This is a genomic window from Hydrogenophaga sp. (assembly GCF_030651625.1).
Lineage (GTDB): Bacteria > Pseudomonadota > Gammaproteobacteria > Burkholderiales > Burkholderiaceae_C > Hydrogenophaga.
In genome coordinates this window covers 1-57,510 of sequence record NZ_JAUSCF010000022.1, presented here as the reverse complement: position 1 = coordinate 57,510, position 57,510 = coordinate 1, and the positions used below count along the sequence as shown (strand labels likewise).

General features: G+C 60.8%; 51 protein-coding genes and 1 tRNA gene (1 of these 52 only partly in view). 32 read left to right on the top strand and 20 right to left on the bottom strand.

The genetic code is table 11. The features are described from left to right. On the bottom strand, positions 1-306 hold the 5' portion of the coding sequence (gene argA, locus Q7V46_RS08195) for an amino-acid N-acetyltransferase (protein WP_304913040.1). 1,035 nt of this gene lie to the left of the window's left edge; 306 of the gene's 1,341 nt are visible here — the first part of the coding sequence; its start codon is at positions 304-306; the stop codon falls past the left edge of the window. A gap of 81 nt (positions 307-387) precedes the next feature. On the opposite strand from argA, the gene hrpA reads away from it, so the two are divergent. After that, a complete protein-coding gene (gene hrpA, locus Q7V46_RS08190; protein ID WP_304913039.1) occupies positions 388-4,281 on the top strand; it encodes an ATP-dependent RNA helicase HrpA in 3,894 nt (1,297 codons plus the stop codon). A gap of 72 nt (positions 4,282-4,353) precedes the next feature. Here hrpA and Q7V46_RS08185 read toward each other — a convergent pair whose 3' ends face one another. Beyond that, complete coding sequence (locus Q7V46_RS08185) at positions 4,354-5,343, bottom strand: FecR domain-containing protein (protein ID WP_304913038.1); 990 nt, start codon at positions 5,341-5,343, stop codon at positions 4,354-4,356. Between the two features lie 307 nt (positions 5,344-5,650). Here Q7V46_RS08185 and Q7V46_RS08180 point away from each other — a divergent pair, with 307 nt between their 5' ends. Beyond that, positions 5,651-6,367 (top strand): (2Fe-2S)-binding protein, encoded by a 717-nt coding sequence (locus Q7V46_RS08180; protein WP_304913037.1) that lies wholly within the window; start codon positions 5,651-5,653, stop codon positions 6,365-6,367. Positions 6,368-6,395: 28 nt separating this feature from the next. Here Q7V46_RS08180 and Q7V46_RS08175 read toward each other — a convergent pair whose 3' ends face one another. The 5 genes from Q7V46_RS08175 to lptF form a co-directional block, all read right to left on the bottom strand. After that, on the bottom strand, positions 6,396-7,574 hold the full coding sequence (locus Q7V46_RS08175) for a pyridoxal phosphate-dependent aminotransferase (protein ID WP_370690316.1): 1,179 nt from the start codon (positions 7,572-7,574) through the stop codon (positions 6,396-6,398). A 98-nt stretch (positions 7,575-7,672) separates the two neighbouring features. After that, entirely contained in the window at positions 7,673-8,617 is a 945-nt protein-coding gene (locus Q7V46_RS08170; RefSeq protein ID WP_304913035.1) for a CysB family HTH-type transcriptional regulator, read from the bottom strand. Beyond that, positions 8,614-8,979 carry a sirohydrochlorin chelatase gene (locus Q7V46_RS08165; protein ID WP_304913034.1) on the bottom strand — a complete coding sequence of 122 codons (366 nt, stop codon included), beginning with the start codon at positions 8,977-8,979 and terminating at the stop codon, positions 8,614-8,616. Before Q7V46_RS08165 ends, Q7V46_RS08170 begins: the two co-directional genes overlap by 4 nt. Before the next feature lie 7 nt (positions 8,980-8,986). Continuing rightward, the gene (gene lptG, locus Q7V46_RS08160; RefSeq protein WP_304913033.1) at positions 8,987-10,105 is read right to left on the bottom strand and encodes an LPS export ABC transporter permease LptG; all 1,119 of its coding nucleotides are present in this window, start codon (positions 10,103-10,105) and stop codon (positions 8,987-8,989) included. Next, on the bottom strand, positions 10,102-11,211 hold the full coding sequence (gene lptF / locus Q7V46_RS08155; protein WP_304913032.1) for an LPS export ABC transporter permease LptF: 1,110 nt from the start codon (positions 11,209-11,211) through the stop codon (positions 10,102-10,104). The genes lptG and lptF overlap by 4 nt, the downstream gene beginning before the upstream one ends. A gap of 27 nt (positions 11,212-11,238) precedes the next feature. Here lptF and Q7V46_RS08150 point away from each other — a divergent pair, with 27 nt between their 5' ends. From Q7V46_RS08150 to Q7V46_RS08140, 3 genes are all read left to right on the top strand, one after another. Beyond that, a complete protein-coding gene (locus Q7V46_RS08150) occupies positions 11,239-12,735 on the top strand; it encodes a leucyl aminopeptidase (protein ID WP_304913031.1) in 1,497 nt (498 codons plus the stop codon). Between the two features lie 2 nt (positions 12,736-12,737). Next, positions 12,738-13,187: a DNA polymerase III subunit chi gene (locus Q7V46_RS08145; protein ID WP_304913030.1), complete on the top strand. Its 450-nt coding sequence runs from the start codon at positions 12,738-12,740 to the stop codon at positions 13,185-13,187. A 195-nt stretch (positions 13,188-13,382) separates the two neighbouring features. Continuing rightward, positions 13,383-14,570: a branched-chain amino acid ABC transporter substrate-binding protein gene (locus Q7V46_RS08140; protein ID WP_304913029.1), complete on the top strand. Its 1,188-nt coding sequence runs from the start codon at positions 13,383-13,385 to the stop codon at positions 14,568-14,570. A 93-nt stretch (positions 14,571-14,663) separates the two neighbouring features. On the opposite strand, the gene Q7V46_RS08135 is transcribed toward Q7V46_RS08140, so the two are convergent. The 5 genes from Q7V46_RS08135 to Q7V46_RS08115 form a co-directional block, all read right to left on the bottom strand. After that, positions 14,664-15,446, bottom strand: coding sequence for an integrase arm-type DNA-binding domain-containing protein (locus tag Q7V46_RS08135; protein ID WP_304913392.1), 783 nt, complete (start codon positions 15,444-15,446; stop codon positions 14,664-14,666). A gap of 284 nt (positions 15,447-15,730) precedes the next feature. Continuing rightward, a tRNA-Ser gene (locus tag Q7V46_RS08130) sits at positions 15,731-15,820 on the bottom strand. A gap of 85 nt (positions 15,821-15,905) precedes the next feature. Then, complete coding sequence (locus Q7V46_RS08125) at positions 15,906-16,292, bottom strand: DUF2237 family protein (protein WP_304913391.1); 387 nt, start codon at positions 16,290-16,292, stop codon at positions 15,906-15,908. A gap of 28 nt (positions 16,293-16,320) precedes the next feature. Further along, a complete protein-coding gene (locus Q7V46_RS08120; RefSeq protein WP_304913028.1) occupies positions 16,321-17,235 on the bottom strand; it encodes an SPFH domain-containing protein in 915 nt (304 codons plus the stop codon). Between the two features lie 50 nt (positions 17,236-17,285). Next, on the bottom strand, positions 17,286-17,711 hold the full coding sequence (locus Q7V46_RS08115) for an NfeD family protein (RefSeq protein ID WP_304913027.1): 426 nt from the start codon (positions 17,709-17,711) through the stop codon (positions 17,286-17,288). A gap of 219 nt (positions 17,712-17,930) precedes the next feature. On the opposite strand from Q7V46_RS08115, the gene Q7V46_RS08110 reads away from it, so the two are divergent. Together Q7V46_RS08110 and Q7V46_RS08105 are read left to right on the top strand one after the other, a co-directional pair. Continuing rightward, entirely contained in the window at positions 17,931-20,210 is a 2,280-nt protein-coding gene (locus Q7V46_RS08110; protein WP_304913026.1) for an arginine/lysine/ornithine decarboxylase, read from the top strand. Between the two features lie 38 nt (positions 20,211-20,248). Next, positions 20,249-20,473 carry a YdcH family protein gene (locus Q7V46_RS08105; RefSeq protein ID WP_304913025.1) on the top strand — a complete coding sequence of 75 codons (225 nt, stop codon included), beginning with the start codon at positions 20,249-20,251 and terminating at the stop codon, positions 20,471-20,473. Between the two features lie 38 nt (positions 20,474-20,511). On the opposite strand, the gene fabI is transcribed toward Q7V46_RS08105, so the two are convergent. Beyond that, positions 20,512-21,309 carry an enoyl-ACP reductase FabI gene (gene fabI / locus Q7V46_RS08100; protein ID WP_304913024.1) on the bottom strand — a complete coding sequence of 266 codons (798 nt, stop codon included), beginning with the start codon at positions 21,307-21,309 and terminating at the stop codon, positions 20,512-20,514. A gap of 80 nt (positions 21,310-21,389) precedes the next feature. Between fabI and Q7V46_RS08095 the strand changes: the two genes are divergently transcribed. The 14 genes from Q7V46_RS08095 to Q7V46_RS08030 all read left to right on the top strand — a co-directional run bounded on the left by Q7V46_RS08095 (position 21,390) and on the right by Q7V46_RS08030 (position 39,203). Continuing rightward, on the top strand, positions 21,390-23,198 hold the full coding sequence (locus tag Q7V46_RS08095) for an extracellular solute-binding protein (protein WP_304913390.1): 1,809 nt from the start codon (positions 21,390-21,392) through the stop codon (positions 23,196-23,198). 226 nt (positions 23,199-23,424) lie between these two features. Beyond that, a complete protein-coding gene (locus Q7V46_RS08090) occupies positions 23,425-24,450 on the top strand; it encodes a microcin C ABC transporter permease YejB (protein WP_304913023.1) in 1,026 nt (341 codons plus the stop codon). Continuing rightward, positions 24,450-25,484: an ABC transporter permease gene (locus Q7V46_RS08085; protein WP_304913022.1), complete on the top strand. Its 1,035-nt coding sequence runs from the start codon at positions 24,450-24,452 to the stop codon at positions 25,482-25,484. Before Q7V46_RS08090 ends, Q7V46_RS08085 begins: the two co-directional genes overlap by 1 nt. A gap of 5 nt (positions 25,485-25,489) precedes the next feature. Further along, positions 25,490-27,145 (top strand): ABC transporter ATP-binding protein, encoded by a 1,656-nt coding sequence (locus Q7V46_RS08080; RefSeq protein ID WP_304913021.1) that lies wholly within the window; start codon positions 25,490-25,492, stop codon positions 27,143-27,145. Positions 27,146-27,275: 130 nt separating this feature from the next. After that, positions 27,276-28,094 carry a DUF2189 domain-containing protein gene (locus Q7V46_RS08075; protein WP_304913020.1) on the top strand — a complete coding sequence of 273 codons (819 nt, stop codon included), beginning with the start codon at positions 27,276-27,278 and terminating at the stop codon, positions 28,092-28,094. A gap of 8 nt (positions 28,095-28,102) precedes the next feature. After that, positions 28,103-28,312 (top strand): DUF2788 domain-containing protein, encoded by a 210-nt coding sequence (locus tag Q7V46_RS08070; RefSeq protein ID WP_304913389.1) that lies wholly within the window; start codon positions 28,103-28,105, stop codon positions 28,310-28,312. 317 nt (positions 28,313-28,629) lie between these two features. Then, positions 28,630-29,244, top strand: coding sequence for a ribosome maturation factor RimP (gene rimP / locus Q7V46_RS08065; protein ID WP_304913019.1), 615 nt, complete (start codon positions 28,630-28,632; stop codon positions 29,242-29,244). 51 nt (positions 29,245-29,295) lie between these two features. Beyond that, entirely contained in the window at positions 29,296-30,795 is a 1,500-nt protein-coding gene (gene nusA, locus Q7V46_RS08060; protein WP_304913018.1) for a transcription termination factor NusA, read from the top strand. A gap of 31 nt (positions 30,796-30,826) precedes the next feature. Further along, positions 30,827-33,727 (top strand): translation initiation factor IF-2, encoded by a 2,901-nt coding sequence (gene infB, locus Q7V46_RS08055; protein ID WP_304913017.1) that lies wholly within the window; start codon positions 30,827-30,829, stop codon positions 33,725-33,727. A 63-nt stretch (positions 33,728-33,790) separates the two neighbouring features. Then, a complete protein-coding gene (gene rbfA, locus Q7V46_RS08050) occupies positions 33,791-34,162 on the top strand; it encodes a 30S ribosome-binding factor RbfA (RefSeq protein WP_304913016.1) in 372 nt (123 codons plus the stop codon). A 2-nt stretch (positions 34,163-34,164) separates the two neighbouring features. After that, complete coding sequence (truB, locus tag Q7V46_RS08045; RefSeq protein ID WP_304913015.1) at positions 34,165-35,139, top strand: tRNA pseudouridine(55) synthase TruB; 975 nt, start codon at positions 34,165-34,167, stop codon at positions 35,137-35,139. Next, the gene (gene typA, locus Q7V46_RS08040) at positions 35,136-36,962 is read left to right on the top strand and encodes a translational GTPase TypA (protein WP_304913014.1); all 1,827 of its coding nucleotides are present in this window, start codon (positions 35,136-35,138) and stop codon (positions 36,960-36,962) included. The genes truB and typA overlap by 4 nt, the downstream gene beginning before the upstream one ends. 105 nt (positions 36,963-37,067) lie before the next feature. Beyond that, positions 37,068-38,078: a DMT family transporter gene (locus Q7V46_RS08035; protein ID WP_304913013.1), complete on the top strand. Its 1,011-nt coding sequence runs from the start codon at positions 37,068-37,070 to the stop codon at positions 38,076-38,078. Positions 38,079-38,102: 24 nt separating this feature from the next. Then, positions 38,103-39,203, top strand: a complete 1,101-nt coding sequence (locus Q7V46_RS08030; protein ID WP_304913012.1) for an enoyl-CoA hydratase/isomerase family protein — start codon at positions 38,103-38,105, stop codon at positions 39,201-39,203. A 7-nt stretch (positions 39,204-39,210) separates the two neighbouring features. Here the strand turns inward: Q7V46_RS08030 and smpB are convergent, their stop codons facing one another. Continuing rightward, on the bottom strand, positions 39,211-39,702 hold the full coding sequence (gene smpB / locus Q7V46_RS08025; RefSeq protein WP_304913011.1) for an SsrA-binding protein SmpB: 492 nt from the start codon (positions 39,700-39,702) through the stop codon (positions 39,211-39,213). A gap of 166 nt (positions 39,703-39,868) precedes the next feature. Here smpB and Q7V46_RS08020 point away from each other — a divergent pair, with 166 nt between their 5' ends. Then, positions 39,869-40,315 carry a type II toxin-antitoxin system RatA family toxin gene (locus tag Q7V46_RS08020; protein ID WP_304913010.1) on the top strand — a complete coding sequence of 149 codons (447 nt, stop codon included), beginning with the start codon at positions 39,869-39,871 and terminating at the stop codon, positions 40,313-40,315. A 19-nt stretch (positions 40,316-40,334) separates the two neighbouring features. Continuing rightward, positions 40,335-40,664, top strand: a complete 330-nt coding sequence (locus Q7V46_RS08015; protein ID WP_304913009.1) for an RnfH family protein — start codon at positions 40,335-40,337, stop codon at positions 40,662-40,664. On the opposite strand, the gene Q7V46_RS08010 is transcribed toward Q7V46_RS08015, so the two are convergent. Beyond that, on the bottom strand, positions 40,658-41,203 hold the full coding sequence (locus Q7V46_RS08010; RefSeq protein WP_304913008.1) for a DUF4124 domain-containing protein: 546 nt from the start codon (positions 41,201-41,203) through the stop codon (positions 40,658-40,660). The genes Q7V46_RS08015 and Q7V46_RS08010 overlap by 7 nt on opposite strands. Before the next feature lie 184 nt (positions 41,204-41,387). Here Q7V46_RS08010 and guaB point away from each other — a divergent pair, with 184 nt between their 5' ends. From guaB to Q7V46_RS07990, 4 genes are all read left to right on the top strand, one after another. Further along, on the top strand, positions 41,388-42,857 hold the full coding sequence (gene guaB, locus Q7V46_RS08005; RefSeq protein WP_304913007.1) for an IMP dehydrogenase: 1,470 nt from the start codon (positions 41,388-41,390) through the stop codon (positions 42,855-42,857). Positions 42,858-42,924: 67 nt separating this feature from the next. Beyond that, complete coding sequence (gene guaA / locus Q7V46_RS08000; RefSeq protein ID WP_304913006.1) at positions 42,925-44,541, top strand: glutamine-hydrolyzing GMP synthase; 1,617 nt, start codon at positions 42,925-42,927, stop codon at positions 44,539-44,541. Between the two features lie 113 nt (positions 44,542-44,654). Next, complete coding sequence (locus Q7V46_RS07995; protein ID WP_304913005.1) at positions 44,655-46,604, top strand: acyltransferase family protein; 1,950 nt, start codon at positions 44,655-44,657, stop codon at positions 46,602-46,604. Positions 46,605-46,635: 31 nt separating this feature from the next. After that, positions 46,636-47,448, top strand: a complete 813-nt coding sequence (locus tag Q7V46_RS07990) for an FkbM family methyltransferase (RefSeq protein ID WP_304913004.1) — start codon at positions 46,636-46,638, stop codon at positions 47,446-47,448. Here Q7V46_RS07990 and Q7V46_RS07985 read toward each other — a convergent pair. The 3 genes from Q7V46_RS07985 to Q7V46_RS07975 form a co-directional block, all read right to left on the bottom strand. Then, a complete protein-coding gene (locus tag Q7V46_RS07985) occupies positions 47,431-48,861 on the bottom strand; it encodes a hypothetical protein (protein ID WP_304913003.1) in 1,431 nt (476 codons plus the stop codon). The two genes, Q7V46_RS07990 and Q7V46_RS07985, sit on opposite strands and share 18 nt — an antisense overlap. A 336-nt stretch (positions 48,862-49,197) precedes the next feature. Next, positions 49,198-49,851, bottom strand: coding sequence for a YceI family protein (locus tag Q7V46_RS07980; protein WP_304913002.1), 654 nt, complete (start codon positions 49,849-49,851; stop codon positions 49,198-49,200). A gap of 3 nt (positions 49,852-49,854) precedes the next feature. Further along, the gene (locus Q7V46_RS07975) at positions 49,855-50,547 is read right to left on the bottom strand and encodes a CDP-alcohol phosphatidyltransferase family protein (RefSeq protein ID WP_304913388.1); all 693 of its coding nucleotides are present in this window, start codon (positions 50,545-50,547) and stop codon (positions 49,855-49,857) included. A gap of 423 nt (positions 50,548-50,970) precedes the next feature. Here Q7V46_RS07975 and Q7V46_RS07970 point away from each other — a divergent pair, with 423 nt between their 5' ends. From Q7V46_RS07970 to Q7V46_RS07955, 4 genes are all read left to right on the top strand, one after another. Beyond that, a complete protein-coding gene (locus Q7V46_RS07970) occupies positions 50,971-51,783 on the top strand; it encodes a zinc-binding alcohol dehydrogenase (protein ID WP_304913001.1) in 813 nt (270 codons plus the stop codon). Between the two features lie 64 nt (positions 51,784-51,847). Further along, entirely contained in the window at positions 51,848-52,276 is a 429-nt protein-coding gene (locus Q7V46_RS07965) for a 6-carboxytetrahydropterin synthase (protein WP_304913000.1), read from the top strand. Between the two features lie 13 nt (positions 52,277-52,289). Then, on the top strand, positions 52,290-53,351 hold the full coding sequence (locus Q7V46_RS07960) for a glycosyltransferase family 4 protein (protein ID WP_304912999.1): 1,062 nt from the start codon (positions 52,290-52,292) through the stop codon (positions 53,349-53,351). Then, complete coding sequence (locus Q7V46_RS07955; protein WP_304912998.1) at positions 53,348-54,271, top strand: class I SAM-dependent methyltransferase; 924 nt, start codon at positions 53,348-53,350, stop codon at positions 54,269-54,271. Before Q7V46_RS07960 ends, Q7V46_RS07955 begins: the two co-directional genes overlap by 4 nt. A gap of 178 nt (positions 54,272-54,449) precedes the next feature. Here Q7V46_RS07955 and Q7V46_RS07950 read toward each other — a convergent pair whose 3' ends face one another. Beyond that, positions 54,450-55,412 (bottom strand): RibD family protein, encoded by a 963-nt coding sequence (locus Q7V46_RS07950; protein WP_304912997.1) that lies wholly within the window; start codon positions 55,410-55,412, stop codon positions 54,450-54,452. Between the two features lie 188 nt (positions 55,413-55,600). Further along, positions 55,601-56,554, bottom strand: a complete 954-nt coding sequence (locus Q7V46_RS07945) for a hypothetical protein (RefSeq protein WP_304912996.1) — start codon at positions 56,552-56,554, stop codon at positions 55,601-55,603. 208 nt (positions 56,555-56,762) lie between these two features. On the opposite strand from Q7V46_RS07945, the gene Q7V46_RS07940 reads away from it, so the two are divergent. Further along, complete coding sequence (locus tag Q7V46_RS07940; protein ID WP_304912995.1) at positions 56,763-57,377, top strand: FMN-binding negative transcriptional regulator; 615 nt, start codon at positions 56,763-56,765, stop codon at positions 57,375-57,377. Positions 57,378-57,510 lie beyond the last annotated feature (133 nt).

Below are 57,510 nucleotides of genomic sequence, written 5' to 3'. Positions count from 1 at the left end.
ACCGGCAGCCTCCTGGGCGCAATCCAGCGCCACAGAATCTGTGATGCGCATGCCGTGGGAGTACCGAGGTTCATGGCCCTTGGCTCTCAACTGCTCGTTCACCTGCGGCCGGAAGCCGTGCACGAGCACAATCTTCACCCCCATGCTCTGGATCAAAGCCAGGTCCTGCGCCACGTTCTGCAACTTGCCCGCCGCGATCGCTTCGCCCGCAATGCCCACCACCAGCGTGTTGCTTCGGTGCTTGTGGATGTAGGGCGCAACCGACCGGAACCAGGGCACAAAGGTGAAGTTGAAGACGTTGGACATGGTGGTCGTTGGCAGGGCAGGCAGAGGCGGGCCGGTACAGGGATAATTGTGGGCTGCCCGATTTTGACCGAAGTCAGACCCTTGCCCTCTACAACGCTGCACATCGAATTTCCCGAATCCTTGCCAGTCTCCGGGCGCCGAGAGGAAATCGAGGCCGCCATGCGCGACCACCAGGTCGTCATCGTCTGCGGCGAAACCGGCTCGGGCAAGACCACACAGTTGCCCAAGATCGCGTTGCAGATGGGGCGTGGCAAGCTCAACGTGAAGCCGGGCCAGCGGCCCCAGCTGATCGGTCACACTCAGCCGCGCCGCATCGCTGCCTCAAGTGTGGCCAAGCGCATCGCCGAGGAGTTGAAGACGCCGCTGGGCGAAGTGGTGGGTTTCAAGGTGCGGTTTCAGGACCGCTTGAGCAAGGACGCGTCTGTCAAGCTCATGACCGACGGCATTTTGCTGGCCGAGACGCAAACCGACCCGGACCTGCGGGCCTACGACACCATCATCATTGACGAGGCTCACGAGCGAAGTCTCAACATCGACTTCCTGCTGGGCTACCTCCGCCAGCTGCTGCCTCGCCGGCCCGACCTGAAGGTAGTGGTGACTTCGGCGACCATTGACGCTCAGCGGTTTGCTGAATACTTCGCTTCAAAAAAAGGCCCTGCGCCAGTCATTCAGGTGTCGGGACGCACTTTCCCGGTCGAAGTGCGCTGGCGCCCATTCGAGGAAAGCCGCGACCACGACCTGAACAGCGCCATCACCGACGCGGTGGACGAGCTCTGGCGGGGCCCACAGGGGGGCGACATCCTCGTCTTCCTGCCCGGTGAGCGGGAAATTCGTGAAGCCGCTGACCACCTGCGCAAACACCTCAGCCACATCCCCACGCTGCGCAATGCCGAGGTGCTGCCGTTGTTCGCGCGACTCTCTCAGGCCGAGCAAGACCGCATCTTCCAGGACCACAGTGGGCGGCGCATCGTGCTCTCCACCAACGTGGCCGAGACCTCGCTCACCGTGCCCGGGATCCGCTACGTGATCGATGCCGGCACAGCGCGTGTCAAGCGCTACAGCTTCCGCCAGAAGGTGGAGCAGCTGATGGTGGAGCCCATCAGCCAGGCGGCTGCCAATCAGCGCGCCGGACGTTGCGGTCGCGTGGCCGATGGCATCTGTATCCGCTTGTACGACGAAGCCGGCTTCATCGGCCGACCAAAGTTCACCGATCCCGAAATTTTGCGTAGCTCGCTCGCTGGCGTGATCCTGCGCATGAAGGCGCTGCGCCTGGGCGCGGTGGAAGAGTTTGCCTTCATCGAAGCACCGCAGAAGCGGGCCATCGTGGACGGCTACCAACTGCTGTCCGAGCTGGGCGCGGTGGACGATTCCAACGAGCTCACGGCCATCGGCCAGACGCTCTCGCGCCTGCCGTTGGACCCGCGCATCGGCCGCATGATCCTGGAGGCACAAAAACGCGGCGCGCTCGACGAGGTGATGGTGATTGCATCAGCGCTGAGCTTGCAGGACGTGCGCGACCGGCCGATGGACAAGCAGGCCCAGGCCGACCAGGCACACGCCAAGTTCGACGACGAAAAAAGCGAGTTCTCTGGCACGCTCAAACTCTGGAAGTGGCTCGGGGACAGTAAGGGAGGCCATGGCAAGGACCACAAGCTCAGCCACCGGCAATACGAAAACCTGCTGCGGGAGAACTTCATCAACGTGCGGCGGGTGCGCGAGTGGCGTGACATCCACACGCAGTTGCACACCGTGGTGGCCGAGCACAAGTGGCCAATCAACGCCGCGCCAGCCAGCTACGAAGAGCTGCATCTTTCCATGCTGGCTGGCCTGCTGGGCAACATCGGTCAGAAGAGCGAATCGGAAGACTGGTACCTTGGAGCACGAGGCATCAAGTTTTACCGACACCCTGGCGCGAACCTCAGCAAGAAGCCTGGGCGTTGGATCGTCTGTGCCGAGCTGGTGGAGACCACCCGCCTGTTCGGTCGGGGCATTGCGAGCATTGAGCCGGCCTGGCTGGAACAGGTGGGTGGCCACCTGATCAAGAAACAGCTGCTGGACCCGCACTGGGAAAAGAAGGCGGCTCGCGTCTCTGCGCTGGAACGGGCCACGCTGTACGGCCTGGTGATCTACAACAACCGGCGCACCGACTATGGCAGGGTGGACCCGGCGGGTGCCCGCGAGATCTTTATTCGCGAGGCATTGGTTTCTGGCGAATGGGACACGCGCCTGCCATTCCTGGCGGCGAACCAGAAGCTGGTGAAGCAGGTGGCCGAGCTGGAACACAAGTCGCGCCGGCAGGACGTGTTGGTGGACGACGAACTCATCTTCGCCTTCTACGACCAGCAACTGCCGGCAGACGTGTGCAACGGTGCGGGCTTCGAGCGCTGGTATCAGGCCGCGGTCAAGCTCAACCCCAAGCTCCTGCTGCTGACGCGCGAGGAACTCATGCGGCACGAGGCGGCTGGCATCACCACGCAGGCCTTCCCGAAAACCCTTCGGCTGGGTGGTGTGGACTGCACCTGCACCTACCTGCACGAACCGGGCGACCCACGCGATGGCCTGTCCGTGACCGTGCCGATCTTTGCGCTCAACCAGGTGAGCGACGATCGCTGCGACTGGCTGGTGCCGGGCATGCTCAAGGACAAGGTGCTGGCGCTGCTCAAGACGCTGCACCAGCGCCCCCGCTCACGACTGGTCCCCTTGCCGGCCACTGCCGAACGCTTTGCAGCCGCGCTGACCGAGCCGGCGGTGTTCGGTGCCGGCAACCTGCTGGACGCGTTGCTGAAACTGGTGCGCGAAGCAACGCAAATTGATATCGTGCGCAACGACATCAAGGTGGACATGTTGATCGCCCACCACTTCATGCACCTGCGGGTGGTGGACGAACACGGCCGGCAGCTTGGACAGGGCCGCAATCTGGCGGCACTCAAGGCGGAGCTGGGTGGTCAGGCGCGTGGCGCGTTTCAGGCGCTGGCATCCATCAAGCTGGAAAGCCTGCGTCCGGCCGTGTCCGGTACCAGGGCCGAAACAGCGCCTGCCAGTGTGAGCCATGCTCGCCGGGTCGTGACCGAAGCGCCGGCCGCACCAGCCATCAGCACGACCCAGCGCCACACCTCGTGGGATTTTGGCGAACTGCCCGAGCTCATGGAGATCCGCAAGGGCGGACAGACATTGATTGGATTCCCCGCGTTGATGGACCTGGGCGACGCGGTGGGCATCGAGGTGTTCGACGAACCCGAGGTGGCGATGGCGCGTCACCGCGAAGGCCTGCGCCGTCTGTTTGCACTGCAGACGCGTGACGCGCTGAAGTACCTGGAGAAGAACCTGCCCGGCTTGATGAGCATGGCCACGGCGTACATGCAGGTCGGCAAGTCAGAGGGGGGGGCAGGCGGTGGCACGCTGGAAGAGTTGCGGAGTCAGATCGTCGAACTCGCGCTGGACCGGGCCTTCCTGGCAGAGCCGCTGCCCACGGACGAAGCCGCGTTCAAGAAACGGGTGGAAGAGGGGCGTGGGCGGCTGACGCTGATATCTTCAGAAATCGCCCGCAGTGCCGGTCTGATCCTCACCGAATATGCGGCCGCAGCGCGCAAGCTCAAAGACAGCCGGCCTCCCGCCGATGTGGCAGCCGACATCACCCGACAGTTACAGCGCCTGGTGCCCAAGCGTTTTCTACTGGGCACACCTTATGCGCAACTGCAGCACTTCCCGCGGTACCTCAAAGCGATTCAGCTCAGACTGGACAAGCTGCGTACCGACCCGGTGCGCGATGCCGCCCGCTTTGCCGAACTGCGGCCACAGGAGCAGCGGTTCTGGCGCCTCGTGGCAGAGCGCAAGGGCGTGCAGGACGCGCGGCTGCAAGAGCTCCGCTGGCTACTGGAAGAGTTGCGTGTGAGCTTGTTTGCCCAGGAATTGCGCACGCCGCAGCCGGTCAGTGTGAAGCGCCTGGACAAGTGCTGGGCCCAGATTGGCCTGTGATCGTGGTGCCGTGCCGACGCCTGCGGGGCAACGCCCTTCATTTGCCGGTCAGGTGCGCTGGTCGCTCAAGCGTCATTCCGATGCCAGGGCAATGCGTCCGCCTGTGACGCCCGCGGCGATAGTGGCCTGCAACCTCGCCAACACGGTCTGTGCGTCTTCCCGCGTGGCGAACTGGTTGATGCGCACTTCATGCCGTCCGCCTCTGGCGATCAATTCGGCGGGATAGCCGGCCGTTCTCAGGCGCTCCCGCAAAGTGGCGGCATCCGACACGCCAGGCAGCAAGGCGACAACCACCCGCCACCGGCCGCCCTCCAGCAACACGCCCTGTCCGGGCGACATTTCCGCCTGACCGATGAACTTGGCCAATTGGTCGGGTGTGGCCTGTCCTGCCGGCTGTTCGGCCTGCCCGGTGAACACCACCCAGAAGGCACCCGGCTTCTCCAGTGCGATACCCGGTTGGCCGGCACGCACGACCTCGACAGCGCCTTCGAAGATGCACACGGCATCGTGTTCGGCGTCGGTCATGCTCCAGAAATCCGTGCCACGGATGCCAACGGTGGCGGTGGCCAGTTCAAGGTTGAGCTCACGCTTGTTGCCCAGCGCCTTGCTGGTGTAGTCGGTGGCATAGCGGAACACCCCCGTCACCAGGCGCAGAGCGGCCTTGACTTCTTTGGGACCGGCGGCCACCGGTTGGGTCGACGCCACCTGCTGCAGAACCAGCTCTGTTTGTTCGCCGAGCTTGATCACGCTGCGATCGGATATGCGCAACAGCATTCGCGAGCCTGCAGCTGTGAGTGCCTTGTCGCCGTCGCGCAGCAACTGGCCAGGTTGGGCAGGGCGCCGGTCACCGTGTCTTTCCACCCAGGCAGGCACCTGCACTGCTTCCACCGTGGTGGTGGCAGCCTGTGCCATGGGACTGAGCGTCCACAAGGCAGCCGCGAGCATCATCGCCACAAGGCCTTGGTCAGCCCATGAACGGCGAACACCAGCGGTGCCGGAACGGCTGAACGCGGCGAAATGCGTGCTGTGCGTCCGGTCCGGCTGGCTGATCTGTTTGGTCATGGCAGTCAGAATGAAGTCGATGGAATGAAGTGACTACTCGAGGTGTTGACTTCAGGTCACGCACCATACGTTTGGCCAGATTCATTCCTGCGAGCGGAGTGCCTGAAAGCCCGCAATTCAAACCTTATTCGTGAAGAATTCCGCGCCTCCGGTCGTAGGGCATGGTCGGCTTCTTGCCAATGCCCGGTTTTGCCCCGGCGTGCCGACGGTGTATTGCCTCACCGGTTGACAGCATTCCCCCGCTTGCGGTTCACTGCAAGCGCGATGAGGCATTCGGGTTGTCATGCGGAACAGATGAGGCAAACACATGGACAGACGGGATTTTGTCGAGGCTTGCGCCCTGAGCGCGGCCCCTCTGGTTGCGGCGCTCACAAGCAGCGTCTGGGCGAAGGATGCCATCGCGAGAAATTACGATCGGGTGCTGCTGGTCGATGAACTGGGTCAGCCGCTGAAGGCGGCCAGCCTCAAGCCCCAGATCAACTACGTTTTTCACTACCCGTTTGAAGCCACGCCGGTGTTTTTGCTGGATCTGGGCAAACCTGCCCGACCCACAGCCCTTCAGACCCGGGACAAGGAACGCTATCAATGGCCCGGCGGGGTGGGGGAAGAGCGCAGCATCGTGGCATTCTCTGCCATCTGTGCCCACAAACTGGTCTACCCGACCAGGGAATTGAGCTTCATCAGCTTCCGCAAGGGGGCGGCCGTCAACCCGCAAACCCCGAGCAAAGGCAATGATCTGATTCACTGCTGCGCCGACCACAGCCAGTACGATCCCGCCAACGGCGCCCGGGTGCTGGCGGGGCCGGCAGAGCAGCCGCTTTGCGCCGTGTTGCTGGAGCACGATGCCAGGACCGACTCGCTGACAGCGACAGGGACACTGGGCGGGGAGCTGTTTGACGACTTCTTCAAGAAGTACGACATGAAGCTGAGCCTCGAGGTCGGCCCCAATGCCCGCAAGACCGTGGCCAGCCGCAGCACCGTCAGCGAGCTGGACCGCTATTGCCGCAACCCTGTGCGCTGCTGAACAAGGCTTGCGGCGGAGCCCTCACTTCTTACAGGCGACTCAGACGCTCCAAGGCTTTCAACAAGGTCTCGTCCCGTTTGGCAAAGCAGAAGCGAACGACCTTCTGGTCAAATCCATTGCCGTAGAAAGCTGACAGCGGAATCGCAGCCACACCGATTTCCCGCGTCAGCCATTGGCAGAAATCGCCTTCTGGCAGATCGCGCTCGGAAACCGCCAGATCGGCAATGCTCACGCATTGGAAATAGGTGCCCTCGCTGGGCAGCAGCCTGAACCGTGTGCTGTCCAAGCCCTTGCGGAAGAGATCTCGTTTGCGCTGGTAGAAGGCCGGCAGGTTCAGATAGGGCGCCGGGTCGGCCATGTAGGCTGCCAGCGCGTGCTGCACCGGTGTGTTCACCGTGAAGACGTTGAACTGGTGAACCTTGCGGAATTCTGCTGTCATGGAAGCAGGCGCCACCACGGTACCGACCTTCCAGCCGGTCACATGGTAGGTCTTGCCAAAGCTGCTGATCACGAACGCCCGAGCTGCCAGGCCGGGATATCTCGCGGCGCTCTGGTGCCGCTGACCATCGAACACCATGTGCTCATAGACCTCGTCACTGATGAGCAATACATCGGTGGGAGCCAGCAAAGCCTGCAAGGCTTGCATCTCGGCCTCGCTCCAGGTTGTGGCGCTGGGATTGTGCGGGCTGTTGATGATCAGTGCGCGGGTTCGCGGGGTGATGGCTGCCGCAATGCGGTCAAAATCCGGCCGAAACGTGCCCGGTGAGAGTGGCACGCGCACGACCACCCCGCCGGCCAGTTCAATGTTGGGCACGTAACTGTCGTAGCAAGGTTCGAGCACGATGACCTCGTCGCCCGGGTGAACCACCGCCAGGATGGCCGTGAGGATGGCTTGTGTCGCCCCAGCCGTCACGGTGACCTCGGTGTCCGGATTCACCGAGAGCCCGTAAAGTGCCTTCATCTTGGCCGCCATGGCCTGGCGCAGCTCGGGCACGCCTGGCATGGGCGGGTACTGGTTGTGGCCGGCCTGCATGGCGCGCGTCACGGCATCGACCAGAGCGGGATCGCATTCGAAGTCCGGGAAGCCCTGCCCCAGGTTCACGGCCTGGGTTTCGCTGGCCAGGGCCGACATGACGGTGAAGATGGTCGTGCCTACGTTGGGCAAGCGGGAGGTGAGGGTGGGGGTGTGAGAGTTGATCGATGGCATTTCGGTCATGGCATGTACGGCGCGAAAGGGTGGGAGATCCGGGGCAACGCAGAACGGGTTACCGGGCCCCTGCAGCCAGCAAGGCGCCACGGGAGGGATCACAACTCATAGTCATCGGGCGTGCCACTCATTGCTCTGAGGATCTGGTCGCGCGAGAGTCGCTCGCTCAGCAGCTCGGCAAACTTCAAGACGAAAAGTCGCAGGTAGGTGCCTCGCTTGAAGGCCACGCGCGCCAGGTTGTGACCAAACAATTGCGCGGCAGGCCGGGCCACCAGATCGGTCGTCTTGTTTTCCCCCTGCATGGCCATTTCCGCGACGATGCCCACGCCCATGCCCAGCTTGACATAGGTCTTGATCACATCCGAATCAATGGCTTCGAGCACGATGTTGGGCTGCAGATGCCGAAGCGCAAAGGCCTGGTCGATGCGGCTTCGACCGGTGAAACTGGGGTGGTAGGTGATCAGCGGCACGGTGGCCAGATCGTCCAGCGTGATGCGCTCGCGCTCCAGCAGTGGGTGGTCGAACGGGAGCACCAGCACATGCTGCCATTCGTAGCAGGGCAGCGTGATGAGGTCGGGGTAGTTGGCCAGCGACTCCGTGGCAACCCCGATTTCAGCCACCTCTTCCATCAGCATCTTGGCTACCTGGTCAGGCGAACCCTGATGCAGACTGACTCCCACCTTGGGGTAAGTCAGTCGCAGTTGCGCCACCGGACCCGGCAACACATAGCGCGCCTGGGTGTGCGTGGTCGCGATGGAGAGCGTGCCGCTGTCCTGGGCGGAATACTGCTCGCCAATACGTTTGAGGTTGTTGACCTCGCGCAGGATGATGTCGATGCTTTTGAGCACCTGTGCCCCTGGCTCCGTGACGCGTTTGATGCGCTTGCCGTGTCGGGCAAAGATGTCGATGCCGAGTTCGTCTTCCAGTTCGATGATGGCCTTGGACACCCCAGGCTGCGACGTGTGCAGTGCCTTGGCCGTTTCGGTCAGGTTCAGGTTGCGTCGCACGGCCTCCTGCACAAACCGGAACTGGTGCAGGTTCATGGCGTGTGCTCCAGTGCAATGCGGGCCAGCAGCGATGTCAGGCGAGGGTCTTCACCAGCGGTCACCAACTGCACAAACTGCACCGAAGGGTGTCTATCACCCATGGCGCGCATCAGAGTCGGCAGGTCTTCCCTGGCGTGTTTGCCCATGCCGAAGAACAGAGGCAGCACATGGATTCGGCTCACTCCCTTGTTCACCAGCTCTTCACAGGCAGCGGCAAGGTCGGGATCACACAGTTCCAGATACGCGCAACTGACTGCGACCGAAGGATCGCTGCAGGTGATCTGCGTGGCCACGGCTTCCACCGGCAGTCGCCATTGCGGATCTCTGGACCCATGAGCAAAAACAATCACACCGAGCATGTCAACACTACCTTCGAAGGACCAGCCAGCCAAATGCACCCAGAGAAAAGAAGCTGTAGATCAGGGCGGGTGAAGCCGCAGCCAGCCAGGGGCGCCATTGGTTGAGGTTGCCAATGTAGCCAAATACGTTGTTGAGAAGGAAGAAGCTGATGCCGATCATCACGCCACCAAACACGTACCCGGTCAACGCGCCCGAACGGAAGTGGAGGTAGGCGAAGGGCAGGGCGAGCACGACCATCACCAGGCAACTCAGGGGATAGAAAACCTTGCGCCAGAACTCGATTTCATAGCGCTGAGCTGTCTGGTTGTTGGCGTCAAGATGCTGGATGTATGCAAACAGATCGGTTGTGCGCATACGGTCCGGTCTGAGCAGAGCCACCGACACCATCTCGGCGCTGAGGCTGCTGGGCCATCGAAAGCTCTCTTGTTCCACCCGGTTGATGTGGGCAGCAGAGAGCCCGGCCGTATCGAACTCTCGACGAACCAGGTTGCGCAGCGTCCATGATTCATCCGCTTCTATCTGTCCGGACTTGGCTTGCATCGTGGAAACCAGAAAGCCGTGACTGTCGAACTCGAAAATTCGGATGTCGGCCAGTTCCCCCCGGGGCGTCATCGCGCCCACATTGACCGAGAAGTTGCTGTACGTCTGGCGTTCCTTCAGCCAGGCGCCAGTCTGACCTACGCTGATCCGCCCTTCGAATCGGGCCTTCAGTAGCTGTGCGGTACGGTCCGAAAGCGGTGCAAGATAGTCGCCGATTGCAAACGTCAACACCACGAAGATGGCGCCCAGGCCGAGCAAGGTGCGAAGTGCTCGCCATGGCCCAAGCCCACTGGTGCGCAAGATGGTGTATTCCGATCCCTGGGCAAGCCGTGCCAACACAAACACCGATCCGATCAACACGGCGATGGGCATGAGCTCATAGATTCGGCTGGGAATCAGGAGCGCGACATACAGCAAGGCATGCCTCAGCTCGTAGCTCAATTCGGGTTCCAGACGTGAGCGGCGCCCAAGTGCGGTCAACTCATCAACAAAATCGAAAAAGTAGAACAGCGAAAGAAAGGCAAGCAGCACAAAACCCACGGCAACGAATATTTCGCCGTAAATCAGGCGCCGAATCGTCCTCAAAGCGAAGCCCTCCGCCCCAGCAGCATGAGCAGGCTTTCGCGCAGGCTGAAGTTGTGATGCCGCTTCGCGAGCCAGAACACCGCCAGAAGAAAAACCGTGCCGTGCAACGCAATCAGCAAGGTTCCCAGGCTCATCATCCCGCTGGTCACCCAGCGTTGCCCGATGTTCAGGAAGTTGAAATACAAGATGAAGGCAAACATGGTGAAGAACAGATTGCCTCCGCGTCCAGCCCTCGGGTTGCTGACCGTGGTGGCAAGGGCAATCAAGACAAAGTTCAGCGCAGTGAGCCCCACGCCAACGCGCCAGCCCAACTCGCCCAGTTTGGCCAGCGTGGGGTTGACCAACAGTTGCCAGGAAGACGTGGCCTTCAGTGCCTGACTGCTGCCCGGAGCAGCCCTCGCACTACCGATCTGGGTGGCGTATTCCTCAAACTCGCTGACCTTGAGATCACCTGAGTCCGGACTGGTGTCCAGTCGTTGACCGTTGCGCAGGATCAGCATCTGTCGGTCATCGATCATCTCTATACGCGCAGACCGAGCAGAGGTCACACTTTCGGAGCCGTCTTCTTCGATGCTCGAGATGAAGATGTTGCGACCTTCTGTGCCGTCGGCGGTGTCTTTGTCGATGAAAAAAACCCGCCGCCCACTCGATGATTCCTGGAATTGCCCTGGCGCCACCCGATCAAGATCACCTCGCTGCTCAAAGCGATCACGCAATGCATCTGTTTGCTGGTTGGCCCACGGCCACACGAAGAAGACCATGAACGTGATGACGACAAGCACCGGCCAAGAGAACCGCATGACCGGACCAAGCAGGCCTCCCAGAGACCGTCCGCTGGCAAACCAGATGATCATTTCGCTGTCCCTGTACATGCGGGAGAGCGTGAAAACAATCGAGATGAATAGTGCCAGCGTGAGGATCGTGGGCATGCGGCCCAGTACGGTGTAGCCGAGCACCAGCATGATCTCTTCTGGGTTGACCCTGCCTTGAGACGCGAGACCCAGGGTGCGAATCAACAGCATGGTGATCACGATGGTGAACAAGACCACCAGGGTTGCCCCGAAACTGCGCGCCAACTCTCTGCGAATGGAGGAATGGAATAACATCGAATCAGATTAGAGGAATACGCAATTATGGACTTCGAACTCAAGACTTTATCGCCCACCATGATCACGGGGCTCACCGCAGACGCCCTCCTGGTGCTGGTGCCCGACGCTTTCGTCCCTGCAAAGTCCGATCCGTTGAGCGTGCTCGTTGCATCCGCAGAGAGACTTGGCGATCTTGAGCCCGGTGTTGGCAAAACGCTGGTGTGCTACCGGGCACCAGGCTTCAAGGCCACGCGGGTGGTGCTTGTGCGCGCCGGGTCGGGCAGCCCTGCAAGTGTTCGCAAGGCAGTGACGGCGGCCATGGCCCTGGTGAAGGTCCCCAGTGTCAGGAAGTTGGGGCTTGTGCTCAATCTGTTGCCAGGCGATGGCCGAGCAGTGCGCGCGGCCATGCACGCCTGTGCCGACGCCACCTATGTTTACACCACGACCAAACCCTCGGCCAAGGCCCGTGCACTTCAGCGCATCACGGTCGGCGTCGACAAAATGGCTGCGGTTCAAAGGGATTTCGACATCGGCAAGGCCCAGATCACCGGTGTTGAGTTTGCAAAGGAATGGGCAAACCGGCCAGCCAACCATGCCACACCGAGCATGCTTGCCGAGGCAGCGAAAAAACTGGGACGTCACCCCAAGATCAAGACCGAGGTGCTCGGACCCAAACAGGTCGAAGCGCTTGCGATGGGCGCGTTCCTGGCAGTGGCCAGGGGCTCGGTGGAGCCGCTTCGGTTCATCGTGATGCACTACGCCGGAGGGGCAAAGGGCGCAGCGCCAGTGGTACTGGTGGGCAAGGGAATCACCTTCGATACGGGCGGCATTTCCATCAAGCCGGCGGCTGAAATGGACGAAATGAAGTTCGATATGGGCGGCGCCGCAAGCGTGCTGGGCACTTTCGCAGCGCTGGCCGAGTTGCAGCCGGGTGTGAATGTCGTGGGTGTGATTCCTGCTTGTGAAAACATGCCAGACGGACAGGCCGTCAAGCCCGGCGATGTGGTCACCAGCATGAGCGGCCAGACCATTGAAATTCTCAATACGGACGCGGAGGGACGGCTGATTCTGTGTGACGCATTGACCTACGCCGCACGCCTCAAGCCTCACAGCGTGGTGGACATTGCGACGCTGACCGGGGCTTGCGTGATTGCTTTGGGTGGCGTGCGGTCCGGGCTGTTCTCCAGCCGCGATGATCTTGCCGTGGCTCTGCACAACGCAGGCGAAACCGCGCTGGATCCCTGCTGGCGCATGCCACTGGATGACGAATACGCTGAGGGTTTGAAGTCCAACTTCGCCGACATGGGCAACGTGGCTGGCAGGGCTGGGGGTGCCATCACGGCAGCCAAGTTCCTGCAGAAATTCGCAACCGACTTGCCCTGGGCGCATCTGGACATCGCCGGGACGGCCTGGAAAAGCGGAACAGCCAAAGGTTCCACGGGACGACCGGTCCCGTTGTTGCTGCAATACGTTCTGGATGTGGCCGCCTCGCCGCAGAGCGGTGCTCCGAACGTCGCCAAGTCCGTCCGGACCAAGCGCTGAGCTTGCCGCTTCAAGCTGGTGCGCAATTGACGGAAGTTGCCTTTCATTTCAACGTGCAAGTCAAGGTCGGATACGCCTGTCGCTTGCTTCGGAAAGCCCATGCCCAAGGCTCTTCAATTTTTGTGCTGGCCGAGCCAGACATGATCAATGAGCTTGAGGCAGCACTGTGGACGCTGACGCCTGATTCATTCGTTCCCCATTGCCTGTCGGATGCCCCGCCATACGTGACAGCAAGAACGCCCATTCTGATCGGCTCCAGTCTGCCGGACGAGCAGCACGCGTCGATGCTGCTCAACCTTCAACGGGAGTGGATCGAAGGATGGGATCGTTTTGAAAAGGTGTTCGAGGTTGTGACGCTGGATGACAGTGACAGGCAAGCCGCCCGGGATCGTTTGCGGCGGTATCGCGTACAGGGTGCAGACCCGGTTTGGCACGAGATCAAGCCGACGTAGCAGGCACTAGACGCATTGCAGCATTTGAAGTCCTAATGCCACATTCATTGAGGTAATAGGGCTTCGGACAAACCCTCGATGTCTTGTGCCCTACCACCGGATTATTCAATATTGGTTCTTTTTGGGGTATCTTTATGGATGTGGAGAAAAAAGTTCCCTCCGCATTCCAACTACCGCTCCTTTGTGAGGATTTCTATGCAACTGAACATCAAACTGGCCGTCATCGCTGCGGCTGTCGCACTTGCTGCTTGCGGCAAAAAAGAAGAGGCAGCACCCGTAGCAGCCGCCCCGGCGGCAGCGCCCGCGGCTGAAGCTCAGGTCATCAGGATCGGTCATGTCGGTCCTACCAGCGGCGCAATCGCCCACCTGGGCAAGGACAACGAAAACGGTGCCAAGATGGCCATCGAAGAGTTGAACGCAGCCGGTTTGACGATCGACGGCAAGCTCACCACCTTTGAGCTGCTGGCCGAAGACGACGCTGGCGATCCGAAGCAAGGCACCGCAGCTGCGACCAAGCTGGTCGATGCCAAGGTGGCCGGCGTGATCGGTCACCTGAACTCCGGCACAACCATTCCCGCTTCGCAGATCTACAACGACGCTGGCATTCCCCAGATCTCCCCCTCGGCAACGAACCCCAGGTACACCCGTCAGGGCTACGCTGGCGTGTTCCGCATGGTGGCTGACGACGTGCACCTGGGCGGCACCCTGGGCAAGTACGCAGTAGAAACCCTGGGCGCCAAGAACGTGGCCGTGATCGACGATCGCACCGCCTACGGTCAAGGCGTGGCTGACGAGTTCGAAAAGGGTGTGGCTGCTGCAGGTGGTACCGTGGTGGGCCGCGAGTTCACCAACGACAAGGCGACCGATTTCAACGCCATTCTGACCACCCTGAAGGCCAGGAATCCTGATGTGGTGTTCTTCGGTGGCATGGATGCCGTCGCTGGCCCAATGATCCGTCAGATGAAGCAGCTGGGCATCAATGCCAAATTCATGGGTGGTGATGGCATTTGCACCGGTGAGCTGCCCAAACTGGCCGGTGACAGCCTTGAAGATGAACAGGTCTATTGCGCAGAGGCAGGCGGTGTCGAAGGCGACCAGCGCGCCGGCATGGACAAGTTCCGCGCAGACTTCAAGGCCAAGTTTGGTGCAGATGTTCAGGTGTATGCACCGTATGTGTACGACGCCGTGAAGGTGATGGCCAACGCCATGGTCACCGCCAACTCGTCTGATCCTGCACAGTACCTGCCCGCCCTCAAGGCGACACAGTACTCGGGTGTGACCGGCAACATCGCCTTTGACGAAAAGGGTGACATCAAGAATGGTGCACTGACGCTCATGACCTACAAGGGTGGCGAACGCACCACGCTGGCTGTCATTCGCTGATCTGACCTGGACACACCGGGCTTCCTTGCGAAGCTTGGTGGCGCTAAAGCCAACAAAAGGCCGCCTTCATGGCGGCCTTTTTTTCGTCTGCGATCAAGAGGAGGCCGCAGCTTTGATGAAAGTTGTTCGCCTGCATGCGGGGCCTGGTGCGCGAAGAGGGCATAGCAAGCGCGAATTCCGCCGAACTCCAGAGCAAATCTGATCCTGTCCTTGGGAGTGACCGATCAATTCGCTGGTGCGCACGAAGGTCATTGCCATGAGCTTGATGGCAACGCGTGTGATTGTGCTGCCGTTGTAGACCTCGATCTTGCGCAGCAGCTCGGACAAATCTTTTTTGTCTACCCGCGCGTAGTTCTGCTTTTTCCGTGAGGCCAATACATCACTTGGACGAATTTCGATGGCCGGACTACGCTTGGCGACCCCGTGGGCAATGGCGTAGCGAAAAATCTGCGAGCAGGTCTGAAGGGCGCGTTTGGCGATGTCGAGGGCCCCACGTTTTTCGATGGCCTTCATCATGGCGACCAGTTCGGGGGCCTCGATTTCCGCGATAGGGCGCGTTCCGATGGCCGGAAAAACGTCGGCCTCCAACCGTCGCAAGACATATACCGTGTGGCTGTCGCTGCGTGCAGCCTTCCAGCTTTTCCACCATTTCTTCGCCACGGCGACGAACGTGTCTTCGACGGCCAAGCGACGTGCGATCTTCTCTGACTTGCGGGCGGCCATTGGATTCGCACCGGCCGGTTGTTTGCGGGCCTCGTCCACCATGTCCCTGGCCTGGGAGAGCGACACATCTGGGTATGCGCCTACCGCCATCAGCTTCTCTTTCTCCAGAAATCGGTATTTCCAGCGCCAGAGCTTGGAGCCCGCAGGTGTGATCAGCAGTTACAAGCCACGCCCATCGACCATCTTGACGGGGGATGGACCGGGCTTTGCCTTCAAAACTTCGGTGTTGGTCAGTGCCATCTCGTGCTCCCAACCGTACCCAGAAGCGAAATACCCCCAAGCGGTGGGGTACGGACTCCCAAAGATACCCCCAATAATCCAAGGATGGCAACAACCGTTATGGGACGTCCAGAAACAAAAAAGCCCCGGAACGCTAGGTAAACCGGGGCTTTCAGGGTGTCTTGTGAGACGTTGTGGGACGCTCTGGGACTCAATTTTGGCGGAGAGGGCGGGATTCGAACCCGCGGTGGGGATTAGCCCACACACGCTTTCCAGGCGTGCGACTTAAACCACTCATCCACCTCTCCGCGCAGCCTGTGATTGTAGCAGGGTGGCTAGACCGATCCAGGAAGCATTCTTGCCACCATGGTACCGACCCGATGGGCTTGTCCATCATCTCTGCTCGCCGGATCCCATGGCGCTGGGCCACGCATGCAATTGCAAAACCTCCAGCGGAACCAGAGCCAAAGCTGCTTCATGCGTACTCTGCAACACAACTGGCGGAGCGACACCAGCTTCCAGCGCGTCCAGCCAGCGAAGCACACACAGGCACCATCGATCGCCTGGTTTGAGGCCCGCAAACCGCCACTCCGGCCTGGGTGTGATCAGGTCGTTGCCGGATGCGAGCGAGAAAGCGAGGAACTCGCTTGTCACTCGGGCGCAGATCCAGTGCGATCCGCGATCCTCTGGCCCAACCTGGCAGCACCCGTCCCTCAGGTAGCCTGTCAAGGGGTCGTAGGAGCAAGCTTGCAGCTCGCCCCCCAGAACATTGAGCGCCATCAGATCCTCACGGCTTTTGCAGCAACGATCAGGCTGCTCGCCCGGCGCCAACCATCTTCATGGCAGACGTGATCAGTGCGGAAACTTCCGTCATGTTACTGGGAACGACCAGCGTGGTGGTGGCATCGGCTGCGACCTTGCCGTAGGCTTCCACGGCTTTTTCGGCCACTTTCAGCTGCACCGCTTCGGCACCACCGGGTGATTGAATCGCGGTGGCCACCCGCTCAATGGCCTGTGCAGTGGCGTCAGCCACGGTCATGATGGCGGCAGCCTCACCCTGCGCGTTGTTGATGGCGGCCTGCTTTTCACCTTCTGAACGTGCGATGAATGCCTCGCGTTCGCCGGTGGCGATGTTGATCTGCTCCTGGCGGCGACCCTCCGATGCGGCGATCAGGGCACGCTTCTCGCGTTCAGCGGTGATTTGTGCCTGCATGGCCAGCAGAATTTCCTTCGGCGGGGTCAGATCCTTGATCTCATAGCGCAGCACCTTCACACCCCAGTTCAGCGCGGCTTCGTCGATGGCGTGCACCACTTGGGCATTGATGATGTCGCGCTCTTCGAAGGTCTTGTCCAGCTCCAGCTTGCCGATGACAGATCGCAAAGATGTCTGGGCCAGTTGGGTCACTGCCATGATGTAGTTCGATGAACCATAGCTCGCGCGCATCGGGTCGGTTACCTGAAAGTACAAGATGCCGTCGACCTGCAACTGTGTGTTGTCACGCGTGATGCAAACCTGGCTGGGCACATCGAGCGGAATTTCCTTGAGGCTGTGCTTGTAGGCCACTTTGTCAATGAATGGCACCAGGAAGTTCAGCCCAGGGGGCAGCGAGGCGTGGTACTTGCCCAGGCGTTCAACCACCCACGAGTTCTGCTGCGGCACCACCTTGATGGAGCGGGTGATGAAGATGGCTGCAATGACAAAAAGAAGAATGGCGATTTCCATGGCGGGTTGCTTTGCAAAGGTTGGTGGAAGAGCGGTGCGCGGGTCGTGAATCAGACCTTGTCGACCATCAGGCGATTGCCGACGAGTTCGGCAACCCGGTAGGCGCCCGGAGCAGGAGCGTTGCCCGGGCGCTGTATGACGGTCCATTGTGCACCCCTGTATTGCACACTGGCTGTTCCATCACTGCGCCATTCGTCAATTTGCAGTATCTCGCCGATGTCCAGATTCACGCTTCGCATGGATCGAACAGAGGGATCGGCCGGTTTGCGGCGCTTGACCATATAGCAACCGAAAACCGCCGCCGAGCCGACGAGTGCAGCAATCACGAGTTGCATGGCCGACCCGGCTCCGGCATGCGCTGCGAGCGCTCCCGCCATGAGGCCAATGGCCAGCATCAACAGGTAAAAGGTTCCCGTAAACAGTTCGAGAGCCACAGCAGAACCCGCCAGGAGCCACCACAATGTTGAATCCGACATACTTCTTGATCCTCCAATTGAACTGAGTGTGTCACGCTGCCCCCCAGACCGGTAGGTGAGGGCATTGTGTGGCAAGCGCCACATTCTCGGGCAAAAGGCCCATCTCATCGCAGGCATGCCGCCTGATTTCCGTACACTTCGCGCCTGCCTGACTGCCAATTGGCCGCTGAGCTGGTCCCGTTTCTCATATTTGAGCTGGTCACGCAGCTGGAGATCAACATGAAATTCCGTTTTCCCATCGTCATCATCGATGAAGATTTCCGCTCCGAGAACACCTCTGGCCTGGGCATACGTGCACTGGCACAGGCCATCGAGGCAGAGGGCTTTGAGGTGGTCGGCGTCACGAGCTATGGCGACATGAGTCAGTTTGCCCAGCAACAGAGCCGGGCGAGCGCCTTCATTCTTTCAATCGACGACGAAGAATTCAGCCATGGCTCTGACGTGGACCCGGTGGTGCTGAATCTGCGCAATTTCATTGATGAAGTGCGCAGGAAGAATGCCGATGTGCCGATCTACATCTACGGCGAAACGAAGACCAGTCGCCACCTGCCCAATGACATCCTGCGCGAGCTGCACGGCTTCATTCACATGTTCGAGGACACGCCGGAGTTCGTGGCGCGCCACATCATCCGGGAAGCCAAGAGCTATCTGGAAGGCATTCAGCCACCGTTCTTCAAGGCACTGCTCGACTATGCTGAAGACGGGTCCTATTCCTGGCACTGCCCCGGGCATTCGGGCGGTGTGGCATTCCTCAAAAGCCCCGTGGGCCAGATGTTCCACCAGTTCTTTGGCGAGAACATGCTGCGTGCCGACGTGTGCAACGCGGTGGAAGAACTGGGCCAGCTGCTCGACCACAACGGGGCCATCGGCGCATCCGAGCGCAACGCCGCACGCATCTTCAACGCAGACCACTGCTATTTCGTGACCAATGGCACCAGCACCAGCAACAAGATCGTGTGGCACCACACGGTGGCGCCAGGCGACGTGGTGGTGGTGGACCGAAACTGTCACAAATCCGTGTTGCACAGCATCATCATGACCGGCGCCATACCGGTCTTCCTCAAACCCACACGCAACCATTTCGGCATCATCGGCCCCATTCCCCAGAGCGAGTTCGAAATCGAGGCGATTCAGGCCAAGATCCGCGCCAACCCTTTGCTGGCAGGCGTGGATGCCGCCACCGTGAAGCCGCGGGTGCTTACCCTGACGCAGTCCACCTACGACGGAGTGCTCTACAACACCGAGGCCATCAAACAGATGCTGGACGGCTACGTGGCCAACCTGCACTTTGACGAGGCGTGGCTGCCGCACGCGGCCTTCCACCCCTTCTACGGTAATTTTCATGCCATGGGCAAGAAGCGCGTACGTCCCAAGGAATCGGTGGTCTATGCCACGCAGTCCATCCACAAGCTGCTGGCCGGTATCAGCCAGGCCAGTCATGTGCTGGTGCAGGACTCACAGAATGTCAAGCTGGACCGGCATCTGTTCAACGAGGCCTATCTGATGCACACCAGCACCAGCCCGCAGTACGCGATCATCGCCAGCTGTGACGTGGCGGCCGCCATGATGGAGCCTCCGGGTGGGCGGGCGCTGGTCGAGGAAAGCATCTTCGAGGCGCTCGATTTCCGCCGCGCCATGCGCAAGATCGAAGCCGAGTTTGGCGGCGACGACTGGTGGTTCAAGGTCTGGGGACCCGAAGACCTCGCTGATGAAGGCATGGGCGAGGCAGGTGACTGGGTGCTCAAACAGAAGGATGTGTCCTTCAACGACAAGGACTGGCATGGCTTCGGTGACATGGCCCCTGGGTTCAACATGCTTGACCCCATCAAGGCAACCATTGTCACGCCGGGCCTCAACCTGGATGGCCGGTTCGAAACGACTGGCATACCGGCTTCCATCGTCACGAAATTCCTGGCCGAACACGGTGTGGTCGTCGAAAAGACCGGCCTCTACAGTTTTTTCATCATGTTCACCATCGGCATCACGAAGGGCCGCTGGAACACCTTGCTGACCGCGCTACAGCAGTTCAAAGACGACTATGCACGCAATCAACCCATGTGGCGGATCCTGCCAGAGTTCTGCCAGAAGCATCCGCGCTACGAACAGATGGGTTTGCGCGATCTCTGCCAGCACGTACACGCTCTGTACGCGCGGTACGACATTGCGCGATTGACCACCGAGATGTACCTGAGCGACCTCACGCCGGCCATGAAGCCGAGCGACGCCTTCGCTCACATTGCGCACCGCACCACCGAGCGGGTGCCGATCGATGAACTGGAAGGGCGCATCACCACCAGTCTGGTCACGCCGTATCCCCCTGGCATACCTTTGCTGATTCCAGGTGAGGTGTTCAACAAGAAGATCGTGGACTATCTCAAGTTTGCTCGCGAATTCAATGCGCAGTGCCCGGGCTTTGAGACCGACATCCACGGCCTGGTGGAGATGCCGGACGCCGACGGCAAGAAAGCCTACTTCGCAGATTGTGTGAGAGCGGGGTAACCTTCATCGCTCATCAATGCTGTTTCGAAAGGACTCCGATGTTTCCTGAATACCGCGATCTCATCTCTCGCCTCAAGGGGCACGACATCCACTTCACCCGCCTCTTCGACAAGCACAACGATCTGGATCAGCGCATCAAGAACATGGAGGCGCAGATCCAGCCGAACAGCCAAACCGAGATCGAGACACTCAAGAAGGAAAAGCTGCTGCTGAAGGACCAGCTCTACGTGATCCTGAAGAAAGCGCAAGAAAAAGGCGCCTGAGTTCGCTCAGGCGCCATTGCGGTTCCAGCGGACTGCGGCTACGCGGCCTGTTCGCTGTCCATGCTCATGCCACCGGTCTGGCTGAAACCGCCGTCCACATAGGTGATCTCGGCGGTCATGCCGGACGCGAGGTCCGACAGGAGAAAGGCTGCCACGTTGCCCACGTCCTCAATGGTCACGTTGCGGCGCAGTGGTGATGCATTGGCGACGATGCGCAGAAGCTTGCCAAAATCCTTGATACCGCTCGCAGCCAGTGTTTTGATCGGGCCTGCGCTGATGCCGTTGACGCGCATGCCGCGCGGGCCCAGCGCCTCGGCAAGGTAGCGCACCGAAGATTCCAGGCTGGCCTTGGCCAGGCCCATGGTGTTGTAGTTGGGAATTGTGCGAAGTGCGCCCAGGTAAGAAAGCGTCAGGAGCGAGGCCTTGTCGTTGAGCATGGGCAACGCGGCTTTGGCCATGGCCGGGAAGCTGTAGGCACTGATGTCGTGCGCAATCCGGAAGTTCTCGCGTGTCAGGCCTTCCAGGAAGTCGCCAGCGATGGCTTCGCGCGGTGCGAACCCGATGCTGTGAACGAATCCGTCAAACTTGGGCCAAACGGTGCCCAGGTCTTCGAAGAGTTTGGCAATTTGCGCATCGTCGCCCACATCGCAGTCATAAATCAATGTCGAATTGAAGTCGGCAGCAAATTCGGTGATGCGATCCTTGAACCGCTCACCCACGTAGCTGAATGCAAGTTCTGCACCCTGTGCATGGCAGGCCTTGGCAATGCCGTAGGCGATGGACCGGTTGGACAGAACGCCCGTGATCAGCAATTTCTTGCCGGCTAGAAAACCCATTGTTCAATCTCCAAAGAAAATTCCAGCAGAATTGTCGCATGTGCATTTCTGTTCGCCGCTACCTCTCCCTGGGCGCTGCCATGTTTTTCATGGTGCCCTTCATGCTCTTGCAGGGATCGCCTGCCTGGGCCGCACATGGTTACGCGCTCTGGGGAGACCTCAAATACCCCGATGGATTCACTCATTTTGACTACGTGAATCCCCAGGCACCCAAGGGCGGCGAGTTGAGGCTGGTGAGCAACCTGCGAACCAGTACCTTCGACAAATACAACCCGTTCACCTTGCGCGGCAACGGGCCTGCGTACCTCTCGAACCTGATGTTCGACTCCTTGCTGGCAGGCTCCCTGGATGAGTCTGGTGCGGGTTACGGTTTGCTGGCTGAAGACGTGCGGGCGGCACCCGACGGGCTTTCGGTCGTGTTCCGGCTGCGAGACAACGCGCGCTTCCACAATGGCGACCCGGTGCTGGCTGCCGATGTGAAACACAGCTTCGACGTGCTGATGGGCCCGTTCACCTCGCCCGCTTACAAGACCATTCTGGCCGACGTCGAAGGGCTGGACGTGATTGACGAGCGCACGGTGCGCTACAGGTTCAGGGTGCCGAACCGGGAGCTGCCACTGACCGTGGGCGGCCTGCCCGTGTTCAGCCGCGCCTGGGGCGACGAAGTGGATCCACAGACTGGGCAGCGCAAGACCTTTGACAAGGTGGTCACCGACATTCCCATCGGTAGTGGTCCCTACAAGATAGGCCCGGTCAACTTTGGCAGAGACATCACCTACGTGCGCGACCCCGCTTACTGGGCGCGTGATTTGCCTGTGCGTCGGGGGACCGCCAATTTTGACCGCATCACCGTCAAGATCTACAAGGACAACACGGCGCGACTGGAAGCTCTCAAGGCCGGTGAGTTCGATCTGATGCGTTTCTTCTCAGCCGGTGACTGGGCGCGCCGTGTCACGGGCCGCAAGTTCGATACCGGCGAACTGGTGAAAGGCGAATTCACCCACAGCATGCCCACCGGCTTTCAGAGCTATGTGCTCAACACCCGCCGCAAGCCGCTGGACGACATCCGTGTGCGAGAGGCCCTGGGTCTGGCTTTCGACTACGAGTGGATGAACCGGCAGATGTTCTACAACGCGTACCAGCGAGTGCAGGGCCTGTTCGGGAACACGGATTGTTCGGCCACCGGATTGCCTGGTGCCGAAGAAATGGCATTGCTGGAGCCGTTGCGTTCGCAATTGCCTGCGGCCGTGTTTGGCCCGGCTTACCTGCCACCGCGCACCGACGGCGACGACTCGTTGCGCCAGAATCTGCGCCGCGCCCAGGCGCTGTTGCGTGAGGCCGGATGGAGCGTGCAGAGCGGTGAGCTCAGGAACGCAGCGGGGCAACCCCTTGTGCTCGAGTACCTGGACAGCAACGAGGTGGGTGCCCGTGTGGTCGCGCCCTGGATACGCAACCTGGAAAAGCTCGGAATCACGTTGCGGTTTCGGCCGGTGGATTTCGCGCTGTACCAGCAGCGTCTGCGGACTTTCGATTTCGACGTGCTGACACTCGCCTTTGGGGGTACCCACAATCCCGGTTCTGAATACGCCGACATGTTTGGCTCAGAGGCCGCCAAGACGCCCGACTCGGGCAACTTCACCGGCATCGCCAATCCGGCTGTGGACGCTCTGATCACCCGCATGATCACAGCCGAGACGCGGCCAGAATTTCTGAGTGCCTGCCGCGCGCTGGATCGGGCCATCAGCCACAGCCATGTGCTGATACCGCAGTGGTCAGCCACCACGCACCGCATGGCCTACAACGCCTGGCGCCTGGAAAGACCGGCCGAGATGCCACCCTACGCGCCGGGTGAGGTGTGGGCCATTGATACGTGGTGGGCAAGGCAATGAGAACCCCCGCGCCGGGCTTCGCGCGTGCCCTGCAGGCCGCACCATCGTCAGAGCCGATGGTTCTTCGTCCCGTCCAGGCCTGCGCAGGCAGGCCCGGAGCCGCGGTCCTCAGCCCCCTCAAGGGGACAACACCAGCGGCCCGGCAAAGCCGGTTCCATGGAGTTTCAGGACTCGAGCCCGCGCGCAGGCACTATCGTTCTTTTCTGAATCAAGGGGCAAGCTGACCATGTGGGTCTACATTCTCAAGCGGTTGCTGCTCATGATCCCCACCTTGCTTGGGGTGCTGATCATCACCTTCGCTGTTGTTCAGTTCGTGCCCGGCGGTCCCGTGGAACAGTATCTGGCTGAGGCCCGAAGTGCCGAGGGAGGGGCAGCCGAAGGGGGCTCGGTGTACCGCGGGGCACAGGGCGTGGATTCGGAGCGCATTGAGCAGATCAAGGCACTATACGGCTTTGACAAACCGGCACATGAGCGATTCTTCGAGATGCTGGGTCGCTTTGCGCGCTTTGATCTGGGCACCAGCTTTTTCCAGAACAAGGCCGTGTCCGAGCTCATTGTTGAGAAGATGCCGGTGTCCATCAGCCTGGGGCTCTGGACATTTCTCATCAGCTACGGTGTTGCGGTGCCACTGGGTATTGCCAAGGCGGTCAGGGCCGGTTCCCGGTTTGACCTGGTCACCACCCTGATGGTGCTGGTGGGTTATGCCATTCCGGGTTTCGTGCTGGGCCTGGCTTTGCTGGTGGTTTTTGGTGGCCAGTTGCAGTGGTTTCCGCTGCGCGGGCTCACCTCATCCAACTGGGAAGAACTCAGTTGGGGCGCGCGCATCGTGGACTACCTGTGGCACATCACCCTGCCCGTGACCGCCATGGTCCTTGGCAGCTTTGCCGTCACGGCCATGCTCACGAAGAACGCCTTCCTTGAAGAAATACGCAAGCAATACGTGATGACCGCCCGCGCCAAGGGCCTGGGGGAGCGGCAGGTGCTGTGGAAGCATGTGTTCCGCAACGCGCTCATACCTATCGTCACGGGTTTTCCGGCTGCCTTCATTGGCGCTTTCTTCACTGGCGCGCTTTTGATCGAGACATTGTTTTCGCTGGATGGCCTGGGTCTGCTGAGTTATGAAAGCGTGATCCGGCGGGACTACCCGGTGGTGATGGGCACGCTGTTCCTCTTCACGCTGATCGGTCTGGTGACCAAGCTGATTTCTGACCTTTGTTACGTGTGGGTCGATCCCCGCGTCAAGTTCGACTGATGGCCAGCGCATCGATCAGCCCAAGCCAGCGGGCCTGGCAACGTTTCAAGCGCAACCGCCTGGGCTACTGGAGCCTGGTGATTTTCTGTGTGCTGGTGGTGGCAAGCCTGTTCGCAGAAGTGCTGTCGAACGACCGACCCCTTGTGGTGCGCTACGAAGGGCAGACCTACTTCCCCATCTTTCAGGACCACGCTGAAACCGTTTTCGGCGGCGATTTCGACACCGCCACCGACTACCTTGATCCGTTCATTCAGGAGCAGCTCTCCAAGGGCGACAACTGGGCGCTGTTCGCGCCCAACCCCTATGGCGCCAACACCATCAACTACTTCGCCGAATCGCCCAACCCGGCGGGCCCCACCATGGCCAACTGGCTGGGCACCGACGACCGGGGGCGGGACCTGCTGGCTCAGTTGATCTATGGCTTTCGCGTGAGCGTGCTGTTTGCGCTGGCGCTCACCGCCATCGGCATTGTGCTTGGCATCGTCACCGGTGCGGTGCAGGGCTTCTTCGGCGGCAAGATCGATCTGGCCTTCCAGCGCTTCATCGAGATCTGGGGCTCCATGCCCGAGTTGTACCTGCTCATCATCTTCTCAGCGGTGTTTGCGCCCAGCATCAGCCTGCTGCTGATCCTTTTGAGTCTGTTCGGGTGGATGGGGCTGTCGGACTATGTGCGCGCAGAATTCCTGCGCAACCGCCAGCTGGATTACGTGCGGTCGGCCCGGGCGATGGGGCTTTCCAATTGGCAAATCATCTGGCGCCATGTGCTGCCCAACAGTCTTACGCCGGTGGTGACTTTTCTGCCGTTCCGCATGAGCGCGGCCATTCTGGCCCTCACATCACTGGACTTTCTTGGGTTGGGCGTGCCGCCTGGCACACCTTCACTGGGAGAGCTGTTGAGTCAGGGCAAGAACAACATTGACGCGTGGTGGATTTCCATGTCCACCTTCGCCGTGCTCGTGATCACCCTGCTGTTGCTGACCTTCATGGGCGATGCACTGCGAGATGCACTGGATCCCAGAAAGGCGGACAAATGAGCGCCATGACGCTTCCCTCTGCGGCCCAGCCTTGGGACGGCCCGGCGGCAGGGCGCGCTTCTCCGCTGCTGGAAGTCAAAAACCTGCGGGTTTCCTTCGGTGGCCAGCCGGTTGTGCACAGCATGGATTTCGTCATTCAGGCGGGCGAAAAACTCGCGCTGGTGGGTGAGTCGGGATCTGGCAAGACAGTGTCTGCGCTGTCCTTGTTGCGCCTGGTTCAGAACGCCGAGGTGTCCGGCTCCGCGATGTTGCAGGGCCGCGATCTGTTGCAGATGAGCGAACATCAGTTGCGTGGTGTTCGCGGCGACGAGGTGGCGGTCATTTTTCAGGAGCCGATGAGCGCGCTCAATCCGCTCTACACGGTGGGCGATCAGATCGCCGAAGTGCTGCAACTCAAAAAGGGCATGACGCCTCGCCAGGCGCTGGCGGCCACGGTGGAGTTGCTGGCCTCCACGGGCATACCTGAACCTGCGCGCCGGGCCGATGCCTTTCCCCACCAACTCAGCGGAGGCCAGCGCCAGCGCGCCATGATCGCCATGGCACTGGCCAGCCAGCCCAAGCTGTTGCTGGCCGATGAGCCGACGACTGCGCTCGATGTCAGCCTGCGCGGCCAGATTCTGGATCTGCTTACCGACCTGCAGCGGCAACACGGCATGGCCGTCTTGCTCATCACACACGACCTCAATCTGGTACGCCGGTTTGCCGACCGCGTGGCGGTGATGGAGCGCGGGTACCTGGTGGAGCAGGGCGGTGTGGAAGCAGTGTTCTCGACGCCCACGCATCCATACACCCAGATGCTGCTGGCCAGCAAGCCCGAGCGCAACGTGGTTGAGGTGGCTGGCGATGACGTACCGTCGGAGGCGGTGCTGGAGGCCAAGGCCCTGCGGGTGAGCTACCCCGTGCCTTTGCCCGGCTTGCGTGGCTGGTTCAAAAAGGGCGAGTTTGTCGCCGTGCAGGCAGCAGACTTGCGGATCGGGACCGGTCAGACACTGGGCGTCATCGGGGAGTCCGGCTCGGGTAAATCCACCCTCGCCCTGGCGGTGCTCGGCTTGCTGCCCTATCAGGGTGAGCTGGATTTGCGAGGGACAGACTGGGTGGACGCTCGCAAGATGGGCCGAAGCCGCGCGCTGCGACAACGAGTTCAGGTGGTGTTTCAGGATCCGTTTTCTTCGCTTTCTCCGCGCATGACCATCGAGCAGATCGTGGGTGAAGGCCTTCTGGTGCACCAGCCAGGGCTGTCCGTGGCGGATCGCCGAGAACGGGTGGTGACCGCTCTGGCCGATGTGGGGCTGGTGGACGACCCGCAGCGAGGCGGCGACTGGTTGCAGCGCTACCCCCACGAGTTTTCAGGTGGGCAGAGGCAGCGGCTCGCCATTGCCAGGGCGCTCATCATCGACCCGGAATTGCTGGTGCTGGACGAGCCAACGAGTGCTCTGGATGTGACTGTTCAGAAACAGGTGCTGGCCTTGTTGCAACGCTTGCAACAGGAGAGAGGCTTGAGTTACCTGTTGATTACCCACGATGTGGACGTGATTCAGGCCATGGCACATGACGTGTTGGTCATGAAGGACGGTGCGGTCGTTGAGTACGGCCCAATCCAGCAAGTGCTTCAGTCACCGGAACACCCCTATACAAAGGCGCTGGTTCAAGCCGCAGCCTGACGCTTTCGCTCTGCAGCGCTTCGCAGCATTGACATCGATCAATGGCTGATGAGCGCACCCAGGCAGAATATCTTTCAACTGCGGCGCATTCGTTGGGCAGAAAAGCACCTGTTGCGCTCAGAATGCCTGCATGAACGACGCCATATCCCAAGCTTCCCACCCGGCACCTTCACACTCTGTCGACCTGAAATCACCGTTGCGGTGGATCATTCTGGGATGGCGTGATCTTCGCCGCAACCCCGTGCCCGGTCTGGCACATGGCTTGCTGCTGGCCGTGTTTGGCTGGATGCTGCTGTGGGCTGCGAGCGACCGGTTCTGGTTGCTGGCTGGCGCATTTTCTGGCTTCCTGATCGTGGCGCCCATTCTGGCAACGGGTCTCTACAGCATCAGCAAAGCCGGCCAGGAAGGGCGGCGAGCCGGGCTCGGAAACGTGATTGCGCTCTGGCGATCCGGCGATGGCCGTCTGGTGCGATTTGGTTTGTTGCTGGGCTTGGCGGGCACCGGCTGGGTGCTGACCTCGGCCGGGCTGATCACCTTGTGGTCGCCTGTCCCGATCGAAAAGCCGGTGGATTTCCTGCGTCATGTGGTTCTGGTGCGTGAACTGGGTCTGTTTGAGGTCTGGGTATTGCTGGGTGCATTGCTTGCAGCGCCTGTGTATGCGTCCAGTGTCATCGCGCTGCCCATGCTGGTGGATACCTCGGTGCCGGTGAGCATGGCCGTGGCGCAAAGCTGGCGCACAGTGGCCAGCTATCCGGGGCCCCTGGTGTTGTGGGCCGTGGTGATCGGGGTATTGATGGTCGCCGGCATGTTGTCCGCATTGCTGGGGCTGGTCGTGCTGGTTCCCCTTGTCGGGCACGCCAGTTGGCATGCCTACTGTGACCTGGTCGGTCGAGACGTGCACGGATCCTCCAACGGCGCGCCCGGCCCTGTGGATGGGTCCAACCCGTGAACAACACCCTGTTTGGCTATACAGAAGCGCAAATCGCCCAGTTCGGGCTGACGTTCGGGGTCGGCGCCTTCATTCTCTACATGCTCTTCATTGTCCTGAATCTGGCTCTGGAATCAAAGGCGGGCAAGTTCGGAACATTTATCCTTTTCCTTGTTCTTTCTTTCGGGATGATGGGATTCATGGCCAAGAACCTCATCCAGTGGATGCTCGGAATCTGAATGCGATGGGAGCCTGCCCGGCAGAAGGCGCATCGGCTGCAACGCGCGACAAACCGGTCCCTGCGGTGCCACCGCTTTCGCCCAGGCCCCCTGGGTTTGTCGATCTCACCACACGATCCTCGGTTTTAGCGCGTTTCGCTTCGATGCCTTCTGCTGAGAAGGCTCCTGGGCAAATGATTGGCGCGATCTTGCAAACAACACGTTGAAAGCGTTACAATCCTGCCTTCACGACCAAATGGGCGGGTTACTACCGGCCCATTTTTTTTGGCCGAACGCTTTTCTCAACCCACAAACCCTCAGGGCGCGCATCACCTCCAATGGCCTGGCAAGACACCGTAGAGCAAACCGTCACAGGACTGGGTTTTGACCTGGTGGATCTCGAACGATCTGCTGGTGGGTTGCTGCGGGTCACCATCGACTGGCCTTGGGCGCCTGCAGCGACTGGCCAGGATGTGCTGGAAGAAAAGTTTGTGACTGTAGAAGATTGCGAAAAGATCACACGCCAGCTTCAGTACCTGCTGGAGGTGGAGAACGTGGATTACCGACGCCTTGAAGTGGGGTCGCCCGGCATTGATCGACCCCTCAAGAAGGAAATGGATTACGTCCGGTTTGAGGGTCAGGTGGTGGACATCACCCTGAAAGAGCCGATCGGTGTGACCGGCTCTGATATTTCGGCAAACCGGAAAAAGTTTCGAGGTACGTTGGAGCGCGCTGCCGATGCAGAGCGGTGGCAGATTGTCTGGAGCGATGCGCCAGAGCCCAAGCCAGGCCAGCGCGTCAGCAAAAAGCGCCAGCCTGCACCCATGCAGGCGATGGCCTTTGCTTTGAATGAAGTGCAGCAGGCTCGGCTTGCGCCCATAGTGAATTTCAAGGGGCGTAGAGCCCCTGCTGTAGAGATGAGAGACGACGGCGATGCCGCGTCAGATGAATGAAAAAAACCATTGTGACCCTGGGCACGATATTCGGAAAGGCGGGCGAGTGAAATGAATCGCGAAATGTTGATGCTGATCGATGCGATCTCACGCGAGAAGAACGTTGAGCGCGATCTGGTGCTGGGTGCGGTCGAGCTTGCGCTGGCCTCCGCTACCAAGAAGCTGTACAAGGGTGACGTGGACATTCGTGTCGCCATGGATCCCGACAATGGCTCCTACGAAACATTCCGCCGTTGGCTGGTCGTACCCGATGAAGCTGGCCTGCAGAATCCCGACGCCGAAGAGCTGCTGACCGACGCCCGGGATGAGATTCCTGATATCGAAGAGGGCGACTACATCGAGAAGCCGGTGGAGAGTGTGCCGATTGGCCGTATTGGAGCCATGGCCGCCAAACAGGTGATCCTGCAGAAAATCCGCGACGCCGAGCGTGAGATGCTTCTCAACGACTTCATGTCTCGCGGCGACAAGGTGTTTGTCGGTACCGTCAAGCGCATGGACAAAGGCGACCTGATCATTGAGAGCGGACGTGTCGAAGGTCGCCTCAAGCGGAGCGAAATGATCCCTAAGGAAAATTTCCGAACCGGTGACCGTGTTCGCGCCATGATCATGGAGGTGGACCTGACATTGCGCGGAGCGCCGATTCTGTTGTCCCGTTCTGCACCTGAATTCATGATCGAGCTGTTTCGTCAGGAAGTGCCTGAAATCGAACAGGGCCTGCTGGAAATCAAAACCTGTGCCCGTGATGCTGGTTCGCGCGCCAAGATCGCCGTGCAGTCGCATGACAAGCGCATCGATCCCATTGGCACCTGTGTGGGTGTTCGGGGCTCGCGCGTCAACGGTGTCACCAATGAACTGGCCGGTGAGCGGGTTGACATCGTGCTCTGGTCGGACGATCCGGCCCAGTTCGTGATCGGTGCCCTTGCGCCTGCCAACGTGGTCTCCATCGTCGTGGACGAAGAGCGCCACGCCATGGATGTGGTTGTCGACGAGGAAAACCTTGCGATTGCCATTGGTCGAGGTGGTCAAAATGTGCGGCTGGCGTCCGAACTGACGGGCTGGCGCATCAACATCATGACCGCTGACGAATCGGCTCAGAAACAGGCCGAGGAGGCCGATGGCATTCGCACGGTGTTCATGGCCAAGCTCGACGTGGACCAGGAAATTGCCGACATCCTCATTGAAGAAGGCTTTACAAGCCTGGAAGAGGTGGCCTATGTGCCGATCCAGGAAATGCTGGAGATCGAATCCTTCGACGAAGACACGGTCAACGAATTGCGCGCTCGCGCAAAGGACGCTTTGCTGACGATGGAAATTGCACGCGAAGAAAGTGTGGAAGAAGTCTCGCAGGACCTGCGCGACCTCGAGGGCATGAACAACGAACTGATTGGCAAGCTGGCTGATGCCGGCGTGCACACAAGGGATGAACTGGCCGATCTGGCCACCGACGAATTGACCGATATCACCGGACAGTCGCCCGAAGAGGCCACCGCCCTGATCATGCTGGCCCGCGCTCACTGGTTCGCCGGTGAACAAGCGTCATCTTCCAACTGACCAGCGGAGGCCCCAGCGGAGAAAAGAACCTATGACCAGTACCACCGTCGCCGAATTGGCTGCCGAACTGAACAAGCCCACATCCCTTTTGCTGGAGCAACTCTCCGCATCAGGGGTGCCCAAAACATCCGGGTCTGATCCCGTCAACGAATCTGACAAGCAAAAGCTGCTGGGTCACCTCAAGGCCAGTCACGGCACAGCCAGTGGCGAGCGCAAGAAGATCACATTGGTCAAGAAGTCGACGACCGAGATCAAGCAGGCGGATGCCACCGGGCGTGCACGCACCATTCAGGTAGAAGTGCGCAAGAAGCGCACCTTCATCAAGCGTGAAGACGAGGTGGTGGTCCCAGAGGAGCAAGCCGAAGCCGAGGCAGAAGTCGTGGCGCGGGCGCCAGTGGTCGACACAGAGGAGTTGGCACGCAGAGAAGAAGACGCCCGCCGACAAGCTGAGCTATTGCGCCGCCAGGAAGAAGAACTGGCGCAAAAACGCAGAGACCGTGAGGCTGAAGAAGCCCGCGAGGCCGCCAAAGCCGAGCAGGCCGAGCAGGCCCGGGAAGCTGCTGAAGCGGCGAGCAAAGCCAGGTCGAAAGCCAAGACCGAGAAAGCCGTTGCCGAGCCACTGGGCGTGTCGCCTGACGACGCCGAAGTGGCTGCGCGCGCCGAGCAGAAGGAGGCTGAGGCAAAAGCATCCGAAGCTCGTGTCACAGCAGCCAAGACATTGGCCACCAAGAACGCAGAGGCCAAGAAGGTCGAAGACGCGCGCGCCCAGGATCTCGTGGACCGCCGCCGCAAGGCTGAAGCCGAGGCAGCCAATATCCGGGCCATGATGGCTGCGCCTGCCAAGACGCTTGTCGCAAAAAAGCCCGAACCCGATCCCAAGGCAGCCACCCCCCCCATCAAGGGAACACTGCACAAGCCGGCCGGTACACCGGGCAAGCCAGCCACGGGTGCGCCCGCAGCAGGTGCGTCTGTCGCGGCAGGCAAGAAGGAAGTCAAATCCGAAAACCTGTCTTCGACATGGAAAGACGACGCGGCCAAGAAGAAGGAAATCAAGACCCGCGGTGACACCAGCGCCGGACGATCGAACTGGCGGGGTGGTCCACGTGGTGGCCGTCGCGATTCGCGCGATTCGCGCGACAGCGGCCAGAGCAGCTTCGTGGCACCGACCGAGCTCAAGGTGATCGAGGTTCATGTGCCGGAAACGATCACGGTGGCCGAACTGGCTCACAAGATGAGCCTCAAATCATCCGAGGTCATCAAACAACTGATGAAACTGGGCCAGATGGTCACCATCAACCAGCCACTGGATCAGGACACCGCCATGATCGTGGTGGAGGAGTTGGGGCACAAGGCGGTCGTGGCTGCTCTGGACGATCCAGAAGCATTCACCGACGATGACACCACACAGCTGGAAGCGGAACTCCTGCCCCGCGCGCCTGTGGTCACAGTGATGGGCCACGTCGATCACGGCAAGACCTCCCTGCTGGATTACATCCGCCGCGCCAAAGTGGCAGCGGGCGAAGCAGGCGGTATCACCCAGCACATTGGCGCCTACCATGTGGAAACGCCGCGGGGCATGGTGTCGTTCCTTGACACCCCGGGTCACGAGGCATTCACTGCCATGCGTGCCCGAGGTGCCCAGGCGACCGACATCGTGATTCTGGTGTGTGCCGCAGACGATGGTGTCATGCCCCAGACCAAAGAAGCCATCAAGCACGCAAAAGCGGCAGGGGTGCCTCTGGTGGTGGCCATCACCAAAATCGACAAGCCCGGCATCAACATCGAAAAGGTTCGTTCCGAGCTGGTGGCAGAGGAAGTGGTCCCAGAAGAGTTTGGCGGCGATGTGCCTTTCGTTGGCGTTTCCGCCAAGACCGGCGAGGGCGTTGACGCCTTGCTTGAACAGGTGTTGCTGCAAGCCGAAGTGCTCGAACTCAAGGCGCCTGTTGATTCGATGGCCAAGGGCCTGGTGATCGAGGCCAGACTCGACAAGGGTCGCGGATCGGTGGCGACCGTACTGGTGCAGAGTGGCACACTCAAGACCGGCGACGTGGTCTTGGTCGGTCAGACCTCAGGCCGTGTACGGGCCATGCTTGACGAAAACGGCAAGCCGATCAAATCGGCGGGTCCGTCGATTCCGGTGGAAATTCAGGGCCTGGCGGAAGTACCCCAGGCAGGCGATGATTTCATGGTCATGCTCGATGAGCGGCGCGCCCGTGAAATCGCAACTTACCGTGCCGGCAAATTCCGCAACACCAAGCTGGCCAGGCAGCAGGCAGCCAAGCTGGAGAACATGTTCACTGACATGACCGCCGGCGAAGTCAAGGTTCTGCCGATCATCGTCAAGGCTGACGTGCAGGGTTCGCAGGAAGCCCTGGCCTCCTCGCTGCTCAAGCTCTCGACCGACGAAGTCAAGGTGCAGCTCGTGTTTGCAGGGGTCGGCGGGATCAGCGAATCAGATGTCAATCTGGCCATTGCCTCCAAGGCGGTGATCATCGGTTTCAACGTCCGTGCTGAAGTGGGTGCCCGCAAGCTGGCCGAAGGCAACGATGTCGATCTTCGCTACTACAACATCATCTACGATGCTGTCGATGAGCTCAAGGCGGCCATGTCGGGCATGCTGGCGCCGGAGAAGCGCGAAGAGATCATTGGCTCTGCGGAGATTCGTACCGTGTTTGTGGCTTCCAAAATCGGGACCGTCGCGGGCTGTATGGTCACTTCGGGTCAGGTCACCCGCAATGCCCACTTCCGCCTGCTGCGCGAAAACGTTGTCATCTACACTGGCGAGATCGACACACTCAAGCGCCTCAAGGACGATGTGCGCGAAGTCAAGGAAGGCTTCGAGTGCGGTATCAAGCTCAAGAACTACAACGACATCAAGGAAGGTGATCAGCTGGAGTTCTTCGAGGTCAAGGAAGTTGCCAGGACCTTGTGAGATGTTTCAGCGTCGGGTACTTTCCGGTGAAAGTGGAAAGTGCTCGATGCAATGCACCGTGACATGCCAAAAAAATCCAGTACTCCCAACCGCAGCTTCAAAGTGGCCGACCAGATCCAGCGTGATCTGACGGAGTTGATCGCACGCGAGCTGAAGGACCCCCGGGTGGGCATGGTCACGATCAATGCGATTGAGGTCACGCCCGACTATGCGCATGCCAAAGTGTTCTTCAGCCTGCTCACAGGCAACCCGGACGAAACCTTGCAAGGGTTGAACGCTGCCGCAGGGTTCCTTCGATCTGGTTTGTTCAAGCGACTGCATATTCACACGGTACCTACGCTGCATTTCGTTTTCGACCGCACCACGGAGCGCGCGGCTGACATGAATGCCTTGATTTCCAAGGCTGTTGCCTCACGTTCCAAGAACGAAGAATGAGCATGGACGCGCCACGCACCAGGGTGCAACGGCGCCCTGTGCATGGGGTGTTGTTGTTGGACAAACCGCTGGGACTTTCCAGCAACCAGGCTTTGCAGAAAGCCAAGTGGTTGCTGCGCGCCGAAAAAGCGGGTCACACCGGAACATTGGATCCATTGGCTTCTGGCGTGCTTCCGCTTTGCTTCGGGGCTGCCACCAAGTTCAGCCAATTGCATCTGGACGCCGACAAGACCTACCAAACCACGGTTCGCCTGGGCGTGAAGACCAGCACCGGCGACGCCGAAGGTGATGTGATCGAACTCAGGCACGTGACTTGCACGCCAGGGGAGGTGGTGGAAGTGCTGGATCGTTTTACCGGCCCCATCGGGCAGGTGCCGCCCATGCACAGTGCACTGAAAAAGGACGGTAAGGCCCTATATGAATATGCCCGCCAGGGTGAGGTGGTGGATCGACCCGTCAGGCAGGTGTTCATCCACGAGCTTGAATTGATCAGCATGCAACTCGACGGTGAATCGCCGCATCTGTCGCTCCGGGTGCGATGCAGCAAAGGCACCTACATCCGCACACTGGGCGAAGACATTGGCGAAGCGCTGGGTTGCGGGGGGCATCTGAGCATGCTGCGCAGGATTGCGACAGGTCCCTTCAATGAATCCCAATGCGTGACGCTGGACACACTGGCGTCCATGACGGAAGCCGAACGCACATGCACGCTGTTACCGGTGCGGAACTTGCTGGAAGGACACACCCCGGTCACTCTGGACGCCGAGAATGCCGGACGATTCCTCAGCGGTGTGCGCCGACGTGGAAGCTGGCCCGACAGCGACCGCATAGCGGTTTTTGGCCCTCAACCTCAAGGCGAACAGCCTTGTGCATCCGATGTGCTTCTGGGCAGTGCCCATGTGCAGGCGGGCGAACTTATCCCGGGGCGGCTGCTGAGCCCCATTGAAATACAGCAAATTCTGGAAACCGCATCATGAGCAAACAAATCCGCAACATCGCCATCATCGCCCACGTTGACCATGGAAAAACCACCATGGTTGATCAGTTGCTCCGACAGTCCGGCACATTTGCCGACCACGAAAAAGTGGTCGACACCGTGATGGACAACAACGCCATCGAGCGTGAGCGCGGCATCACCATCCTGGCCAAGAACTGTGCCGTGAGCTGGGAAGGAACCCACATCAACATCGTCGACACCCCCGGCCACGCGGACTTCGGTGGCGAGGTGGAGCGCGCGCTTTCCATGGTGGACGGCGTTGTGCTGCTGATCGACGCGCAGGAAGGCCCCATGCCTCAGACCCGATTCGTGACCAAGAAGGCCCTGGCACTGGGCCTCAAACCCATCGTGGTGGTGAACAAGGTCGACAAGCCGGGTGCTCGCCCTGATGCGGTCATCAACGCCGCCTTCGACCTGTTTGACAAACTCGGCGCCAACGACGAACAGCTCGACTTCCCCGTGGTGTACGCCTCCGGCATCAACGGCTGGACCTCTCTGGTGGAGGGTGAACCTGGCGAACAGTGGGGCCCCGACATGTCGGCGCTGTTCAACACGGTGCTCAAGCATGTGCCCGCGCAGAGCGGCGACCCGGCCGCGCCGCTGCAGTTGCAGATTTCTGCCCTTGATTTTTCCACCTTTGTGGGCCGTATTGGTGTGGGCCGCATCAGCCAGGGCACCATCAAGCCCGCCATGGATGTGCTGGTGATGGAAGGACCCGACGGCAAGGCCATCAAGGGCCGCGTCAACAACGTGCTGACCTTCCACGGCCTGGACCGTGTGCAGGTGACCGAAGCCGGCCCTGGCGACATCGTCTTGATCAACGGTATTGCCGATATCGGCATTGGCGTGACGGTGACGGATCCCCTCAACCCGGCACCGCTACCGATGCTCAAGGTGGACGAACCCACCCTGACCATGAATTTCTGTGTCAACACCAGCCCGCTGGCTGGCCGCGAAGGCAAGTTCGTGACCAGCCGCCAACTCTGGGACCGCCTGCAAAAAGAGCTGCAGCACAACGTGGCGCTGCGCGTCAACGAAACTGGTGAAGAAGGTGTGTTTGAAGTCATGGGGCGCGGTGAACTGCACCTGACGATCCTGCTTGAGAACATGCGCCGTGAAGGCTACGAAATGGCCGTTTCGAAGCCGCGGGTGGTGTTCAAGGAAATCGACGGTGTGAAGTGCGAGCCTATTGAACTGGTGACAGCCGACATCGAAGAAACCCATCAAGGTGGTGTGATGCAGGCATTGGGCGAGCGCAAGGGCGAGCTCGTGAACATGGAGCCGGATGGTCGTGGTCGTGTGCGTCTGGAGTACCGCATTCCCGCACGAGGCCTGATCGGCTTCACCAACGAATTCCTGAACCTGACCCGCGGCTCTGGCCTGATCTCCAATATTTTTGACAGCTACGAGCCGCACAAGGGCGACATCGGAAGCCGCAAGAACGGCGTGCTGATCTCCATGGACGACGGTGAAATCTTCACCTACGCACTGGGCAAGCTGGACGACCGCGGCCGCATGTTCGTGCGAGCGAACGACCCCGTGTACGAAGGCATGATCGTCGGCATTCACAGCCGCGACAACGACCTGGTCGTCAACGCCACGCGCACCAAGCAGCTGACCAACTTCCGCGTCAGTGGCAAGGAAGATGCGATCAAGATCACACCTCCGATTGACCTGACGCTGGAATACGGTGTCGAGTTCATCGAAGATGATGAACTGGTCGAAATCACGCCCAAGAGCGTGCGCCTGCGCAAGCGCTACTTGAAGGAGCATGAGCGCAAGCGCGCCAGCCGAGACGTGTGACTCCCTGTGTGCCCCGCGCGTGTTGCGGGGCACGGTTCACAGAGAGGCTCACTCCTGCTGCTCGTGCGCACTCAGGTGTGCCGCCCGTCTGTCAGACATCCAGCCATGCCATTTCGAGCACTCAGCCGCCTGACCCATTCCCAGGCGGTTTTTCTCATGCTTGCAGTCACACTCATGTGGTCGATCGCTGGCGTGGTGTCGCGTCAGCTGGAGTCGGCGGCCCGGTTTGAGATCACGTTCTGGCGCAGCGCATTCACTGCGCTCTCGCTGTTTGTGATGTTGCCTGTCTGGCGGCATTTCGACCGGCAAATGGGCTTGCTGATTGAAGAAGAATCCGAAACCGGATGGCTTCAGCGGCATTGGGGGGTGCATGCAAAATCCAAAGCGCTCTGGATTTCAGGTGCCTGCTGGAGTGTGATGTTCACAGCCTTCATGCTGGCGCTGACATTCACCAGCGTGGCCAATGTCTTGGTCATCATGTCGGTGGGGCCCTTGTTCACGGCATTGGTTGCACGCGTGTTCATCGGTCAGCGCCTTGCCTTGCGTACCTGGCTGGCCATCGTGGTGGCGGGCCTTGGCATCCTCCACATGTACGGGAGCCAGTTCCTTGAAGCCATCAGCGAACCCGGCATAGGAACGTCCAGTCTGGTCATCGGGTCCCTGATTGCGCTTTGTGTTCCCATGGCTGCCGCGGTGAACTGGACGGTGGTTCAGCGAGGGCAAACCCATGGGGAGAAGATTGATCTCGTGCCATCGGTATTGCTTGGTGCAGTCATCTCAACGCTGGTCACGCTTCCTCTGGCCTTGCCATTTGCCGCGACCGGTATGGACATCGCCTGGCTGGCTTTGCTGGGCCTGGTTCAATTGGCCATTCCGTGTGCCCTGTGCGTGGTGTGTGCACGGGTGCTCAAGGCACCCGAGGTGTCGCTGCTGGCGCTGCTGGAAGTGATTTTCGGTATTCTTCTTGCCTGGTTGTGGGCACACGAAGCGCCGGGAAGCGAAGTGCTGCTGGGAGGCAGTGTGGTGATTGCGGCACTGGTCGTGAACGAATTGCTGGGATGGCGATCCCGCACCGGGTCGCCGCGCATCCAGACCGTCAACAAACATCCACAATGACAGGGTGTACCGGAAAAATAGGCCATGACCATATCTTCTGCTGAATCGAACGTTGTTGTGGAAGTCCAGGGTCGCGTAGGGTGCATCACCCTCAATCGACCCAAGGCGCTCAATGCCTTGTCTTTGGACATGATTCGAGCCATCACCCATGCACTGGTGTCGTGGCGTGAAGACGACCATGTGCTGGCCATCGCCGTGCGCGGCGCAGGCAAGGAAGGTCCTTTTGGAGCCTTCTGCGCGGGTGGAGACATTCGTTTTTTCCACCAGGCCGCTTTGACCGGCAATCCAGAACTCGAAGACTTTTTCACAGAGGAGTATTCGCTCAATCACCTGATACACACCTTTCCAAAGCCCTACATCGCCTTCATGGATGGCATCGTCATGGGCGGCGGCATGGGCATCAGTCAAGGTGCCAGCCAGCGCATCGTGACCGAGCGCAGCAAACTCGCAATGCCCGAGACACTGATCGGGCTGTTTCCGGATGTGGGGGGCGGCTACTTCCTGAGCCGGTGCGCTGGCCGTTTGGGCGAGTACCTTGCACTCACCGGCCACGCTCTTGGTGGACGAGAGGCCATGGCGGCGGGTCTGGCCGATGGATATATAGACTCAGGTCGGTTGCCCGGTTTGTGGGCTTCGCTGGCACGAACCCCTTTTGAGAATGGCGCCTCCGTCGAGCGCTGGTGTGCCAGTCATCTCAGCACCACGGCGCCAGCGCCTTCCTGGCCAATGAAAGAAGTGGACCGGGTGTTCGGGCTGGACACAGTTGCAGACATGATCACTGCCCTGACAAAGACCGATAGCGACTGGGGACGCAGCACATTGGCCGCATTGCGCCTGCGCTCGCCGTTGATGCTGGCTGTCACACTGGAACAGGTGCGTCGCGCGCGGGGCATGGGTCTGGCCGACGATCTTCGAATGGAACGCGGCCTGGTGAGACGGTGCTTTCACCTGCGCCCGGGCGCTGGCAGTGAAACGGCAGAAGGCATCCGGGCACTGGCCATCGACAAGGATCACAAGCCGCGTTGGCATCCCGCCGCCATCGAAGAGGTGTCAGCCGAGCAGGTGTCTGCTTTCTTCCTGCAGCCATGGCCCGCACACGCCCATCCACTCAAGGCGCTGGGCTGACTGACCGTCACCGATGGCGTGATTTCATTACGCGCTCCACTTCGCGCTTGCCCTCGCGATCCTTGATGGTGTCGCGTTTGTCGTGTTCCGCTTTGCCTTTGCCCAATGCGATCTCGCATTTGACCTTGCCACTCTTCCAGTGCAGGTTCAGTGGCACGAGTGTGTAGCCTTTTTGCTCGACCTTGCCTACCAGTCTGCGGATCTGCTCTTTGTGAAGCAGCAGCTTCTTGGTGCGCACACTGTCTGGACTCACATGCGTGGACGCGGTGTTGAGCGGGTTGATCTGGCATCCGATGAGAAACAGCTCGCCTGAGCGAACCACCACGTAGCCGTCGGTCAATTGCACCTTTCCTTCTCTCAGTGCCTTGACCTCCCAGCCCTCCAGCACCATACCGGCCTCAAAGCGTTCTTCAATGGCATAGTTGAAGATGGCCTTGCGGTTTTCGGCGATGCGGCTGTCGACACCTTTGGTGGTGGATTTGTTCGAGGATGAGGCCATGTGGAAGCAGGTGGGGCCACGCAAGGGGATATGCAAGACCAATACAATGAAGGAGTGCAGACGGACTCTGGAAGAAGCACATACTTTGCGGCTTCTGTGTCGGTCGGCACGGTCGCAAGACATACCGGCCCAGCCAACACATGTGCTTGCGCGAACCCTGCATTGTATGAAAACCATTCACAAGTCCGTGCTGCTCTGGCACAGCGCTCACGAGATGTTCGCTCTGGTGACGGATGTCGAACACTACCCCCGGTTCCTTCCCTGGTGCGAACGTGGTGAGGTGCTCGAACAATCCGAAAACAGCATGGTGGCGCGCGTAGGCATCGCGATCAGTGGCGTGCGGCAGAGCTTCACCACGCGAAACACCCACGAGGACGACCACAGAGTGACCATGGAGCTGGTGGATGGACCGTTTTCCCACCTCGATGGGTGCTGGGTGTTCACTGCGCTGGGTGAGCCTTCACAGCGTGCCTGCAAGGTGGAGTTCACCCTGACCTATGGTTTTTCCAGCCAGACCCTGGCAACCCTCGTGGGGCCGGTGTTCGACAAGATCGCAGGCAACCTGGTCGATGCGTTTGTCAGGCGTGCGGATCAGGTCTACGGCGTGAAGTGAGCAAACGCTCGGAGATTGTTTGAAAGTCGATCTGCTGTATTCACCATCGCCTCGCCAGGTGCTTGAGGCCACGCTGCAATTGCCGTCGTGCGCCACCTTGGGCGACGCGATGCTGAAGTCTGGTTGGATGGACGCGCACCCTGAGATCGGCTCGGCCGCCATGACTTTCGGCATCTGGGGGCGCAGAGCCAGTCCGAGTACGCCCCTGCGGGAAGGTGACAGGGTGGAGGTCTACCGAGCGCTGCGGGTGGACCCGAAGGTGGCTCGACGCGAGCGGTTTGTCGGACAAGGCGCCAGATCTGCCGGCCTGTTTGCACAGCGACGGCCTGGCTCCAAGGCAGGCTACTGAGCCTGCTGGGCGGGTGCACCACCACAATCGCGTTGCATGATGTCGCTCAGTCGGCGCGTCTCGGCAGCGCGAGCTGCGTCGTCCATGATTTCACGCTCTCCCTTGGCATTGGTCGTTGCAATGCGAACACCAGAATCCATGGTCGCCTTGGCGCGCTGAGCGCGCTCGCAGTTCTCTGCACGCAACTTGGCAACGCGGGCATCATCGGCCTTCTTCTTGGCTTCTTCTGCTGCCTCTGCCTGACGTTTACGGGCTTCGAGTTGCTCGTCTCGGGCAGGCGGCTTCGGAGCCGCGGGTGCTGCAGCACTGGCGGCCTCTTCGCCAGGTTCGGCGGGGGGCGCGACCGGTGCACGTGCACCTGGACGTTGAAGCACGTTCTTGTCAGGGATACCCGCTGGAGGGGGCGTGTCACTGAAAACCTTGCGCCCGGTGTTGTCCACCCACTGCCATTGCGCGACAGCGACCTGACTGATCGCCAGCAGAACGATTGCCGCCAAGGGCTTGCACCACAACTGGCGATGAGAAGAGATTTGTGCCATTTGCGCAGTTTAGCGCCGGCTCTGCAGGCCGTGGTGGCGAGCATCTCGCATGTGGCGTGCAAGAGGCGGTTTCCATGGCGTTTTGGGCACCAAAACAACCGCTTTGCGACGGAAACGCCGACGCCTGTCTCCGCAAAAGCACCGTTGGTCGCCGGATACAATGGTGCTTTTGGAGCTTTTTCCCATGCGCCTCCTCGGCAAAGCGCTCACCTTCGACGACGTGTTGCTGGTGCCAGCGTACTCGCAGATCCTTCCCAAGGACGCTTCGCTCGCGACCCAGTTTTCCCGGAACATCCACCTCAATCTGCCGCTCGTGTCGGCAGCCATGGACACCGTGACAGAGGCTCGCCTGGCCATCGCCATTGCGCAGGAAGGCGGCATCGGGATCATTCACAAGAATCTCACTGCCCAGGAGCAAGCTGCGCAAGTGGCCAAGGTCAAGCGCTATGAGTCCGGCGTACTGCGCGATCCGGTGGTCATCACTTCCCACACCACGATCCGTGAAGTCATGAGGCTGTCTGACGAGCTTGGGATCTCCGGCTTCCCCGTGGTGGACGGTGGCAATGTCGTGGGTATCGTTACCGGGCGCGATCTTCGGTTCGAGACACGCTATGACCTGCCAGTGAGTGAGATCATGACGCCGCGCGAGCGACTGATCACGATGCCTGATGGCACCACGCCCGCAGAAGCCAAAGCCCTGCTCAACAAGCACAAGCTGGAACGTCTGCTGCTGGTCAATGACGCGTTCGAACTCAAAGGGCTGATCACGGTCAAGGACATCACCAAGCAGCTCAATTTCCCCAATGCCGCGCGCGATGCAGCGGGGCGTTTGCGCGTGGGGGCTGCTGTGGGGGTCGGCGAGGGAACCGAAGAGCGCGTGGAAGCTTTGGTCAAGGCGGGTGTGGATGCCATCGTGGTGGATACCGCCCATGGACACAGCAAGGGTGTGCTCGACAGGGTGCGTTGGGTCAAGCAGAACTACCCGCAGGTGGATGTGATCGGTGGCAACATCGCTACCGGGGGTGCAGCCACTGCTTTGGTGGAGGCAGGCGCAGACGGGGTGAAAGTGGGTATTGGCCCAGGCTCGATCTGTACCACCCGCATCGTCGCAGGGGTGGGCGTTCCCCAGATCATGGCAATTGACAATGTGGCCTCGGCTTTGCAGGGCACCGGTGTTCCCATGATTGCGGATGGCGGCATCCGCTACAGCGGCGACATCGCCAAGGCCATCGCCGCAGGCGCCAACACCGTGATGATGGGTGGCATGTTTGCCGGTACCGAAGAGGCGCCGGGCGAGATCGTTCTGTTCCAGGGGCGCAGCTACAAGAGCTACCGCGGCATGGGTTCCATTGGCGCGATGCAACAGGGCAGTGCCGACCGTTACTTCCAGGAATCCAGCACAGGCAATCCGAACGCAGACAAGCTGGTGCCCGAGGGCATAGAGGGCCGGGTGCCCTACAAGGGCTCTGTCGTGTCCATCCTGTACCAGATGGCAGGGGGTTTGCGGGCTTCCATGGGTTACTGCGGTTGTCCCACCATCGAGCACATGCGCCACAAGGCCGAGTTCGTTGAGATCACGTCTGCCGGCATCCGTGAGAGCCACGTGCACGATGTGCAGATCACGAAAGAGGCACCCAACTACCGGGCGGACTGACCCCCACCGCCCCGCAGGCCGTCCAGCGAGACGGCCTTTCTTTTTTTCGACCCGACACGAGTCTTCCATGCAGCATCAGAAAATTCTCATCCTCGATTTCGGCTCCCAGGTCACACAGCTCATTGCTCGACGCGTACGTGAAGCGCATGTCTATTGCGAGGTCCACCCTTGCGATGTGAGCAGCGACTGGGTACGTGCGTTTGCTGCGGACGGCCAACTCAAGGGGGTGATCCTTTCCGGTAGCCATGCCAGCGTTTACGAAGTGGACGACAAGGCGCCTGACGCGGTCTTTGAGCTGGGGTTGCCCGTGCTGGGCATCTGTTACGGCATGCAAACAATGGCTCAGCAACTGGGCGGCAAGGTGGAGGCAGGCCAAACCAGAGAATTCGGTTACGCCGAAGTCCGCGCACGTGGCCACACGGCATTGCTCAAGGACATCGCCGACTTCACCACGCCCGAAGGTCATGGCATGTTGAAGGTCTGGATGAGCCACGGCGACAAGGTCACTGAACTGCCGCCCGGTTTCAAGCTGATGGCCAGCACCGACAGCTGTCCGATCGCAGGTATGGCAGACGAGGTCCGGGGCTACTACGCGGTGCAGTTCCATCCCGAGGTGACGCACACGGTGCAGGGCAGGGCGATGCTGGAGCGCTTCGTGCTCGACATCTGCAAGACAAAGCCTGACTGGGTGATGCGCGATCACATCGAGGAAGCGGTGCAGAAGATCCGCGATCAGGTGGGAGACGAGGAAGTGATCCTCGGGCTGTCCGGCGGAGTGGACTCATCAGTTGCGGCCGCCCTCATCCACCGGGCCATTGGCGACCAGCTGACCTGTGTGTTTGTTGATCATGGCCTGCTGCGCCTGCACGAAGGCGACATGGTGATGGACATGTTCGTCGGCAAGCTGCACGCCAAGGTTATCCGGGTGGACGCGGCCAACCAGTTCCTCGGTCACCTTGCCGGCGTGAGCGACCCGGAAGCCAAGCGCAAGATCATCGGCCGCGAGTTCGTCGAAGTTTTCAAGGCCGAAGCGGCCAAGCTCATCTCAAGTGGTGCATCAACAAAAGGCGCCAAGTGGTTGGCACAAGGCACCATATACCCGGATGTTATTGAGTCCGGTGGCGCAAAGAGCAAGAAGGCTGTGACGATCAAGAGCCACCACAACGTGGGTGGCCTGCCCGAGCAACTGGGCCTGAAACTGCTGGAACCCTTGCGCGACCTTTTCAAGGACGAGGTACGGGAATTGGGTGTGGCGCTGGGCCTGCCACACGACATGGTCTACCGTCACCCGTTCCCGGGCCCTGGACTGGGCGTGCGAATTCTGGGCGAAGTAAAAAAGGAATACGCCGATCTGTTGCGCCGCGCCGACGCCATCTTCATCGAAGAGCTGCGCTCCACGATCGATCATCCCAGCGGCAAAAGCTGGTACGACCTGACCAGCCAGGCCTTCACCGTGTTCCTGCCTGTCAAGAGTGTGGGCGTGATGGGCGACGGCCGCACTTACGACTACGTGGTGGCACTGCGCGCCGTGCAGACCAGCGACTTCATGACTGCCGACTGGGCGGAGTTGCCGTACGCGCTGCTCAAGAAGGTCAGCAGCCGGATCATCAACGAGGTGCGCGGCATCAATCGCGTGACCTACGACGTGAGCAGCAAGCCACCGGCCACCATCGAGTGGGAGTGAAAGTAGTCGACAGGTCACTTGTCTGATGCTTCCGTTGTAAGCGCGATCATCCCTTTCTGCCGATTCGGCCATTCAAGCTGCGTGAAGATGCAGCGCTCCAACACAATCAGGCAATGGATTACAGGCGAGAGATAGACGGACTCAGGGCGCTGGCGGTTATACCGGTCATTCTTTTCCACGCAGGCTTTCAGACCTTCAGTGGTGGCTTCGTCGGTGTGGATGTGTTTTTCGTGATCAGCGGCTACCTGATCACCACCATCATTCTCACTGCGCTCGAACAGGGCAAGTTCTCACTTGTCGAGTTCTACGAGCGAAGGGCGCGCAGAATATTGCCCGCGTTGTTCCTGGTGATGTTTGCCTGCCTTCCGTTCGCCTGGCGGTGGTTGTTGCCGAGTGACATGCAGGATTTCGCCCGGAGCCTGGTCGCAGTTCCGCTTTTCGTGTCCAACGTTCTCTTCTGGCGCGAGAGTGGCTACTTCGAAGCTGCCGCCGAACTGAAGCCCTTGCTGCACACGTGGAGCCTGGCGGTCGAAGAACAGTACTACGTGCTGTTCCCCTTGTTCCTCATGTTCGCCTGGCGCTTTGGCAAGCGCAGCATTCTCGTCGTACTGGGGTTGACCTTTCTGGCCAGTCTTGCACTGGCGCAGTGGGCCTCCCTGGAGAAACCGGTGGCGGCTTTCTATCTGTTGCCCACCCGTGGATGGGAGCTTTTGCTGGGCGCTTTTGTCGCGTTCTATCTGTCTGCCAAGGGGGCGCAATCCATCAACCACACCATCAAGGAACTGGGCGCACTGATCGGCCTTTTGTTGTTGCTGTATGCGATTTTTGCCTTTGACAAGGACACGCCATTTCCGGGTCTCTACACCCTGGTACCGACGGTGGGAACCGCCTTACTCATTCTTTTCGCCAGCAAGGAGACCCTCACAGGCCGACTGCTGGGGTGGAAGGTTTTCGTTGGCATTGGATTGATCAGCTACAGCGCCTACCTGTGGCATCAGCCTCTGTTCGCTTTTGCTCGTTACAGGATCTTGGTCGATCATGGCGGGTGGTTGTTTTTCAGCCTCTTTATCGGTGTACTGGCGCTGTCGTACCTGAGCTGGAAGTATGTTGAAGGCCCTTTCAGGCACAAAGGCAACTTCACCCGAAAGCAGGTTTTCTCCCTTGCATCCTTCGTGTCGGTGGTTTTTGTCGGTATGGGACTGGCTGGTCAGTTCACTCAGGGTGCCTTGGTCTCAAGGCCCAATCTCGACCAGTTGCAGGAGCTGGAAGCGCGTGTCGTGACGAATTACGGCCTGCATTCTGACTGCGAAGGTAAATTCACCGTATCTGTCAACTGCCGGACCAGCGATGAGCCTGAAGTTCTCGTGTGGGGCGACTCTTACGCGATGCATCTTGTTCAAGGTCTGATGGCATCCAAAGCAGATTTGAAGCTCGTTCAGATGACGTCGTCCTCTTGCGGTCCGCTGCTGGACATAGCACCTTTTAGCAAAGCGCTGGTTCGAAGCTGGGCTGAAGACTGCATTGGCATCAACGATCAGGTATTCGACTATCTCAGGAATACCGCCAGCATCAAGTACGTGGTCATGAGTTCGCCACTCAATCAGTATGTCGGGCCAGGCACCAAGGTACTGACGAGGTCGGGGGAAGTGGTGGATGATGTGACCGCGGTGTACGACGCGATGCAGCACACCATCGAGCAAGTGAAACAGCTCGGTAAAGTCCCAGTCATCTTTTCGCCCAGTCCACAGGACGGCCGGAATGTCGGTCGTTGTCTGGTGAAGGCCACAATCTTTGAAATGAAGGATTCCGCCTGTGATGTGCGGTTGTCGGACTCAAAAGTGCTGCAAAGCAGCATCTATGAGTTTCTAAAAAAGGTGGAACGCACCAACCCTGTGGTCTGGCTCAACGAAGGCATGTGTGAGGATGGCATCTGCGCGGCCTCAGTCAGTGGCATTTTCATTTACCGCGATGACGGCCACCTGTCGCACGAAGGCAGCGCCTATCTGGGCCAGAAAATGGGCTGGTACGAACGTCTCCGCGCTGCCCAGGTCGGCGGCAAGTGACTGCAAGCCGTCTTGTTCAGGGTTCTAGCTGATGACGACCACCACAACTCAACAACAGGTTCTTGCCCAGATTGACCGCCGCTGGGGCCTGATCCGGTCGTTGCTGGTCTACCACGGGATCCCTTGGCGCGGCTGGCAACTGCGGCGCTTTTACGGTCAGTTTGTGCCCTTTGGTGGACTGGCCATTGATGTGGGAGCCCACACCGGCAATCGCGTCGGTGCATTCCGTCAACTGGGTGCGCGTGTGGTTGCTCTGGAACCGCAGCCTGATTTCGCTGGCTGGCTGAACCGGCGATTCGGGGGGGATTCAGGTGTGACCGTGCTCACCCAGGCGGTAGGGCGTGCGGAGGGGCAGGCACAGCTACTGTCAAGCCCGCGAACACCGACTGTCTCAACGCTTTCACGCGATTTTGTGGAGCGGGCCGGTGCCTCCAGCGGGTTCCGAGGCGTGCGATGGCAAGAGGGTCCCCTGGTAAAGATTGCCACCCTGGATCTCCTGATTGCCGCGCACGGTGTTCCCGATTTCGTCAAGATCGACGTAGAGGGCTTTGAGCTGGAGGTGCTTCAGGGCTTGAACCAGGCATTGCCAGCGGTATCGTTCGAATTCCTTCCCGCCATGCGCGACATCGCCCTGGCCTGCGTTGACCGGCTTGAATCACTTGCCGGAGCGGGCCGTTACCGCTACGCCGTGTCCCTGGGCGAGCGGCTGCGGTTGCTCACGCCAGATGGCATGTCGGCACCAGACATGTGTGAATGGCTTCGATCGATGCCACCAGACGCTCCATCGGGCGATGTGCATGCCTGGCTGCCTGAATCGCACGCAGCCTCAAGTTCCAGGGGTTGATGGCTCAGACGTCTGGTCAGGAGGGGCCCAGTCTGCCACGCTAGGGTCTGCTTCAACGCCGTCGAGTGCCTCACCGTCAAACACCTTGAGCAGCAGCGTCGTCAGCTGTTCCATCGGACCGAGCGATGCGGCAGGCAGCCCGAAGCCAGGAGCGAATCCGCTTGCCAGCAGACGCCGCATCAGCCCCGGGTCGTCGGCGATGACATGCACGGGCACGTCCCAGGAGGCGCCAGCGCCTGTGACTAATGCGGGTGGCTGGTGGTCGCCGACGATCACCCACACCAGTGGACGCGGGGCCTGTTCCTCAAGGTAGCTCGCCATCCACCCATACTGGTAATGCATGCTGTCCAGATAGTTGGGGGCGGGTCGATGCGCGGCCAGCGGGGCAGCCAGAGCAGCCAGCGCGTCCGCTGAGCGGTAGCCACCGTCTGACTGTGTCAGCCTGTGCCAGTCCACCAAAGGGGCAATGGGGTGGAAGGGGGCATGGGTGGTGGTCGTGGGAAAGACAACGAGCCGGGGCTGGCGGTTGGGCTCCAGAGGATCTACAACCAGTTCCTGTTTGTGCAGCAGTGCCATGGCAGCCTGATCGGGAATCCGCCAATAGCCGAAGTCTGGTCCGTGGTAGCCCATGCCCGCGTCATCGGCCAGGCGATCGAAACCATAGAAGGCCCCTTCAGGCCACGGCCGCTTGATGCCAGGCATCCACCCCACCGTGCGGTAGCCGTGGCGGGCAAAGTGACTCACCAGGGTGGGGCGCTGGCTGGCAAGCAACAGACTGTGGTTGGCGTGATCGGCCGTGTCCACACCAGACAACAAAGTAGCGTGGGAGAGCCAGGAGGAGCCACCGAAAGTGGGCGCCGTGACGCGCGCAGACACCACTTGACGACCGCTGAATGCGATGGCCTGAGCGAGTGCCATGCGTGATGGACCCAGGGCTTTGTGGAGCTCCGGCTGGTCGAATGTCACGGCGCCGTAGGATTCGGCAAAGATCACCAACACATCGGCTCGACCCAACGGACTTTCGAGTGCTGACAGGCTGCCTTCGAAGTCCGGACTGGGGCCCAGCGCGGTCTCGCCACGCTCAGGCAGCCAAACCCGGGCCAGCAACTGGCTCTGGTTCACGATGGTGGGTGTCAGTGGCAGGGAGAAAAACCAGCGCGTGTCGCGCACGTCAGGTACATAAGCCATGAAACTGGCGGACAAAGTGGCCACGCCACCCAGTAGCCATGGCCTGGCGGGTTGCCAGGTCAGGCTACATGCCAGGGCGCTGATGGCCGTGCGCACCATCCACCCAAGGATCAGTCCGCCAACCAATGCCGCAGCCATGCCCGTCGCAAGCTGCCAGGAGGTCATGGACTGGGCAGCGACCCGCAGCAATTCGCCCGCATGCCGCCCGTCCCAGTAAACGTTCACGGGCCTTCCCAGAACGGCCGGCGCGGTCACAAAGGCGTACCGCACAGCCACCAATGCCATGAAACAAGCTGTCAGGAGATTGGCGCCTCGACCGGAGAGCTGTCCGCGCCAGCCTACCCAGGCCATCAGAAGCGCGACACCGATGCACAGTTCGAATGAGAGGCGCGGCATGTATAGAACGCCAAAACCCGGCCAACGGTTCTCGAAGGTCAGAAGGGTATTGAGTACACCAAAGGTCAGAACGAACCGAAGCACCCACGGCAGCGCCCCAGCCAACCTGGACAGTTCGGAAGACGGGTGGGGATGGTTCACGTGGGCGTTATGGAGGTCGGGGGATCACTGCCGCACGGCTTCGAACTCGATGATCAGCTCCACCTCATCGCCCACCCAGCCGTTGGACACGGCGTAATTCATGCCGTATGCGCTGCGTTTGAAGCTCCCCCGCGCGGACACGCCCATCACATAGGGTTTGCGACCGATCCCACCAATGGGCGACTCGGCGCTCTTGTTCCAGGTCGCTTGCAGGGTCAGCGGTTGGGTCTTCCCCAACACCTCCAATTGCCCGGTGATTTCAAAGTTGCGCTCGCCGCTGCGTTTGGCGTTGCTGGCGGTGAACACCATGCGGGGAAACTCGCCACTGTTCAGAAAATCAGGCCCCTTGAGATGCTCATCGCGCTTGCGCTGGTTGCTGAACACGCTGGCTGTCTCCACTTCAATGCGCACATCCGACAGCGTGGCACTGGCCTCGTCGAAACGGTAGCTTCCCCGGGCCGAGCGGAACAGGCCCAACACCTTGGCGTAGCCGATGTGATCCACCAGGAAGGCCACAGTCAGGTGGTCCGGATCGATGTCGTAGCGCGCCGGCTGGGCCTGTGCAGGCGGCGCCGTCAATACCGACAGGGACATGGTCAACGAGGTCAGCGTCGCAGCGGCGAAAGAGCAGGCTTTCCGGCGTGTGATGCCGGACAAGATGGCAAGGGGCTTTTTCATGACTCAGATCTCCTGATGGGTGGAGCGATGACTTGCCAGGGCGCGCACATCGATCGCGAACGAAACGGTCAGCATGGCGAGGCTCAAGGCTGCAAGGCTTGCCGCCATGGCGGGGGGAATGATCGGGCCCAGACAAACGATCAGCGTGGTGATCTGCACCACGCACACCGCCTGGCGGCGCTTGCTGGGTAGCAAAGGTCCGGCCAGCCAGGGCCACAGGCGTGCTGCGCCGACGAAGGCATAGCGCATCAGCCCGGACGCCAGTATCCAGGGGCCAGCCTGGTCAGACTGCACCACAAGGGCGCACAGAACCAGCACGAAAAAGGCGTCTGTTTCCATGTCGAACCGCGCGCCAAATGCGCTGGCCAGCCCGCTGCGGCGCGCGAGATGTCCGTCTACGGCATCCAGCAAGGCCGCCAGCGTGGCCACGATCACAATCGCCCAGGCCGCGCCTGGCGCTGAAACCAACGGCGCGGAAGGGATGTTTTCACCGATCATCGCCGCGATCAGTACCACCACCGCCAGACGAATGAGCGTCACCCGGTTGGCAGGTCCGAAACGGGCATGGGGGTGCGAAACGCCCTCGCCAGCCGTGGTTGCCAGCGCGCGCCAGACCAACCACGCTCCGAGCCCCAGATACACCATGGCCTTGACGGTATGAGTGAGATTGAGCGTGCTTTGCCCAACCAGAACCATGGACACAACCATCACTCCCCCTGCTGCAGCCGTCAAGTGGCGCAGGGCATCCCGCCTCAAGGCTGCAGGACCAGTGTCTGTTGCCATCGAAGGGGAAAGGGGGCGATCGCCCTCAGGTTTCATGGTGTGCACCGTACCATTGTCGGATTTTCGCCAGGGCCTGCAATGTTCGACGGGTATTCCCATGAGCACGGGTTTCGGTTTCACTGCGACAGGTCGCGAACGGATCACATGACTGAAAGCGCTTTCGTACACAGCCGCGCTTGCTGGATCAGCGCACCGCTGAAAGCCGAGCTGCGTTCATCTGTCTTGCCGCCATTGATCCCGGGTGACGTCCGGGTGAGAACCGTGCACAGCGGCGTGAGCCGCGGTACGGAAAGCCTTGTTTTCAGAGGTGAGGTGCCCGTCGGGGAGATCCATCGCATGCGCGCTCCGTTCCAGGAAGGCGAGTTTTCTTTTCCGCTGAAGTACGGCTATGTCAATGTCGGCCGGGTGGAAGCCGGCCCAAAGGACCTCATCGGACAGCTGGTCTTCTGTCTCTACCCACATCAGACCGTTTTTCAGGTGCCTGCATCAGCGGTGCTGCCACTGCCGCCCGATGTGCCACCTTCCAGAGCCTTGCTGGCGGCCAACCTGGAGACGGCCATCAATGCGATGTGGGACTGCGCGCCCCGCATGGGCGAACGCATTGCCGTGGTTGGCGGGGGTACTCTGGGCTTGCTGGTCGCATGGCTGGCCTCCCAGGTTCCGGGTTGCCGCGTTCAGGTGATCGACACCCAGCCGTCACGCGCTTCCATCGCCGAGTCGCTGGGAGCCAGCTTCAGCTTGCCAGATGGTGCCCAGGCCGAGGCAGATCTGGTGGTTCACACCACCGGAAACGCAGCGGGACTGGCCACCGCCCTGAGGCTGGCGGCCTTTGAGGCAACCGTGCTTGAGCTGAGCTGGTACGGCAGCCGAGCGGTCTCCGTGCCTCTGGGCGAAGCGTTTCATTCACGCCGACTGGTTCTCAAGAGCTCGCAGGTCGGTTCAGTTGCCACGCCCATGCGGGAGCGCTGGAGCCACCGGCAGCGCCTTGAGCTGGCGCTGAAGATGCTCGCGGACCCTCGGCTCGATGCCTTGATCTCCCATACCGCCCCGTTTGACGAACTGCCGCAGGTACTTCAGCGCCTGGCAGGGCCCGACGCGGCAGACGTGTTGTGTCACCGGATTGACTACCCCGAAATGTTCGGCACCTGATCCCGAAGGTGGTCAACCGCTTCAGACCGTTTTCATTCTCCAAACCACCAAGGACCCAATGCCCATGTACGCCGTCAATGTCAGGGACCATTTCATGATTGCCCACAGCTTCCAGGGGGAGGTGTTCGGCCCCGCACAGCGCATGCATGGTGCCACCTATGTGGTGGACCTGGAGCTGCGCCGCACCGCGCTCGACTCGGATGGCATCGTGGTTGACATCGGCCTGGCCACGCAAGTTCTGCGCGAAGTGCTCGCAGAACTCAATTTCCGCAACCTCGACGAGATGCCCGAGTTCGCTGGCAAGAACACCACCACCGAATTTCTGGCCCGCGTGATCTTCGACCGCATGGCGGCACGCATCGCTGCGGGCGACCTGGGCTCGCAGGCCCTTCCCGGAAGTCACGGGGCAGGGCTCAAACAGATGCGGGTGGCGCTGAACGAGTCCCATGTGGCGTGGGCCTCATTTGAGGGCGACCTGCCGGCGCAAACTTGACAACGGCAATCCCTTGAGCAAGCGCAGGATTTCTTTTCTGGTTCCAGGTGACTGGAACACACCCACTGGCGGCTACACCTACGACCGGCGTATGGTGCAGTCGCTGGAGGATGGAGGGTGGGTGGTCGACGTTTATCACCTTCCGGGAGCCTGGCCGTATCCGGACACCGGAGTTTTGAGTGCGACGGCGGCCATCGTGGCATCGTTGCCCGATGGTGCGCTGGTGGTTGCCGACGGGCTCGCCTTTGGTGCCATGGCGGCCGTGGTGAAGAAGCACACCCCGCGCCTTCGCTGGGTGGCACTGGTGCACCACCCGCTGCATTTGGAAACCGGTCTGGACGAGACTACCCGCGAGCAGTTGCTGGTTGGCGAGTCGAGCGCATTGCAATCGGCAGCCCAGGTGGTAGTGACCAGCCACAGCACGGTGCTGGACGTGGTGGCCATGGGTGTGCCGAAAGCGCACATCGCTGTTGTGGAGCCCGGCACAGATCCCCAGGCATTGCGGGCAGGGCGCTCGGTGCGGGACTCAACGGCTGTGCGACTGCTGTGCGTGGCCACGGTGACCCCCCGCAAAGGCCATGCTGTGTTGTTGCAGGCGCTTGACGGGCTGGGGCATCTGCCGTGGGAGCTGCACAACGTGGGAAGCCTGGATCGCGACCCGGCACTTGCCAGCCGATTGCAGGCCATGAGCGAGGAGGGTGTACTGGCGGGGCGGGTGTGTTGGCATGGCGCGGTCGATGATGAAGCACTGCAAGCGCACTACGCACAAGCCGATCTGTTCGTGCTGCCGTCCCTCCACGAAGGCTTTGGCATGGTGGTGAACGAAGCCGTCGCGCACGGTCTTCCGGTGGTGACCACGACCGCTGGTGCACTGGCCCACACGCTTCCGCCCGGGGCCGGACTGCAGGTTCCAGCGGGCAACGCCGCCGCCCTGAGGGATGCCTTGGGTCGGTTGATGACCGAACCTGACCTGTGTGCCCAGTTGAGCGCCGGCGCGCAGGCCGCAGCACAAAAGTTGCCCGGTTGGAACCATCAGGCCAGCATCCTGGCGGACGTGCTGGAGGGTGTGGCATGAAGCAACCGCCTTCCACAGTGGATGGTTTCAGTGCCGACTGGCTGGGTCTGCGCGAGACCTTCGACTCTGATGCCCGCGCTGTCGCAGCCCGGCAGATGCAGCTGGTGGACCGCTTGCAACGCTGGCGAGGGCCAACCAGCCGACCCTGGCGGGTGATCGACCTGGGTTGCGGTACGGGTTCAAACCTGCGCTGGCTGGCGCCACGGCTGGTTTGCGCGCAGCAATGGTTGGCGGTGGACCACGACCCAGCCTTGCTGCACGCCTGGCCTGCGGTGTTCGAAGCCACCGCCACGTCTCTTGTGAATGCCACGGCCGACCTTGGCGAGGTGGCCCTTTGGCCCTTGCACTCGACGCCCGTTCAGATCGTGCGTCGTCAGCTGGATCTTGCCGAGCATCTGGAGGCCTTGCCCTGGCAACATGCCGATCTGGTCACGGGTTCCGCCCTGATCGATCTGGTGGGGCCGGCATGGCTGAAGCGGCTGGTGACCAACTGCAGCGCGGCACAATCCAGCTTGCTGCTGACGATCAGCGTCGACGGACGTCACCATTGGCATCCAGCAGATCGCGATGATCCATGGGTCTCAAATGCATTTGCGGAACATCAGCAACGCGACAAGGGCTTCGGTGCGGCGCTGGGCGCCGGGGCGGTACCGTTATTGGTGCGGTTGCTGCGAGAAGCGGGATATCGCGTCTTTCAGGCGCACAGCGACTGGCAGGTGGATGCGCATGACCATCCGCAGGGGCAGACGATGATCGACGCCATGGTGGATGGCTTGGCGCGAGCCGCACAGGAGCAGATGCCTGCGGAGGCCCCACGTGTCCGGGCGTGGCGAACCCGGCGCAAGACATCTGCCTCGAAGTCGCGTCTGACGGTAGGACACATTGATGTGTTGGCACTACCGCCTGAGCGCAAAGGCTAAGGCGCAAAGGGCTCTAGGAGCCTGCGCGGCAGAAGGCATCGAAGCGAAACGCGTGGGAAAAGAGTCCAATTCGGCGCCGATTTTGAGGACTGTGGCCGTAGCCACAGCCGGAAAAACGGGGTCGAAATGAGACTTTTCTCCATGCGTTGCAGCCGATGTCGTTCTGCCGCGCAGGCTCCTAGGCACGGAGGTCGAGGTCCCAGAGCAGATCATCTCCCAGGATCAGCATGCGGGCTGGCGGCCGGGGGCAATCCGCCATCACCTCGTGTGCTGTAGCCTGCAAGCCACGCCGGCCCTGGCCGATCAAAACGGGCGCCACCACCAGATGCAACCGGTTCAGGGCATTTGAACGAAAAAACCGTGAGACCGTGACCCCGCCACCCTCCACAAATACCAGACGCAATCCGCGTTTTGCCAGTGCAGCGGTCACGCGGTTGGGCAGGTACTGACACGGCGGTCCGTCGTTCTGCAGCAAGCCTTCTACCGCCACCACGTCGGTTCCGGCCTGCTCTGAGGTGGACCCCATACACCCGGTAGACGCCAGCCGTTCGCTGGCGATCGCAGCGTAGCGGGCATCGCAGAGCCAGAGCGTGGAGGATTGTCGATCTGAAAACAGGCTTGAGCTGCCGTCCAACCTCGCGTCGGGGTCAAGCACCACGCGCACCGGGTTTGGGCCAGGAACCCGACGGGTGGTGAGTTGCGGGTTGTCGATAGCCACCGTACCAGCACCAACCAGCACCGCATCGCAGAGCGCTCGAAGGCGGTGAAGGTGCACCAGGCTGTGCGGCCCGGTCACGTAGTAGGAGTCACCCGTTTCGGTGGCGACAAATCCATCCAGGCTTTGACCGAGTTGCGCCACCAGCCAAGGTGGGGAATCGGGCAGGTCCTTGTGGGACTGACGCGCATCCAGCAGGGGCTTGTAAAGCGCGAACAAATTGGCGCTGCGTTCACTGCATGGCCCGTTCAATGTCCACCCCTGCTGGCGACTGTGTGCCAGGCGCTTTTGACGCTGCGGTGCCGATGCATCGTCCTGGCGCACTTTCAGAATCTGTGCCCACAGATCGGGCCAGTCCGCCGGAAGATCGCCCGGGGCAAGGGCAGCAGGTTCCGTCGGGGATTTGACTTGCAGGGGTTTGAGCATGGCTGGCATCTTCGCATCCCGACCCGAAAAAACTCAGAGACCCAAACTGTTCAAGGGCCTTTGAGGGAATGGGGCAGGGAGCATGAGCGCCGCGCGGCCGCTCCGAAGGCGCTCAGCCCTGCAGTGCGTAGCACGGAGGGTGGTCCAGTGAGCGCCACCCAAGGCGAGCTCTCGCCGTGTTGGCCATTTCATTGCCAGGTCGGCTGGTAGTAAAGGTCGCCTTCGGCATCGCTGGAGAAACCGGCACCGCCAGAAGCCGCAGCATCGCCCAGCAACAGCCAAGCCAGAGACACCAGCACGGGCACCGCAGCGAGCAGGGCCGCAACCAAGGGTGCCCATCGCGGACGACGTGCCGCCAGAGATGAGCGGTTCACCAGCGCAGGCGCTGCAAAGGCCAGCGCCATGATGGCCACGCGCCCTGACTCCGAGGGACCAGGTACCGCCATTGCATAGGCGATGGCCAGCCATGACAGACCCAGTGGAAGCAGCGCAGCAGGGGCTATCGTTAACCCCGAGGCGGACCTCAGCCATGCCCACAAGCCCGGGACGGCCGTGACCACGGCAAGCATCATGGCCAGCTGCGCCTGCAAGAGCGAACCACTCCCAGCTGCGACCGCTGCCAAGCCCAGCGCAGCCACTGTAAGTGCGCCTGCGGTTGCAATGCCATGAATAGAAGCAGTTGTCAGGCTGCTGGCGCCCGCGTGGCCATGCGGATTCAGGGAGGCTCCCGGTTTCGTGATCAACAGCAACGCCAGCACGGCAGCCCCCGCCAACGTGCCCAGCGTTGAATGAATCCATTGCGCCGCGTTTCCCATCAACCACACGCATGCCGTCGCCCAGAGGGCCGAACTCATGGCCCAGGGTGTCCAACGGTTCGGCCGCGAGGTTCCGAACAGCAGCCAGGCCGCCGCCAGGGACGTGCCGCCGAGCACGATCCACGGCAGCTTGTGTGCCCGAGCCGTGGCCGGCCAGTCATACCCTGGCAGCAACACATAACTCAGGAGCAGTGCGATCGCCGCCCCCATTGCCCACCACCGGTTCCTCGCAGGCGCCTGGAGTCCGCCGAGCAACCCGGTGAGCACCAGGGTGAGCAGAAGGGGCAGCGCCACACTCTGGAACGCCGGATGGTGGATGAATGACATGGGGTCAGGCTTTTGTGGTGTCTGCACATCATCGCATTGGCAGCAGCAAGCGATGCGATTTGTGATCCCGGGATTCGGTCTTTAGATGAGGATACCTGCTGGTGGTGCTCTCGGCCGTTGGCAAAGATCGGCGGGCCAAGTAGGCGGCCAGCCTCGCCCGCGTCCATACAGGTTTTGGCCAAAGCACACTTCGGGGCATGATGGAGCCATGTACCTGCCACCCCAATTTGCGCCCAGAGACGCAGCCATCGCCAGGGAAGTGATCCGTTCGCATCCGTTTGCCAGCCTGATCTCCGTGGACGACGACGGTCTGCCCTTTGTCACGCAACTGCCTCTGCACCTGGAAGAAGAGGGAGAATGCTTGCTGCTGCTGGGTCACGTGGCCCGTCCGAACCCCCATGGTCGCTACCTTCGCGAACGGCCCAAGGCGAAGGTCAGCTTTCTCGGCCCCCATGCGTACATGTCACCGCGGGTCTATCCCGACCTGGCCCGCGTACCTACCTGGAATTACCTCGCGGTGCACGTCGTGGTGGAGGCGAGAGTGATCGAGGCATTTGCCGACAAGGACCGGCTGCTCAAGCACCTCATCCACGACCATGATCCCGCCTATGCCGACCAATGGCGTTCGCTGGATGAGGACTACCAGCACAGAATGATGCAAGGTATCACCGCGTTCGAATTGCGCGTGACTGACCTGCAATGCAAGGTCAAGCTCAACCAGCATCGGCCCGAGTCCCACTTGGCCATGTTGCAGGCGTACGAATGCGGAAATGAAAACGAGCGGGCGCTGGCGAACTGGATGGGCAGGCTTGGGCTGGGCTAGGAGCCTGCGCGGCAGAAGGCATCGAAGCGAAACGCGTGGGAAAAGAGCCCAATTCGGCGCCGATTTTGAGGACTGTGGCCGTAGCCACAGCCGGAAAAACGGGGGCGAAGTGGGACTTTTCTCCATGCGTTGC

Coding starts and splice junctions, on each gene's coding strand:
- Q7V46_RS08185 (WP_304913038.1), bottom strand. CDS start 5,343: ATGACCAAACAGATCAGCCAGCCGGACCGGACGCACAGCACGCATTTC.
- Q7V46_RS08180 (WP_304913037.1), top strand. CDS start 5,651: ATGGACAGACGGGATTTTGTCGAGGCTTGCGCCCTGAGCGCGGCCCCT.
- Q7V46_RS08175 (WP_370690316.1), bottom strand. CDS start 7,574: ATGCCATCGATCAACTCTCACACCCCCACCCTCACCTCCCGCTTGCCC.
- Q7V46_RS08170 (WP_304913035.1), bottom strand. CDS start 8,617: ATGAACCTGCACCAGTTCCGGTTTGTGCAGGAGGCCGTGCGACGCAAC.
- Q7V46_RS08165 (WP_304913034.1), bottom strand. CDS start 8,979: ATGCTCGGTGTGATTGTTTTTGCTCATGGGTCCAGAGATCCGCAATGG.
- lptF (WP_304913032.1), bottom strand. CDS start 11,211: ATGTTATTCCATTCCTCCATTCGCAGAGAGTTGGCGCGCAGTTTCGGG.
- Q7V46_RS08150 (WP_304913031.1), top strand. CDS start 11,239: ATGGACTTCGAACTCAAGACTTTATCGCCCACCATGATCACGGGGCTC.
- Q7V46_RS08140 (WP_304913029.1), top strand. CDS start 13,383: ATGCAACTGAACATCAAACTGGCCGTCATCGCTGCGGCTGTCGCACTT.
- Q7V46_RS08125 (WP_304913391.1), bottom strand. CDS start 16,292: ATGGCGCTCAATGTTCTGGGGGGCGAGCTGCAAGCTTGCTCCTACGAC.
- Q7V46_RS08120 (WP_304913028.1), bottom strand. CDS start 17,235: ATGGAAATCGCCATTCTTCTTTTTGTCATTGCAGCCATCTTCATCACC.
- Q7V46_RS08115 (WP_304913027.1), bottom strand. CDS start 17,711: ATGTCGGATTCAACATTGTGGTGGCTCCTGGCGGGTTCTGCTGTGGCT.
- Q7V46_RS08110 (WP_304913026.1), top strand. CDS start 17,931: ATGAAATTCCGTTTTCCCATCGTCATCATCGATGAAGATTTCCGCTCC.
- Q7V46_RS08105 (WP_304913025.1), top strand. CDS start 20,249: ATGTTTCCTGAATACCGCGATCTCATCTCTCGCCTCAAGGGGCACGAC.
- fabI (WP_304913024.1), bottom strand. CDS start 21,309: ATGGGTTTTCTAGCCGGCAAGAAATTGCTGATCACGGGCGTTCTGTCC.
- Q7V46_RS08095 (WP_304913390.1), top strand. CDS start 21,390: ATGTTTTTCATGGTGCCCTTCATGCTCTTGCAGGGATCGCCTGCCTGG.
- Q7V46_RS08090 (WP_304913023.1), top strand. CDS start 23,425: ATGTGGGTCTACATTCTCAAGCGGTTGCTGCTCATGATCCCCACCTTG.
- Q7V46_RS08085 (WP_304913022.1), top strand. CDS start 24,450: ATGGCCAGCGCATCGATCAGCCCAAGCCAGCGGGCCTGGCAACGTTTC.
- Q7V46_RS08080 (WP_304913021.1), top strand. CDS start 25,490: ATGACGCTTCCCTCTGCGGCCCAGCCTTGGGACGGCCCGGCGGCAGGG.
- Q7V46_RS08075 (WP_304913020.1), top strand. CDS start 27,276: ATGAACGACGCCATATCCCAAGCTTCCCACCCGGCACCTTCACACTCT.
- rimP (WP_304913019.1), top strand. CDS start 28,630: ATGGCCTGGCAAGACACCGTAGAGCAAACCGTCACAGGACTGGGTTTT.
- nusA (WP_304913018.1), top strand. CDS start 29,296: ATGAATCGCGAAATGTTGATGCTGATCGATGCGATCTCACGCGAGAAG.
- infB (WP_304913017.1), top strand. CDS start 30,827: ATGACCAGTACCACCGTCGCCGAATTGGCTGCCGAACTGAACAAGCCC.
- rbfA (WP_304913016.1), top strand. CDS start 33,791: ATGCCAAAAAAATCCAGTACTCCCAACCGCAGCTTCAAAGTGGCCGAC.
- truB (WP_304913015.1), top strand. CDS start 34,165: ATGGACGCGCCACGCACCAGGGTGCAACGGCGCCCTGTGCATGGGGTG.
- typA (WP_304913014.1), top strand. CDS start 35,136: ATGAGCAAACAAATCCGCAACATCGCCATCATCGCCCACGTTGACCAT.
- Q7V46_RS08035 (WP_304913013.1), top strand. CDS start 37,068: ATGCCATTTCGAGCACTCAGCCGCCTGACCCATTCCCAGGCGGTTTTT.
- Q7V46_RS08030 (WP_304913012.1), top strand. CDS start 38,103: ATGACCATATCTTCTGCTGAATCGAACGTTGTTGTGGAAGTCCAGGGT.
- smpB (WP_304913011.1), bottom strand. CDS start 39,702: ATGGCCTCATCCTCGAACAAATCCACCACCAAAGGTGTCGACAGCCGC.
- Q7V46_RS08020 (WP_304913010.1), top strand. CDS start 39,869: ATGAAAACCATTCACAAGTCCGTGCTGCTCTGGCACAGCGCTCACGAG.
- Q7V46_RS08010 (WP_304913008.1), bottom strand. CDS start 41,203: ATGGCACAAATCTCTTCTCATCGCCAGTTGTGGTGCAAGCCCTTGGCG.
- guaB (WP_304913007.1), top strand. CDS start 41,388: ATGCGCCTCCTCGGCAAAGCGCTCACCTTCGACGACGTGTTGCTGGTG.
- guaA (WP_304913006.1), top strand. CDS start 42,925: ATGCAGCATCAGAAAATTCTCATCCTCGATTTCGGCTCCCAGGTCACA.
- Q7V46_RS07995 (WP_304913005.1), top strand. CDS start 44,655: ATGGATTACAGGCGAGAGATAGACGGACTCAGGGCGCTGGCGGTTATA.
- Q7V46_RS07990 (WP_304913004.1), top strand. CDS start 46,636: ATGACGACCACCACAACTCAACAACAGGTTCTTGCCCAGATTGACCGC.
- Q7V46_RS07980 (WP_304913002.1), bottom strand. CDS start 49,851: ATGAAAAAGCCCCTTGCCATCTTGTCCGGCATCACACGCCGGAAAGCC.
- Q7V46_RS07975 (WP_304913388.1), bottom strand. CDS start 50,547: ATGGTTCTGGTTGGGCAAAGCACGCTCAATCTCACTCATACCGTCAAG.
- Q7V46_RS07970 (WP_304913001.1), top strand. CDS start 50,971: ATGCGCGCTCCGTTCCAGGAAGGCGAGTTTTCTTTTCCGCTGAAGTAC.
- Q7V46_RS07965 (WP_304913000.1), top strand. CDS start 51,848: ATGTACGCCGTCAATGTCAGGGACCATTTCATGATTGCCCACAGCTTC.
- Q7V46_RS07955 (WP_304912998.1), top strand. CDS start 53,348: ATGAAGCAACCGCCTTCCACAGTGGATGGTTTCAGTGCCGACTGGCTG.
- Q7V46_RS07950 (WP_304912997.1), bottom strand. CDS start 55,412: ATGCTCAAACCCCTGCAAGTCAAATCCCCGACGGAACCTGCTGCCCTT.
- Q7V46_RS07945 (WP_304912996.1), bottom strand. CDS start 56,554: ATGTCATTCATCCACCATCCGGCGTTCCAGAGTGTGGCGCTGCCCCTT.
- Q7V46_RS07940 (WP_304912995.1), top strand. CDS start 56,763: ATGTACCTGCCACCCCAATTTGCGCCCAGAGACGCAGCCATCGCCAGG.